Here is a 53,906-nt window from a genome sequence, read left to right as displayed (position 1 = left end):
TTTTTGCCACCGAGGTGGCTGATATCGTCTTGTGAGTGCCCACACAGATTGTCTGATAAATTGTTAAAGAGCAGTGAGTTACGCGCTTTCGCTTGCTAACTCGAGGTGGCGTATATTACGCTTTCCTCATTCAGTGTCAACCGTTTATTTCGCCGGATGCCGCTGTTTTTAATCTTTCCCGACCCGGTTACTTCGTGATGTTGTTCACGTTGTTCCCTGTCGATGGAGCGGCATTATAGGGAGTTGGATTTTAATGGCAAGCGAATAAACACAGTTTTATTTCGTTTGCCGTTTTTTTATCCAAAGACCGTTATTTTAACGCTTTTGCTATAAAGGAAGGCAAGGCAGCAAGGCTTTCAAGTACTGCGTCTGCCACACTTTCGCTTTCCGCTGTCACTGGCTTCCCTGTACGCACTAAAATTTTAGTCCCCACGCCTGCGGCAGCAGCCGCCTGCATGTCTTCAAGCTTGTCGCCGACCATATAAGAAGAGGCCATATCAATATTCAGCTCTTCTTTCGCCGTTAAGAACATCCCAGGCAAAGGCTTACGGCAGTCACAAACCTGAGTAAACTCTTTCACTGAGCCTTCAGGATGATGCGGACAGAAATAGATGCCATCGAGATCGACACCACGATCGGCGAGGGACCAATCCATCCATTCGGTCAGTGTCATAAACTGGTCTTCGGTAAACTTGCCGCGTGCAATTCCCGATTGATTCGTCACTAACACCAGTAAGAAGCCCATTTCCTTTAACTTAAGGCAGGCGTCGATTACACCGTCGATAAATTGGAATTCATCGATTTCATGTACATAGCCGTGATCGACATTCAAAGTGCCATCACGGTCGAGAAAGATTGCTGAAACAGGTTGTGCCACGTATTTGCTCCTGATGGCTGATTAACGGCGTCAGTATCGCATGTTTTCAATGTCAGTGAGAATGTTAACCTGGTTGACTTAGACGTCTAGACGCCTTAGCATCCACGACATGCTACGAGGGGCTCCCTCGCAGAGTTAAATTCACCATGTCACGGCAAAAAGACAGAATAAAAAATAATATGATTAAACTTTCAAATATCACCAAGGTTTTCCAGCAGGGATCGCGCCAGATCGTCGCGCTTTCCGACGTGAGTCTTCACGTCCCTGCAGGACAAATATATGGCGTGATCGGCTCATCTGGCGCGGGTAAGAGTACATTAATCCGCTGCGTCAATTTGCTCGAGCGTCCGACCGAAGGCCAGGTGTTGGTCGATGGTCAGGATCTGATGTCCTTTTCAGAAAAAGCATTAACCCGCGCGCGTCGCCAGATTGGCATGATTTTTCAGCATTTTAATTTACTGTCATCCCGCACCGTCTTTGGCAACGTCGCACTGCCGCTGGAGCTGGATAACCTCTCCGGGGCTGAAATTAAAAAACGCGTTTCAGAGTTGCTGAAACTGGTTGGTCTGGAAGATAAGCATGACGCCTACCCTGCCAACCTTTCCGGTGGGCAGAAACAGCGCGTCGCGATTGCCCGCGCACTGGCGAGTAACCCTAAAGTTCTGCTGTGTGATGAAGCGACCAGCGCTTTGGACCCGGCAACAACCCGCTCCATCCTGGAATTACTGAAAGACATCAACCGCCGTCTGGGATTAACCATCCTGTTGATCACCCATGAGATGGATGTCGTAAAACGCATTTGCGATCAGGTTGCGGTGATAAGCGACGGTAAACTGATTGAGCAGGATAAAGTGAGCGAGATGTTCTCACATCCGAAAACCCCGCTGGCTCAGCAGTTTATTCAGTCAACGCTGCATCTGGATATTCCGGAAGATTACGCAGTACGTCTGGTGCCCGCGCCAGAACAAGGCCGCGTGCCTTTATTGCGTCTGGAATTTACCGGTCAGTCCGTTGATGCTCCACTGCTTTCCGAAGCCGTACGACGTTTTGATGTAAACAATAATATTATCAGTGCTCAGATGGATTATGCCGGTGGCGTGAAGTTCGGGATTATGCTGACAGAAATGCACGGTTCAGAAGAAAACACTCAGGCAGCGATTCAGTTCCTGCATGAGAATCAGGTGAAAGTTGAGGTACTCGGTTATGTCTGAGGCAATGATGTGGTTAATGGGCCGGGGTATCTGGGAAACTGTCATCATGACACTGACCTCTGGCTTCTTTGGTTTTGCGCTCGGGCTACCCTTTGGTGTGCTGTTGTACGTCACCCGTCCGGGGCAAATTGCTGAGAATAAAAATGTCTATCGCGTGATGTCTGCGCTGGTGAACATATTCCGTTCGATTCCATTTATTATCCTGCTGGTCTGGATGATTCCATTTACCCGCGTCATTGTGGGCACCTCCATTGGATTGCAGGCGGCAATTGTTCCGCTGACCGTGGGCGCTGCGCCATTTATTGCACGTATGGTGGAAAATGCGCTGCTGGAAATTCCAAGCGGTCTGGTTGAGGCTTCCCGCGCAATGGGTGCCACACCGATGCAAATCATCCGCAAAATTCTGTTGCCGGAGGCCTTGCCGGGTCTGGTTAACGCAGCCACTATTACTTTGATCACTTTGGTCGGCTATTCTGCGATGGGCGGTGCCGTCGGTGCCGGTGGTCTCGGACAGATCGGTTATCAGTATGGTTATATCGGTTATGACGCAACTGTCATGAACACGGTATTAGTCCTGTTAGTAGTTTTGGTGTATTTAATTCAGTTTTGTGGCGATCGCATTGTAAAAGCGGTCACGCATAAATAACGAAATAACAACTGTAAAACGTAACCCTGCGAATGATTTTTATCCGCTTATTGAGGAAAGGACATGTCAAACAAATTTAAATCCATTGCTGTTGTCGGCGCGCTTCTGGGATCGCTGGCTTTAGCGGGCTGCGGACCAAAAGAACAAGATCCAAACCATATTAAAGTGGGTGTGATTGTCGGTTCTGAGCAACAGGTTGCAGAAGTTGCACAAAAAGTAGCGAAAGAAAAATACGGTCTGGACGTTGAACTGGTGACCTTCAACGATTACGTTCTGCCGAACGAAGCACTGAGCAAAGGTGATATCGACGTTAACGCCTTCCAGCACAAACCTTATTTGGACCAGCAGATCAAAGACCGCGGTTACAAACTGGTGCCGGTCGGTAATAGTTTCGTTTACCCAATCGCGGGCTATTCTAAGAAAATCAAATCTGTAGATGAACTGAAAGAAGGCGATCAGGTTGCATTGCCAAACGATCCGACCAACCTTGGTCGCTCTTTACTGCTGCTGCAAAAACAAGGTCTGATCAAACTGAAAGACGGTGTTGGCCTGTTGCCGACCGTTCTTGATGTCACTGAGAACCCTAAAAACCTGAAACTGGTTGAGCTGGAAGCACCACAGCTGCCACGTTCACTGGATGATGCCAAAATCGCACTGGCGGTAATTAACACGACTTACGCCAGCCAGATCGGTCTGACACCAGAGAAAGACGGTATCTTCGTAGAAGATAAAAACTCACCGTATGTGAACCTGATTGTGGCTCGTGAAGACAATAAAGATGCTGAAAACGTGAAGAAATTCGTACAGGCTTACCAGTCTGACGAAGTGAACGCTGCGGCGAATAAAATCTTCAACGGCGGCGCAGTGAAAGGCTGGTAATCCGGGTCTTCAGGAACTCAGCATTGCGCCTGAAAATTCCTGTGAAATATAGATTTTATAAATAAGTACAAGGCGGGCATATGCCCGCCTTGTTATTTTCTCAATACCTTGGTTCAATAACGCCACATTCATTCCTGTAAACATATTAAAAAGCAGAGGATTTACCATGCGTGCTTTACCTCTCTGTTTGTCGGCGCTTTTGCTGGCGGGTTGTTCCCTGACTCAACACACACAGCCAATCACCACTGCACCTGTTGTTAAAGAAGAGCCAAAGCCCGTCAAACCCAAACCGGCTCCAGTTCGCCCGGCTCCAGTAAAACTGTATAAAGATGCAGAAGCGCTGGTCGGCACACCGTTCCGTGACTTAGGCGAAGTCTCCGGAGAATCATGTCAGTCCGATCAGAATGATGCTCCGCCGAGCCTGGCCACAGCACGTAAAAGAATGCTGACCCGAGCATCCTATATGAAAGCCAATGCCGTGCTTTTACATCAGTGCCAGATCCTTGGTGGCGTACCGGGCTGCTTCCAGCAGGCAATTTGTCAGGGCTCCGCTCTGAACGTCACCTTTAAATGACCTCATTTTCTTTTGAGCAAATAGGGACCATCCACTCGCCCTATAAAGAGAAATTTGCTGTCCCCCGCCAGCCTGGTCTGATTCAGGATGGCGGCGGTGAGTTACATTTGCACGCGCCGTATAACCAGCCTGAAGCCGTTCGCGGTTTGGAAGAATTCAGTCATCTCTGGGTGATGTTTATTTTTCATCAGACGATGGACGGTGGCTGGCGTCCTACAGTGCGCCCTCCCCGCCTTGGGGGTAACGCGCGAACCGGCGTATTTGCCACACGTTCAACCTTTCGACCCAATCCGCTTGGAATGTCTTTGGTTGAGCTGAAAGGGATCCACTGCCAGGGGCAAAACGTCATCCTGCAGCTCGGCAGTCTGGATCTGGTCGATGGCACGCCGGTGGTGGATATCAAACCGTATCTGCCCTTTGCAGAAAGCCACCCGGATGCTCGTGCAGGCTTTGCTCAGCACGCACCAGACGCCGATATGCCGGTAGAGTTTCTGCCTCAGGCAGAACAGCAGCTGGCCGAACACATTCATCAATACCCTCACCTGCGTCGCTTCATCACGCAAGTGCTGGGGCAAGATCCTCGCCCGGCCTACCGCAAGGGCGAAGCCACCGAGCGGGATTATGCCGTTCGCCTGCTGGAGTTTAATGTCCGCTGGCGGGTGACAGGCTCTGTGAATCAGGTATTGTCGCTCGACAAAGACTAAATTTCCTCTGCGTCTCTTTTGGCAACACCAACTCGCTGGTAAACTAAACCACTTTTTACGTTTTGGCGGCTTTTAGCCGCCCGATTGCAATTTGCAGTGCTAACGGAATCAACACATCATGCGTACTACTCAATATCTGCTCTCTACTCTGAAAGAGACGCCAGCCGACGCGGAAGTTATCAGCCATCAGCTGATGCTGCGTGCGGGGATGATCCGCAAACTGGCTTCCGGCCTGTACACCTGGCTGCCAACCGGCCTGCGTGTTCTCAGAAAAGTTGAAAACATCGTGCGCGAAGAAATGAACAACGCGAACGCCATTGAAGTGTCGATGCCGGTAGTTCAGCCCGCCGACCTGTGGCAGGAGAGCGGACGTTGGGAACAATACGGTCCTGAATTGCTGCGTTTTGTTGACCGTGGTGATCGTCCGTTCGTTCTGGGTCCAACCCATGAAGAAGTGATTACCGACTTGATCCGTAATGAAGTCAGCTCATACAAGCAGCTGCCACTGAACTTCTTCCAGATCCAGACCAAATTCCGTGACGAAGTTCGCCCGCGTTTTGGTGTGATGCGTTCCCGTGAATTCCTGATGAAAGATGCCTACTCGTTCCACACGACGCAGGAATCTTTGCAGGAAACGTATGATGTGATGTACGCGGCCTACAGCCAGATTTTCAACCGTATGGGCCTGGATTTCCGTGCAGTACTGGCAGATACCGGTTCTATCGGCGGCAGCGCGTCTCACGAATTCCAGGTTCTGGCGCAGAGCGGCGAAGATGATGTCGTATTCTCTGACTCTTCAGATTTCGCGGCCAACATCGAGTTCGCAGAAGCGTTGGCTCCGACCGCCCCTCGCGGCGCGGCGACCGAAGAGATGCGCATCGTTGAAACGCCAAATGCCAAAACCATTGCTGAGCTGACAGAACAGTTCCAGGTGCCGGTTGAGAAAACCGTGAAAACCCTGATGGTTCATGCAACGCCAGAAAGCGGCCATAAACTGATCGCCCTGCTCATTCGCGGCGATCATGAACTCAACGAAATCAAAGCGGAAAAACTGCCACAAGTTGCAGCGCCACTGACTTTTGCTACCGAAGCGGAAATCCGTGAAATCGTTGCGGCTGGCCCGGGTTCGCTCGGTCCGGTCAATCTGCCAATGCCAGTGGTTGTTGACCGTACCGTTGCTGCCATGAGCGATTTCAGCGCGGGAGCCAACATCGACGGCCAGCATTATTTCGGCATTAACTGGGATCGCGATGCTGCGCTGCCAGAAGTGGCGGATCTGCGTAACGTGGTGGCTGGTGATCCAAGCCCGGATGGTCAGGGTACGCTGGTGATTAAGCGCGGTATCGAAGTCGGTCATATCTTCCAACTGGGCATCAAGTATTCAAAAGCGATGAATGCAACCGTTCAGGGTGAGGATGGTCGTAATCAGGTGATGACCATGGGTTGTTACGGTATCGGTGTGAGCCGCGTGGTTGCCGCCGCTATCGAACAGAACCACGACGATCGCGGTATCATCTGGCCGGACGCTATTGCTCCGTTCCAGGTCGCTATTCTGCCAATGAACATGCACAAATCTTTCCGCGTGAAAGATGCGGCAGAAGCGTTATATGCAGAACTGCGTTCACACGGTATTGACGTGATCCTCGACGATCGTAAAGAGCGTCCTGGGGTAATGTTTGCGGATATGGAACTGATCGGTGTTCCGCATAACGTCGTGATTGGCGATCGTAATCTGGACGCTGAAGAGCTGGAATACAAAAACCGTCGCTCCGGTGAAAAACAAATGATCAAACAAAGCGATATCGTTTCTTATCTGCTGGGCCAGATCCCGCGTTAAGGATCTGCCAAAGATCGTTGTATATAAAAATGCCCGCATTGAGCGGGCATTTTTATTTGTGCTTTTCGCTTAGCAGCGGTACTTACGGACAAGCTTTGGTTGCATCAAACTTTACGTTTTTATCAGCCACCACAGCTTTCTGCATCTGCCCTTCTTCCATCGACGGTTCCGTCATGAAATGACCATCCATTGATACAAAGACCAGCTGATTTGGTGCCTTACGCGCCGCGAGATATCCCTGTTGCAGCGATTTGCTGGCAGACATCGGGAAAACTTTCCCTGTCGCACAATCCTTGAAAGAAGCGGCATCGGCGCTGTACTGCATCATACCGGTCAGCGGCATGGGCGTCTTCGGTAAACTCTGCTGCGTAGGTTTCAGCGTGTAATTGAGCGACGAAATAATCGGCGCACCGCTGGTATCAAGCATTTCAAGATTTTCATCTTTCGGGTGGAAGTAACGCTTTTCACCCTTAGCATCGGTCAGGACCAGCTTGTCAGCGGTTCTCGCCCAACTGCCATAGCTGGCGAAAGTCTGATCGCCGTATTTGGCTGCCTGATAGGTTTCCTGCAGAACATACGTGCCGTCCTGCTGGAGGAATAAGGATGTCTCCAGCCCGCCACAATCGGCGCACGGCAGGACACCACTGTAACTTTGCTGCATCGCCTGCAACGGTTTTTCCTGATTGAAGGCAGCGGTGTGGCAGCCAAACAGTGACAGCGCCCCGAGCGCCAGCACTGCGGTTATGATGATTTTTTTCACAGTTTCTCCCCTACTGCTCTTTCTGAGTGTTGCGATAAAAATTGTCCTGCAACACGATATAAGGCTATCGAACTTTGCCCCGCAATGCTTTTGTCGCGCCCTTGCGCACTTTGCTTTCCACCCGGCGGATCTTAGACCCCTTGGTTGGCTTAGTTGCACGACGGGGTTTTTCCACCACCATCGCCTGCGCAATCAAAGTATTCAACCGTGCCAGCGCCGCTTCGCGGTTCTGTTCCTGGCTGCGGGATTCCTGCGCCTTGATAACCACCCAACCATCAGCCGTAATGGAATGGTGATTGAACGCCATCAGACGTTCTTTATAGTAGTCTGGCAAACTTGAGGCTTTAATATCAAAACGTAAATGTATTGCCGTTGACGTTTTATTGACGTTCTGGCCACCGTTGCCCTGCGCGCGGATTGCCGTTAATTCAATTTCGCTGTCTGGTATTTCCATTTTGCCGGAAAGGATTAGCACACCTGTTACCTTGCTTCTTTTACGACTGACTCTTTCCATTCAGAAAAATGAATTTCTAAATTACTCTGAGCATCGGAAAGCCAAATAGTTCCGTCTTGCAAAGTCGCTTGTAAATCCATGGTTCTGCTGCCAAATGCGGTGAGCTGAGTCAGCATTTCATCGTCGATATAACGAATGCGCAAATTCTCAAAACCTCTGACTTTGCCTTCGATTTGCGACCACCAAACTCTGGCCGCGCGCTCACCGTAAGCGTAAAGCACCACTTCGCGCGACTGGTTACAGGCTCTTTTCAGACGCTTCTCATCAGGCAGCCCTAATTCGACCCATAACTCGATGCCATTATGGTCATTTTTACGCCAGATTTCCGGCTCATCTTCTGCGCTTAATCCGCGGGTAAACGTCAGTCGCTCATCGGCATGGTAAATCCAGGCAAGCAGACGCAGCATCATGCGTTGTTCTGTTTCTGAAGGATGCTGGGCCAGTGTCAGGTTGGCGTCATGAAAGAAATTGCGGTCCATATCAGCGATGTTGATCACTGCTTTATAAATAGTTGCTTTTAACGCCATGGTAAACCTCTTGATGATAGACGCACAGTGTACTTGAAAGCGTCACGTCGCGACCAGTTTAACCCCGCAGGTCCTTCTGAATAACCGTTTCAACGCAAACGATAAACCTTTGTGGGTTGTCTAATAACTGAGACTCTCCTGTGCTATAGTCGATAAATACTGAGAGCTTATCTTTCTGCGCTTTCCTCAGAGGGATACGCTTTTAAGGGAGAACCTATGCAACAATACTGTGAGTTGGTACGCCGTAAATATTCAGAGATTGCCAGCGGCGATCTGGGATATGTGCCCGATGCATTGGGCTGTGTATTGAAAGCATTGGACGAAGTGGCAGCAAACGCTGACCTTCCGTCCTCCGTTAGGGACCAGGCGGCCTATGCCGCCGCTAACTTATTGGTGAGCGATTATGTCGATGAATGATGAGTACCAACCCATCAATTGTGATGACTACGATAATCTCGAGCTCGCCTGCCAGAGTCACCTGGTGTTGACACTGAAGCTGCGTAGCGGAGAAATCGTCGAGGCGAAGGCTAACGATCTGCTGATGCGTAAGAAAGTAGAATATCTGGTGGCCGAGGTGAACGGCGAACAACGCGACCTGCGTCTGGATTACATCGAAAGCTTTAGTCATCCGGAAATTGGCACCGTGGTGGTCAGCGCTGAGTAGCGCGCCCTCCACACGTCAAACTAACGGGCAATCTCAGGATTGCCCGTTTGCATTTCTAAGCCCGGCTATTTCAGCGGCGCGAGGCTGGCGTAATATGCCGCCAAATCGCTGATATCCTGATCTGAAAGCGATGCCGTGAATGCCTGCATCACCCCCGCCTGCCCGCCGCTGCGCCCACCTTTCTTATACGCATGTAATGACAACGCCAGATATTCAGCGTTTTGCCCGGCTAAGTTAGGGTAAATCGAATTTGTCGCTTTACCGTTTGCGCCATGACAGGCGGCACAACTGGCCGACTTAGACTGCCCGTCAGCACTGTTTCCCTGCGCGAAAACCGGCGAACTCGCCACTAACAGTGCCAAAATACCTGCAACGTTACGCATTACTTCTCCCGCGGGCTTAGAATGTCCGCCCCAATTAATCATCTCATTTCTTCTCAGGCAACGGACCAGATGACCTGCCATTGCGCTTCATTGTCTTCGGCCAATGCCTGACGGGTAATGAACCAGCCCGGCGCGGCAATAAGTTGCTCATTGTAGTAAATCAACGGAATACGGTCACGCTGCCACGGCGGCACGCCGAGTTCAGACCATAATTTCTTGGCCTGACGCGCGCGGTCACGCCCGACTTTCTCGATATTCCCGTGCGCCTGAAAACGTATAGAGACGATTTCACCGGTACGCGGCTGACGAACAAATGCGTTTTCATCGTCCGCTACAGGTGAGGAAGCGATAGACAGAGTGCCCAGTCCGTCCGGCAGTGTTAAAGACTGAGCAGGATCCCAGTTCAGCACGACCTCTTTCAAAGGCTGAAATTCTGGTAACAGATACAAACGCTGACGAAAGCGACGAACGGTCAACGCCCCCAGTCTTAACTGCGCCTGCGCATCTTCCCGGCTTAGCGCGACTTCATTCCAGATCATTTGTAACTGTTCCCGCGAAGGCATCTTCGCACCGCGTCGGGCCAGCCAGCGGCGCAGTAAGGCAGAACGTTTCACGTCAGAAACGTCGAGTAGCCCTTCTACCGCTAAACTGCCCTGCGAATCCGTTAATCTGCTCAGAGCTTCACTCAGCAGTTCATCCAGAAGAGATTCCTGTTCCGCGCACAGCGCCGCACTACGGGCAGTGGCCTGTGCAAAATGCGGCCAGCGCTGATACAGCTCAGGCAGAATATTAAGACGCAGGAAGTTACGATCAAAACGGGGATCCTGATTGCTGTCGTCCTCGATCCAGTTCAGGTGATGCTCACTGGCGTAGTCTTCCAGCTGTGCGCGGCTGATACTCAGCAGCGGCCGTAACAGACGATAACCCGGCGAAAAGCTGTCCGCACTCATTGCCGACAATCCCGCAGGCCCGCTGCCGCGTTTTAACGCCAGCATAAATGTTTCGCACTGATCGTTTAGATGTTGTGCCGTCAGCAGCACTTCATCTTTAGCCAGATTCTCTGCAAATGCCTGATAACGAGCAGCTCGCGCCGCTGCTTCAATGCCGCCGTCTTGTACATTCAGCTGCACATGCGCGACAGAAAACGCAATGTTATGTTGCAGGCAAAAGGCATGGCAATGCGTTACCCAGCTATCGGCAAACTGGCTTAATCCGTGATGAACATGCAACGCACGCAGCTGTATCTCCGGCAGCACAGTGTCACGCAGTTCTGCCAGACCCGCCAGCAGCACCGTGGAATCCAGCCCTCCGCTGAACGCCACGCAAAGCTTTCGTGCATCACCCATTTTTATGCGCAGATGCTCAGACAGAAAGCTGGCCGCAGAGTGTGAATTCATAGAGTTACCGGGATTCGTACAGTTCTAACGGCAAGCCGTCAGGATCGGAGAAAAAGGTAAACTGCTTGCCGGTATAGGGATCAACGCGAACAGGTTCGCACCCAACGCCCGCCAGCTCCAGCGCGGCAACAGACTGCGCAATATCATCAACGCTGAACGCCAGATGGCGTAGCCCGCAAGCTTCCGGGCGACTTTGGCGCGCCGGGGGAATCGGGAAGCTGAAAAGTTCGAGGGTGTACTGGCCATTCAACGCTAAATCCGCTTTCCATGAATCCCGCTCTTCGCGATAAAACTCCTCCACCAGCGTGAAACCGAGGATATCGCAGTAGAAGCGTTTACTGGCCTGATAATCAGACCCGATAACGGCGATGTGATGAATTTGGCGTAGAGTAAGCATGGCGTTTGTCCTGTTGATTATTGTGGTGCACGTTACTCAGCGTACCCGCAGACGTCAATAAAAAGCCCTCATCATGAGGGCTGTAGGTTATTCCGCGTCAGGAAGTTTAAGGACTTTCACCAGATAGCGCCCGTCTTCGGTCAGCCGCGCACCGTGAATATCCGTTTCAAAGCCCGGATAACGTTCGCCGATCGAACACAACATGATCAGGAAATCGAGCACGGCGCGGCTTTCCTCTGTGATCATCTCGCCCGGCATCACCACCGGCACGCCTGGCGGATAAGGCAGGATCATATTGGCCGAAACTTTACCGATCAGTTCGTCAATGTCGCATTCGTCGATATGTCCGCGCACCTGATGCTGGAACATTTCGTACGGCGTCATTTTCATTTCCGGCAGGACATCAAAGGCTTCCAGCATTAAGCGCGGCAGATCGTGACGGACGATCAGCTTGTGGATCCCCTGCGCCAGATCCTGAATACGCATATTGCGATAGAAATCGGGATCTTCCGCGTAAAGGTCGGGCAGCATATTTTTGACGCGCAGATTGAGATCGTAGCTGCGTTTGAAATCGGTCAGCCCGCGCATCACGCTCATAGACTTGGTTTTATCAATGCCTATGCTGAACAGGAACAGAAGATTGTAGGGGCCGGTCTTTTCAACCACTACGCCCCGCTCATCAAGGAATTTCGCCACCAGCGCCGCCGGGATCCCCTCTTCTTCCAGCGTGCCCATTTCATTCATGCCGGGCGTGAGGATCGTCACTTTGATCGGATCCAGATACATATGATCGGTATCCGCATTGGCGAAACCATGCCAGTTGTCATCCGGATTGAGTGGCCAGCACTGAGCTTCATCAATGTGTTCCGGCTGCCAGATATCGAAGAACCACCCGTCGGTTTCCTCGCGCAGTCTCTGGATCTCTTTACGAAAATGCAGCGCGCGCTCAACGGAACGGTTGATCAGCCGCCGTCCAGGATTACCGCGCAGCATCGCGGCTGCCGTTTCCGCTGAGGCTACGATGCCGTAGTTAGGGGATGTCGTGGTGTGCATCATGTAGGCTTCATTAAAGGTGCTTTCGTTGTAATCGCCTTTAATGTGGATCATCGACGCCTGCGAAAAAGCGGCCAGTAACTTGTGCGTAGACTGGGTTTCGTAAATGACTTTACCAGGCACGCGCTCACCGCTCATGCCGCTTTTCCCCTCGTAGATCGGGTGGAAATTGGTATAGGGCACCCAGGCTGAATCAAAATGAATCGAAGCGACGTCCAGCGTACTTTTAATGTAGTCAGTGTTGTACAACAGACCATCGTAAGTGGAGTTAGTGATGACGGCATGCACCGGCCAGGTGGCATTTTCAGTTTGCGTGATTTTCTCTTCGATACTTTCACGGGAGAATTCGTGTTTGGGGATCCCGCCAAGAATGCCGTATGCGTTACGGTGCGGACGCAGATAAATCGGCACGATATTGGTCATCATCATCAGATGCGCCAGCGATTTATGGCAGTTGCGGTCAATCAGTACCGTGCTTCCCGCCGGCGCGGCGTACATTCCGACAATTTTGTTGGCCGTCGAGGTGCCGTTGGTGACGATATAACTTTGCTCGGCTCCAAAAGTGCGCGCGATATATTCTTCGGCTTCGAGATGCGGACCGGTGTGATCGAGCAAAGAACCGAGTTCGGTGACTGAAATAGACACGTCGGCCTTCAGCGTTTTGGCCCCAAAGAAATCATAGAACAGCGTGCCGACCGGGCTTTTCAGAAAAGCCGTTCCCGCCATATGCCCAGGCGTACAAAACGTATACTTACCTTCCTCGACGTATTTAAACAGCGCTTTGGTCAGCGGCGGCGTGATGGTATCAATGTATTCGTCGGTGTACTGGCGGATGCGTTTGGCGATATCGTCCGCGGCGGTCAGCGCATACTCAAAGAAATACAGCACCATACGCATTTCATTCACATCGACGTCCAGCGTCGAATGCGTATTGATGAACGCGTAGAGGGGCAAGTATTCGTTGAGCTCATTAATTTCTGTGCACAGCTCTTCGCTGTGCTCATCCCAGTCAAAAATGGCTCCGCAAATGCGGGCATTATTTTCGATGAGTTTCAGTAAGTCAGCGCGGTCCCGGGGATAAATCACCTGGAATCCGAGAAGCGTCAGGGCGCTATCCAGTTCGCGGATTGGCTCTTCTTTGTAGTAAGCCCCTTCCGGGCGCATGATAGCGATAATATTCATCTGACAAATCCTTCTGTTATTAGTATCTCATTTATTTATAGAAACACGGTTAGCGCCGGGTGTGTACCCTTTCGCATTGATTTTCTGGCTGGCAGAGGGAAATTAAGAATGCAGGAAGGACTGAAGAAGAAAAATGGACAATAAAAAAGGCCATGCATTTGCATGGCCTTTCGGAAACTGGGGCTGAATCAGCAATAGCCGTAAGTCATCAGACGCTGATAGCGACGGTTACGTAATTCTTCCGTGCTCAACACATCCAGATCGCTCAGATCAGCTTCCAGTTGCGCGCGCAATGAAGCCGCCATTGCCTCAACGTTACGATGAGCGCCGCCCAGAGGCTCAGGGATCACCGAGTCGATCAGCTTAAGTTCTTTCAGACGAGGTGCCACGATGCCCATCGCTTCTGCTGCCAGAGGCGCTTTATCCGCGCTCTTCCACAGAATTGATGCACAGCCTTCCGGCGAGATAACCGAGTAGGTGCTGTATTGCAGCATGTTCACTTTATCGCCCACGCCGATAGCCAGTGCGCCACCAGAACCACCTTCACCGATAACGGTACAGATGACCGGCACGTTCAGACGTGACATCTCACGCAGGTTACGGGCGATCGCTTCAGACTGACCACGTTCTTCTGCACCGACGCCAGGGTATGCACCCGGAGTGTCGATGAAAGTGATGATTGGCAATTTGAAACGTTCGGCCATTTCCATCAGGCGTAATGCTTTGCGATACCCTTCCGGAGCTGGCATACCAAAGTTGCGACGGACTTTCTCTTTTGTTTCACGGCCTTTCTGATGACCAATGATCATCACGGCACGTTCACCCAAACGAGCAATCCCGCCAACGATAGCTTTATCGTCAGCGAATGCACGATCACCGGCCAGTTCATCAAACTCAGTGAAGATATGTTTGATGTAATCCAGGGTATAAGGGCGACGAGGATGGCGCGCCAGTTGGGCAATCTGCCAGGCGCCCAGATCAGAGAAAATCTTACGAGTCAGTTCAACGCTTTTCTCGCGCAAGCGTGCAACTTCTTCGTCCAGATTAATATCCAATTTTTCGTCTTGACGGCTGACTGCAGTCAGCGAGTCAATTTTCGCTTCGAGTTCCGCAATCGGCTGTTCAAAATCAAGAAAATTCAGACTCATAGCATTCCTATTTTAGTCAAATTCCAGTTCCACCTGCTCGCTACCGACCAGGCCTCGCAAATCCAGCAACAGTTTGTCCGTTGGCGTAACACGCCAGGACGCCCCGAATCGAAGCCGGGCTCTTGCGTTTTCTCGTTGGTAATACAGATGTACTGGTATCGTCCCCGATCGATGAGGTTCCAACGATTGGCGGAGACGGTTCAAAAGCTGGTCATCAATTTGCCTGTCAGTCAGCGAGATAGCAAGACCGCGAGCATATTTTTCCCGTGCTTCACTGATGTCCATAATATCGCGGGCCATCATTTTAAGCCCGCCGCTGAAGTCATCAAAGCTGACCTGTCCTGTGGCGATAAGGATACGGTCTTTTTCCAACAAATGCTGGAATTTTTCCAACGCTTCGGTGAACAACATCACTTCCAGACGACCTGAGCGGTCATCTAACGTACAGATCCCAATGCGGTTACCGCGCTTGGTGACCATAACCCGTGCAGCGAGAACCAGTCCCACTGCGACAGTCATTTTACCCCGATCGGTCGGGTGCATGTCTTTCAAACGCTGGCCGCCGCCATAACGCTCAATTTCTTTCAGATATTGAGTGATCGGATGGCCGGTGAGATACAGGCCCAGAGTTTCACGTTCACCGTCCAGCACCGTCTGTTCAGGCCAGCGCATCACGTTGGCGTAGGACTTCTCCACCTGCTCCGGCGCTTCGGCCAGAACGCCAAACATATCTACCTGACCGATGGCTTCGGCTTTGGCGTGCTGGTCAGCGGCTTTCAGGGCATCAGGCAGAGAGCTCATTAACGCTGCGCGATGCGGACCTAAACGGTCAAAGGCACCGGACATAATCAGTTTTTCGAGGATGCGCTTGTTGAGCTTTTTCACATCTGCGCGGGCGCAGAGATCAAACAGTTCCCTGAAATAACCGCCTTCGTTGCGTGCTTCAATGATCGCTTCGATCGGGCCTTCACCGACACCTTTGATCGCGCCGATGCCGTAAACGATTTCACCCTCGTCATTGACGTGGAAATGATACTGCCCGCTGTTAATGTCCGGCGGCAGGATTTTTAGCCCCATGCGCCAGCATTCATCTACCAGCCCGACGACTTTCTCGGTGTTATCCATATCCGCGGTCATGACGGCCGCCATAAATTCAGCGGGGTAATGCGCTTTCAGCCACAGCGTCTGGTAAGACACCAGTGCATAAGCGGCGGAGTGGGATTTGTTAAAGCCATAACCGGCGAATTTCTCCACCAGGTCAAAGATTTTGATCGCCAGCTCGCCGTCGATGCCGCGCGCTTTCGCACCGTCTTCAAAGCCACCGCGCTGCTTGGCCATCTCAACCGGGTTTTTCTTACCCATTGCACGACGCAACATGTCCGCGCCGCCCAGCGAATAGCCCGCCAGAACCTGCGCAATCTGCATAACCTGTTCCTGATACAGGATAATGCCGTAGGTCGGCTCCAGTACGGGTTTCAGGGATTCATGCTGCCACTGGATATCCGGATAGGAGAGCTCTTCGCGACCGTGTTTACGGTCGATGAAGTTATCAACCATGCCGGACTGCAATGGCCCCGGACGGAACAGTGCCACCAGGGCTATCATATCTTCGAAGCTGTCAGGCTTGAGGCGCTTAATCAAGTCTTTCATGCCACGGGATTCAAGCTGGAAGACCGCGGTGGTCTCCGAGCGTTGCAGCATGTCGAAACTTTTCTTGTCATCGAGCGGAATGGCCGCGATATCCAGCGGCGGCTCGCCCGCTTTTGCACGGCGGGCATTGATCATCCCCAGCGCCCAGTCGATGATAGTCAGCGTACGCAGGCCGAGGAAGTCGAACTTCACCAGTCCCGCATATTCCACGTCGTTTTTATCGAACTGTGTGACCGGGTGATTACCCTCGGCATCACAATACAGTGGCGCGAAATCGGTAATTTTGGTCGGTGCGATTACCACACCGCCGGCGTGCTTCCCGGCGTTACGGGTGACCCCCTCCAGCTGACGTGCCATGTCGATCAGCGACTTAACTTCTTCATCCGCTTCGTAAATTTCCGGCAACTGCGGTTCAGCAGCAAAGGCTTTTTCCAGCGTCATGCCCGGATCGGGCGGCACCAGCTTGGAAATACGATCGACAAACCCGTACGGGTGTCCCAGCACGCGGCCCACGTCGCGGATAACCGCTTTGGCGGCCATCGTACCGAAGGTAATGATCTGCGAAACCGCTTCACGACCATACATTTCTGCCACGTGATCAATAACCTGATCGCGTTTTTCCATACAGAAGTCGACGTCAAAGTCGGGCATGGAGACACGTTCAGGGTTAAGAAAGCGTTCGAACAGCAGGTCGAATTCGAGCGGATCCAGATCAGTAATTTTTAGCGCATAGGCCACCAGAGAGCCCGCACCGGAACCACGTCCCGGCCCGACCGGCACGTCGTTATCCTTTGACCACTGGATGAACTCCATCACGATCAGGAAGTAGCCGGGGAAGCCCATCTGGTTGATCACTTTCAGTTCGATATCCAGACGCTCGTCATACTCAGGGCGTCGCTGGGCGCGAACTTCAGGATCGGGGAATAAAAACTCGAGGCGTTCTTCGAGGCCGATTTTGGATTTATCGACCAGAAAATCTTCTGTGGTCATGTCACCGGTCGGGAATTGCGGCAGGAAATACTCGCCCAGACGGATGGTGACGTTGCAGCGTTTGGCAATCTCCACGCTGTTTTGCAGCGCTTCGGGAATGTCTTCAAACAGCTCGCACATTTCATCTTCACTGCGCATATATTGCTGAGCAGTGTAATTACGCGGACGTTTTGGATCGTCGAGCGTAAACCCGTCGTGGATCGCCACGCGGATCTCATGGGCATCAAAGTCTGTCGGCAGCATGAACCGCACATCGTTGGTCGCCACAACCGGCAGACCGCGCTCGGTGGCCAGCGCCACGGCGGCGTGCAGGTAGTTTTCTTCTTCGGCGCGGCCAGTGCGGATCAGCTCAAGGTAATAGCGATCCGGGAAATATTGTTGATAAAAGTCCAGGCACAGCTCGACCTGAAAATCGTTACCACGCATCAGAAACTTGCCGACATCGCCCATTTTAGCGCCCGAAATCAGGATCAATCCTTCATTGAGTTCGGCCAGCCATTCACGATCCACAATCGGGCCCGCTGCGCCATAACCGCGCTGATAAGCACGGGAAATAAGCAACGTCAGGTTCTGATATCCCTGATTGTTCATCGCCAGCACTGTCAGCTGCGCCAGCTCGTCACCAAGGATCTCGCTTTGGATATTTAAATCAGCACCGATAATCGGCTTAACGCCAGCGCCGTGTGCAGCACCGTAAAATTTGACCAGACCGCACAGATTGGTGAAGTCAGTGATCCCCAGAGCGGGCATGCCGAGTGACGCTGCGCATTTCACCAGCGGACCCACTTTCGCGAGTCCATCCACCATGGAATAGTCGCTATGTACACGCAGATGAATAAAACGAGGTTCGGCCATATCCAGAGTCCAGAAATGAGTGAATTAAGGGTTTGTATCTCCCGCTACAGCAGGAAAGGAACAAGGCGACGCGTTATGCCAGCCCGAGTGCGCGTTTCACTGGTGCGAAACTGCGGCGATGATGCGCTGTTGCGCCAAGTCTGGCGAGGCTCTCAAGATGCACCGGCGTCGGATAGCCTTTGTGTTTCGCAAAACCATATTCAGGGAACTGCAGATCCAGTTCAACCATTTCGCGATCGCGGGTGACTTTCGCCAGAATGGACGCCGCGCTGATTTCGGCAACTTTACTGTCCCCTTTCACCACGGCCTGAGAGGCCATCGGAAGTTTTGGGCAACGGTTGCCATCGATCAGCACCATATCTGGCGTGATGCCAAGACCGGCGACGGCTCTTTGCATCGCCAGCATAGTAGCGTGCAAAATATTCAGTTCATCGATTTCATGCGGTTCGGCGCGGCCAAGACTCCAGGCGAGCGCTTTCTCTTTAATTTCGATATACAACGCTTCGCGGCGTTTCTCGCTGAGCTTTTTGGAATCTGCCAGACCTTGAATCGGATTGGCTGGATCGAGGATCACTGCCGCGGTCACCACAGCGCCCACCAGCGGGCCACGACCCACTTCATCCACACCGGCAATGCACACGGCCTGTGGATAGATAAAAACGTCACTCATTGGCTTGCCAGCTCCATTACGGCCTGAGCGGCCTGCTCATCTGCATTACGGCGGATGCTTTCGTGCAATTCCAGAAAAGTATTACGCAGTTCCTGGCTCTTCTCACCGCCGGCCAGCAAAGGCAGCAGCGCAGCGGAAAGTTTATCCGGCACGCATTCGGTTTGTAACAACTCAGTGACGATTTCACGTCTGGCAAGCAGATTAGGCAATGAAACGTAGGGCGTTTTCACCAGACGCTCTGCCAGCCAGAAGGTAAAAGGCTTCATGCGGTAACCCACCACCATCGGGCATTTCGCCAGCATACACTCGAGCGCAGCCGTACCGGACGCCAGTAGCGCGGCATCGCTGGCGATCATCGCTTCGCGTCCTTTACCATCGAGCAAGTGCGCAGGAAGGTCTGGGGCAATTTCAGCTTTGATACGTTCGAACTGCTCACGACGTTTGGCATTCACCAATGGCACAACAATGTGTAAATCAGGATACGTCTGTCGCAGTTGCAGCGCCGTTTTTAGGAAATCAGCACTGAGAATTTCCACTTCCGCATGACGGCTTCCCGGCAGCAACGCCAGACAATGCACGTCATCAGGAATGCCCAATGACAAGCGGGCAGCCTGTTTATCCGGATGCAGCGGCATTGCATCAGCCATCGTGTGGCCGATGAAACGGCAAGGTACGTTGAATTTATCGTAGAACGCTTTTTCAAATGGCAGAAACGCCAGTACCAGATCGGTGGCTTTACCAATTTTGAAAACGCGTTTTTGTCGCCATGCCCAGACAGACGGACTGACATAATGAATGGTGCGGATACCGCGCTTTTTCAGACGGCCTTCAAGCGTGATATTAAAATCAGGGGCGTCGATGCCCACAAATACATCAGGCTTAAGTTCGCTGAAACGTCGGGTCAAATCTTTGCGGATTTTCAATAAGCGTGGCAGACGCCCTAATACTTCCACCACGCCCATTACCGCCAGCTCTTCCATTTCGTACCAGGTTTCACACCCTTCCGCCTGCATCAGCGGCCCCGCGACGCCCACAAAGCGGGCGTCAGGATGGTGCTTCTTGAGGGCTCGAATCAGCCCGGCGCCAAGAATGTCACCGGACGTTTCACCGGCCACCAGGCCAATTGTCAGAACAGGCTTTTGCATTATTTTCCGTAGCGCAGATCAGCGAATAATACCGCGGGTTGAGCGGCTGAAGAAATCACTGAAAGGTTTAACCTTCGGGAATTCAGCGGCAATCGCAGCGATTTCCGGCTGTGCTTCTTCCAGCGTTTTGCCACTGCGATACAGTAACTTATAAGCATTACGAATAGCGTGCAGGTCTGCTTTCTCAAAACCACGACGTTTAAGCCCTTCGATGTTAATACCGAAAGGTGTCGCATGGTTTCCCTGCGCAATCACAAACGGAGGCACGTCCTGAGCAACGCCAGAACATCCGCCGACCATGACATGTGCGCCGATGATGCAAAATTGATGCACTGCGGTCATACCGCCAATGATAGCGAAATCGTCAATCTTAACGTGGCCGCCAAGGGTCGCGTTGTTCGCCAGAATGCAGCGATTACCAATGACGCAATCATGGGCGATATGCGCGTTAACCATTAACAGGTTATCGCTGCCCACTTTTGTCAGACTACCGCCCTGAACGGTCCCACGATGAATGGTCACGCTCTCACGAATATTGTTGCGATCGCCGACCTCAACGCGTGTTGGTTCACCGGCATACTTCAGATCCTGGTTAATTTCACCAATAGATACGAACTGGAAGATGCGGTTATCGCGACCAATTTTGGTCACGCCATTAAGAACTACGTGTGATTTAAGCTCAGTACCTTCGCCGATTTCCACCTGGGAACCGACATAGCAGAAAGGACCGATATGAACACCAGCACCGATAACGGCGCCTTCTTCAACAATAGCGCTTGGATGTATATAGGCGGTTTTGTCTATCATGTATTAAGACTCCCGGCGACGGGCGCACATCATTGATGCCTCGCAAGCAATCTCACCATCTACTTTTGCGACACCTTTAAAACGAGCAACACCACGACGCTCTTTAATGAATTCAACTTCCAGAATCATCTGGTCACCCGGCAACACCGGACGTTTGAAGCGTGCATCATCAATTGCTGCAAAATAATACAGCTCGCCCGGTTCCAGTTTTCCAACACTTTTAAACGCCAGAATACCGGTGGCCTGTGCCATGGCTTCCAGAATCAAAACACCTGGAAAAATCGGCTTGCCTGGGAAATGCCCCTGGAAAAACGGTTCGTTAAAGGAAACGTTTTTCACTGCGCGCAAAAATTTCCCTTTCTCAAAATCCAACACGCGGTCAACCAGCAAGAACGGGTAACGGTGTGGCAATAAATCCAGTATCTCTTCAATACGCAGAGTATGAGTGTCAGTAGTCAAAATACTCTTCCTGTCTATAAAAACTGATGGCATCAAAAACACGGCCTGCCAGACCCCAAAAAAAGGTCATCAGGCAGGCCGCAAATAGGAACGAATGCCGCAGGTTCACCCGTTACAGGGAACGCATTGCAGCATCGTAAGTGGTAATTAGTCTTTTTCGATTTTACGCTCGACAGCTTTCAAGCGCTTATTCATCTCGTCAATATTCATTACCAATGCAGCCGTCTTACGCCAAACTTTATTCGGTTGTAACGGAATACCGGAGGAGTATACCCCAGGTTCAGTGATTGGTCGCATTACCATTCCCATTCCTGTCACCACGGCCTGGTCACAAATCTCCATGTGACCATTGATAACACTGGCTCCGCCTATCTGGCAGTAACGTCCGATTTTCAGACTACCGGCCATAATTACGCCGCCAGCAACCGCCGTATTGTCTCCAATCACGACGTTGTGTGCAATCTGACATTGATTATCAATGATGACGCCGTTGCTGATAATAGTGTCATCCAGCGCACCGCGGTCGATGGTGGTACAAGCTCCAATCTCAACGCGATCGCCAATAATCACGGTGCCCAGTTGCGGGATTTTAATCCAGTTACCACGTTCGTTCGCGTAACCAAAACCGTCAGCACCTATCACCGTACCTGATTGAATCAGGCACTGCTCGCCAATCTCAACGCGATGATAAATTGAAACATTGGCCCAGATACGGGTTCCTGCTCCTATTTTAGCTTCTTTACCGATAAAACAGCCTGCGCCAACGATAACGTTATCGCCCAACACAACGCCTGATTCGATGACTGCATTAGCGCCAACCGAGACATTCTTACCTAAAGAAGCACTTTCAGAAATCACCGCACTCGCAGCAATATCCTGTGCCGGTGCCGGAGTGGTATCCAGCAGTTGCGCCATACGCGCATAGGTCAGGTAAGGGTTTTTAACCACTAATGCCGCTGTAGGGCAAAATGGCAGATCCGCTTCCGTCAACACTACGGCGCCTGCGGTGCAGGAGGCCAACTGTTCACGGTAACGGCTGTTTGATAAAAACGTGATTTGCTCAGAGTGTGCGGAATGCATTGAAGCAACGCCGGTGATGGCAATTTCGCCATCACCGTGCAATTGTGCATCCAACTGCTGTGCGAGATCAGCCAGTCGAATTGAAGACATGTTTATTTAACCTGTTTCAGCACATCAGCAGTAATATCTTTGTCATTGCTTGCATACGCGATGGCATTTGCATCAATAACAACATCATAACCTTCTTTGCTTGCAACAGATTTCACAGCGTCCTGAATACGGCTCAGGATTTTGTTACGCTCTTCGCCCTGACGACGACGGTTGTCTTGCTCAAACTGCTGCGCTTTAGCGGAGAACGCTTCACGCTGAGCCATCACGTCTTTTTCAAGTTTAGAACGATCGCTGGCTTTCATGGTTGAGCCATCACGTTGCAGACGTTGCATTTTGGTTTGCAGGCTACGTTCCTGAGATTGCAAATCAGTTGCACGGCTTTTGAACTCATTTTCGAGTTGTTTGGCCACAGCATCACGCGCTGGCATCTGTTGGAAAATGCTAGCGACGTTAACGATAGCAATTTTGTCAGCAGCCTGAACGCTAGCTGAAGAAGCCATAACTAAACCGAGGCCTGCGGCATATAACCACTTTTTCACTATAAACTCCTTCCATCACCCGTTTGTGCCATCTGGCACAGTAAATTACACAAAACACCTGACTTTAAAACGATACACGGGCCGAAACCCGTGTATCCAGTTCCGCAATCAGGCGATTGCGATTCTGCTGAATAACTCTTGTTCAGGCAGGCCGTTACCAGGTTTTACCAATGTTAAACTGGAACTGCTCTGCTTTGTCGCCTTCGTATTTCTTAACTGGTTGTGCATATGAGAAGACCAATGGCCCCAGCGGAGACATCCACTGCAACGCAAGACCGGAAGAAACACGAATGTTGCCTGGTTTGCTGTAGTCAGGTACACCGGCAGCCATAGTCTGCGGGGTGTTTTCCCAACCTGTATCCCAGACGGTACCGCTATCCACGAACAGAGAAGTACGCAATGAGTTAGCGTATTTTTCGCTAACGAACGGAGTTGGAACAATCAGTTCTGCACTCAGTACTGCCATTGCATTACCGCCCACCGCATCATCCGAATTATCGATCGGACAGCCGCTGTACGAGGTATTAGCCGTAGTACATTTGTAATACGCTGCTTTTGGACCAATGGTGTTCGACTGGAAACCACGAACACTGCTTGAACCACCGGCATAGAAGTTATCGTAGAACGGTACTTCTTTCCCGCCCAGACCATCTGCATAACCTGCGCGTGCACGGCCCATCAGCACCCAATCACGATCCTGATTCAGCGGCATGTAGCTGGTTGAATCGAAGGTGATTTTGTAATATTCGTTATCAGAACCCGGAACGGTGACTTTACCGTTCAGGCTGGCTTTGGTCCCTGACGTAGGGAAGTAGCCACGGTCGAGGTTGTTATAACCCCAGCCAAGGTTCACGAAGAAGTCATCAGCACTGAAATCTGCATCAGCATTGTCGCTGGTGGTGACCGCAGGTTTCAGGCCCACTGAGTTCAGATAACGGAACATGGCGATCTGTGGTTCCATATTGGACAGATCGTTGTGTACGTAATCCAGACCCAGACGCAATGAGTTGTTCTCATTGATTGGGAAACCAAGGTTGCCGCCAATACCATAACTTCTGTTGGTATAGTCAGACAGATCCGCATTATCCGCTTTAAAGTCATTGTAGAAGATACGGCCGCCCAGACTCACACCGTCAACGGTGAAGTACGGGTCAGTGATCGTGAATTCTGCATACGTCTGATAATCGTTTTTGGTACCGCTGATGCCGACAGAGTTACCCGTGCCCAACCAGTTGTCCTGCTGGACGCCGACCTGGAAGCTAACACCACTTTCTGTACCGTAGCCCACACCAAAGTTGAATGTCCCGGTGTTACGCTCTTTTACTTTATAGACCACATCAACCTGATCCGGTGTACCCGGAACGCGTTGCGTATCCACATCTACCGTTTCGAAGTAGCCAAGACGGTTCAGACGTTCTTTACCTTTGTCGACCAGATCGTTACCTAACCAGGCACCTTCCATCTGACGCATTTCACGGCGCAGGACGCTGTCTTTACTGGTGTCATTGCCTTCAAAGCGGATGTGACGCACATAGAAACGGTTACCCGCATCTACGTTGATATGCAGTTTGACAGTCTTGTCTGCATCATTAATTTCAGGCTGCGTGTTCACACGTGGATAGGCATAGCCATAACGACCCAGCATCTGCTTGATGTCGTTTTCCATCTTGGTGACTTTAGCGCCGTTATACAGCTCGCCTTTATCAATTTTAGTCAGGCTTTGCACTTCTGCTGAGTGACCGGCCATGCTGCCAGTGACTTCAACACCAGAAAGTTTGTATTGCTCACCTTCTGTGATGTTCAGCGTGATGTAGATGCCTTTTTTGTCCGGCGTCAGGCTGACCTGCGTCGAATCAATGTTGAAGCGGGCGTAACCGCGATCCAGATAGAAGCTACGCAGGGTTTCAAGGTCACCCGCCAGTTTCTGTTTCTGGTATTTGCGATCGCCAACCACGTTCCACCATGGCACTTCATCACGAAGCTGGAAATGAGAAATCAGTTCATCAGTACTGAAGGCGTGGTTACCTACGATGTTGATCTGCTGAATTTTCGCAGAAACACCCTCGGTAAAGACTAATTTCAGGTCGACACGGTTACGTGGCAAAGGGGTAACAACCGCTTTTACCGACGCACTGTATTTTCCGACGCTGTAATAGAAGTCTTCCAGACCTTTCTCGATACTGCCGATTGTTGTACGGTCAAGCGCTTCGCCAACACGGACGCCAGAGGCCTCCAGGTTTTGTTTCAGCATGTCATCTTTCACCGATTTGTTACCGGAGAAAGTGATGCTGGCAATCGTTGGACGTTCTTTAACCTGAACAATCAGAGAATCGCCATCGCGCAGGACGCGAACGTCCTCAAAGTTGCCAGTGGCAAACAATGCACGAATGGTATTACTGATGTCATCGTCAGTCACCGTATCACCGACGCGAACCGGCATATTGAGTAACGCCGCACCGACGGCAACTCGCTGCAGGCCTTCGAAATGAATATCTTTCACTACGAAACCGTCTGCACCGTATACGGTGGCGCTGCCAAACAGCAGCGACGCTATGAGCAACTTTTTGATCGCCATCGTTGTTATGCGTTCTTCCTAACCTAATCCCCAGCCTTAAAGACGGGAGAAATCATTGAAAAGTGCAAGCCCCATTACCAGGAACAGCAATACAGCACCGACCTGATAACTGAAGTTTTGAACTCGCTCGGAAACTGGACCACCTTTTAGCTTCTCTATTGCCAGAAAAACCAAGTGTCCACCATCTAATATCGGTAATGGGAACAGGTTTACGATACCGAGATTGACGCTGATAAGCGCCAAAAACGTCAGGTACGACACTAAACCATACTCTGCTGACACTCCTGCGCCCTGTGCGATGGAAATTGGGCCACTCAGATTGTTCAGCTTCACATCACCGGTAAACAATTTGCCCAGCATGTTGACTGTAAGCTTCATCAGTTGCCAGGTTTTATCACCCGCCTCATATAAAGCGACAAACGGACCATACTGACGAACTGTCTTGTACTCTTCAGGCAACGGTATGACTTTGGGAACCACCCCGGCAAAACCTTGTACAATACCTTTACCTAACGTCCGACTTTCCGGTGTCAGGGTCAATGCCAGAGCCTCGCCATTACGCTCAATGTCTAACGCAATGGGCTTACCCGGATTATCGCGAACCTGCAACGTAAAATCACGCCAGCTCGCCAAAACCTGACCGTCAACTTTAACGATCCGATCGCCCGCTTGCAAACCTGCCTTTTGAGCGGCGGAGGCTGATTGCACCTCAGATAATACGGGTTCTGCCTGCGGACCACGCGGAATAATCCCCAACGCGACCACCGGATCTTGCGTTTCAGGATCAAACGTCCATTCACGCAAATCGACAACTTTTTCAATTATCGTTGATGAGCCTAACTCGGCTACCCCGAGCGTCATTTGGCTGTTGCCAATTTGACCCATCAACGACATTCGAATTGAATCCCAATCAGGCGTTTCGATACCGCCAATAGACTTAAGTTCCATTCCTGGCAAAACTTTGGCTTGCGCGGCAATGGATTGAGGCATGATTTCGGCCACCACAGGTCGTACTGTTGGTACACCAACAATAAAAATGACCCAGTAAGCAAAAACTGCAAAGATAAAGTTGGCTAACGGACCCGCGCTGATAATTGCCGCACGCTGCCAGACAGTTTTGCTATTGAAAGTAAGAGTCTTTAGCTCAGGCGGTACGGTTTCTAAACGCTCGTCGAGCATTTTCACGTAACCACCGAGGGGGATGATAGCAAGGACATATTCAGTGCCGTGGCGATCGGTTCGACGCCAAAGCGCGCGACCGAAACCTACGGAAAACCGCTGAACGCGCACGCCACAGCGACGAGCAACCCAGAAATGGCCGAACTCGTGCACGGTGATAAGCACCCCCAATGCAACGATAAAGGCGGCCAGGCTCCAGAGTATGTTCATCATATGTCCAACTATTCCTTAGAAAACTTCACCGTCAGCGACGGATTAATACACTAACAGCATCAGGCAGGCAAATACAGGAACCGCAGCAGTCAGGCTGTCGATACGGTCCAATATTCCGCCATGCCCTGGGATCATATGACCACTGTCTTTGATCCCGGCTTCGCGTTTAAACATACTCTCGGTCAGGTCGCCTAAGACTGAAGCCAGCGCAGCAACCACGGAACAAATCAATAATACAGACGGCTGCACGGTAAGCGGTGCATAGCGGCCAAACAGCCAGGCAATCAGCGCACATGTCAGTAAACCGCCGATGAACCCTTCCCAGGTTTTTCCCGGCGAAACTTTAGGTGCCAGCTTGTGCTTACCGAACAGCTTACCAAACAGGTATGCACCAGAATCAGCACCCCAGACGAGTAGCATCACATATAACAGCCACCATGCGCCAGTGTGAGGATTCTCGGCATAACCATATTGACGCAACGCGACCATACCCCAGAAAAACGGTACAATTGTCAGTACGCCAAACAAGATCCGCAGTACGCGCGAATGTCGCCAGAATGCGGCTGACGCCGGATACCCAACCACCAGCACCAGCGCCACACACCACCAGGCGAGTGCGGCCCATAGGGAACCACTTACCAGCGGCAACTGCGCGCTCTGATGATAGGCAGGAATGCTTAGCATCATGGCGGCCAGCAGGAAACCACAGAGGATGGCGAGCCATATTCTCTGGTTACGGCTTCCGAGACCCGCTAATTGTCCCCACTCCCACGCCGCCAACATGCACACGATTAACGTGACAATGGCAAAACCGACTGGCGGTAGTAAAAAGAGTGCAGCAATAACAATCGGTATTAAAATCAGAGCTGTGATAATGCGATACTTCAGCAAATGTTCTCCCTAGGACGCATTGGCGCCGATAGGTGTAGTCCCCCCGAAGCGGCGCTCGCGTTGTGCAAAAGCATCCAGCGCATCTTCAAAGGTATTTTCATCAAAATCAGGCCAGAGGACATCCGTAAAGTAAAACTCCGCATAGGCAATTTGCCACAGCAGGAAGTTACTGATTCGATGTTCCCCACCGGTTCTGATCACCAAATCGACTGGTGCCAGTTCGCTCATACAGACGGCTGAATCCAGCATGTCTTCTGTTATTTGCTCGGCCCGCAGGGTACCGGCTTCAACCTGACCCGCCAGCGTCTTAACGCCCTGAATAATATCCCATCGGCCACCATAATTCGCAGCAATGTTCAGCGTAAGACCGTCGTTATTTTCTGTAAGTGTTTCTGAACGACGAATGCGTTCCTGCAGACGAGCACTAAAGCGACTGACATCGCCAATGATCCGCAGCCTGACATTATGTTTATGCAGGCTTTTGACTTCACTGTCGAGTGCACGTACGAACAGCTCCATCAATGCGGCGACTTCCTGAGCCGGGCGATTCCAGTTTTCACTACTAAAGGCATAAAGCGTAAGGGCATCAAGTTGATGGTTGGCTGCAAAACTCACGGCTTTACGCACTGATTTTACGCCCGCTTTATGACCAAAGACCCTCATTTTACCCTGACGTTTTGCCCAACGTCCGTTGCCGTCCATAATAATGGCGACATGGCGCGGCTGAGCGCAGGACGTATCAGACATCTGTTGATTTTCGAGGGACATAACGCGTACTCATTTCCTTTTATCAGAACACGACGGCTTTTTAGCTGGCGTTGCAGTTCAAACGCAGGCGCAATAACACGCGCAAAAAAGCCGTGTCTCCCTTGCGGGCACGGCTACTCTGACAGCTTACCGATTCCACATGTCAGATCCAGAGACTAAAAACCTGAATCTACTGTCAGCGTGGCGCAGACTATACCATTTCAATGTGATGCTAACAAACTGCTGCATAAGCAGTAAACTTAGCGTCAGGCCGCAAATGTGCGAAGTTTTTGTTGAGCCGATGCCCGCGATTGTCTGTCAATTTCCAGCACTGCATCCACAGACTCCGGTTCAGCGCTCACCAGCTCGTCCATTACCTGACGGTTAATCGAAGCAATATCGGTGAAACGAATCTCACCATTGAGGAATGCCGCCACGGAAATTTCGTTCGCTGCATTCAGCGCCGTCGTCGCTGCCTGCCCGGTGTTGCTGGCTTCGATAGCCAGTTGCAGGCAAGGATACCGCGCATAATCCGGCTCAGAGAAAGAGAGTGCGCCCATTTTACAGAAGTCTAATGCTTCGACGCCAGCAGCGACACGGCGTGGATACGCCATCGCATGTGCAATAGGCGTACGCATGTCCGGCGACCCCAACTGCGCCAGTACGCTGCCGTCACGATAACGTACCATCGAGTGGATAACCGACTGGGGATGGATGATCACTTCCATTTCGGCCGCAGACGCATTAAACAACCAGCGGGCTTCGATGTACTCCAGGCCTTTGTTCATCATCGTGGCGGAATCGACAGAAATTTTACGCCCCATTGACCAGTTAGGATGCGCGCACGCCTGATCCGGTGTGACATCGTTAAAGTGGTTTAACGGTAACTCGCGAAAAGGTCCGCCGGAGCCGGTTAAAACAATGCGAGAAATCCCGTTTTCTTCAAGTGAAGCATAGCCCAGTTGCTGCTGAACGGACTCAGGCAAACTCTGGAAAATCGCATTATGTTCACTGTCGATAGGAAGGAGTTGAGACTGGTTTTCACGGACCGCATCCATGAAGATACGACCACAGGTGACCAGAGACTCTTTATTCGCCAGAAGGATCTGTTTACCTGCACGCACGGCAGCGAGCGTCGGTAAAAGGCCGGCAGCGCCCACAATGGCTGACATCACTTGATCGACATCATCCAGTGCAGCCAGTTCGATTGCGGCGTTTTCGCCGGAGAGCACCTCAGTTTTCACACCCTGCTCGGCCAGAATAGTTCGCAGAGCCCGGGCTGAAGTCTCATCGGCCATGGACGCATAGGCCGGACGAAACTCGATACATTGCTGCGCCATCACGTCAACATTGTGTCCTGCAATCAGGGCTTTGACTGCGAAAGCGTCGGGATTGGACCGGACAACGGAAAGCGTACTGGTGCCGACAGACCCTGTCGAACCAAGAATAGTCATTTGTTTCATGAAAATGCCCGGGATAACGCCATCAATTCAGAATAGTGCACAGTCTGAAACCTCTTATCCGGCTTGTCCATGAGATTGTGGCAGCAGAGAAAAGATTTGAGACCCGTAAAAAAATAAAGCGCCGCATTTGCGACGCTTTATTTGAGAACAAACGAGTCTGATTAGAACTCCATCAGCTCAGCTTCTTTCTCAGTCAAAGCTACATCGATTTTCTTGATGAAGATATCTGTCAGCTTCTGAATATCGTCCTGAGAACGACGATCTTCATCTTCACTGATTTCTTTATCTTTCAGCAGTGCTTTGGTTTTGTCGTTAGCGTCACGACGGACGTTACGCACAGAAACACGGCCCTGCTCTGCTTCGCCACGCACGACTTTGATCAGGTCTTTACGACGCTCTTCAGTCAATGCAGGCAATGGTACGCGGATAGTCGCGCCCGCTGAAGATGGGTTCAGACCCAAATCGGAGGTCATGATCGCTTTTTCAACGGCAGCGCTGATTGAGCGGTCAAATACAGAAATAGCCAGAGTACGGGAGTCTTCCACCGTCACCTGAGCCAGCTGACGCAGTGGCGTCGCAGAACCATAGTATTCCACCATGATGCCGTCGAGAATGCCGGGAGAAGCGCGGCCTGTACGGATTTTGCTGATATGAGTTTTAAATGCTTCTACGCATTTTTCCATACGAATTTCAGCGTCTTTTTTGATTTCGTTAATCACGTTGTGAACCCTTGAGAGCTGGTTACCTGGCAGACCATACCATCAGTATAGTCCGTGAATACTTATGCCAGCACTGGCTGGCTGAACGCAATGTTTATAGCGAAGGATCACTCAGCGTTAGAAATCAGCGTCCCTTCGTTTTCACCCATCACCACGCGGCGCAGTGCACCGGGTTTGTTCATGTTGAAAACACGAATCGGAAGATTGTGATCGCGGGCTAATGTAAATGCCGCCAGATCCATCACTTTCAATTCCTGCTCCAGCACTTCCTGATAGGTCAATGTTTCGTACAGCGTTGCTTCCGGATTTTTAACCGGGTCAGCGGAATAGACGCCGTCGACTTTGGTGGCTTTTAATACCACATCGGCTTCAATTTCGATACCACGCAGACAGGCTGCAGAATCTGTAGTAAAGAAAGGATTACCGGTACCGGCGGAAAAAATGACCACGCGGTTATGACGCAGCAGGCTAATGGCTTCAGCCCAGCTGTAATTATCACAAACACCGTTCAAAGGAATTGCAGACATCAGACGCGCGTTAACATAGGCACGGTGTAATGCGTCACGCATTGCCAGGCCGTTCATGACAGTCGCCAGCATACCCATATGGTCGCCTACAACACGATTCATGCCCGCCTGCGCCAGACCCGCGCCACGGAATAAGTTACCGCCGCCGATCACAACGCCTACCTGAATGCCGAGTTCGACCAGCTCTTTGACTTCCTGAGCCATACGATCTAATACACTCGCGTCGATACCAAAACCTTCACTGCCCTGCAGGGCTTCGCCACTGAGTTTGAGCAGGATACGCTGATAAACGGGTTTCGCATTGGTAGCCATGGTGTCTGTCCTAGAAGCAATGTGTCTTAATGAGAATTCAATCTTTACATCATAGCGTTGTTGCCGGGTGTTACTACAGCACATCGCACAATGTCATTGGAATTTGGGGCTGGATAAAACGGAACCGCCAACGTGCAGCGGTTCCATTTTATGGTGCATCAGTTACTGATTAAGACTGTTTGGACATCGCTGCAACTTCTGCAGCAAAGTCAGTCTCAACTTTAACGATGCCTTCACCCACTTCGAAGCGGATGAAGTTGATAACGTCGGCGTTATGCTCTTTCAGAATCTGACCAACAGTTTTGCTTGGGTCGATAACGAAAGGCTGGCCAGTCAGAGAAACTTCGCCGGTGAATTTCTTCATGCGGCCTTCAACCATTTTCTCTGCGATTTCTTTCGGCTTGCCAGATTGCATCGCGATGTCCAGCTGAACCTGGTACTCTTTTTCTACCACTTCAGCAGACACATCTTCTGGTTTAACGAACTCAGGCTTGCTTGCAGCAACGTGCATAGCAATCTGCTTAACCAGTTCTTCGTCAGCGCCTTTAGCAGCGATCAGAACACCGATGCGTGCACCGTGCAGGTAGCTACCCAACACTTCGCCTTCCAGGGAAGAAACGCGACGGATGTTGATGTTCTCACCGATTTTAGCAACCAGTTGCACACGCTCTTCTTCGAACTGTGTTTTCAGAACTTCAACGTCAGTGATTTTGCCTGCAACAGCAGCATCCAGCACTTTGTCAGCAAATGCCTGGAAACCGGCATCTTTAGCAACGAAGTCAGTCTGGCAGTTAACTTCCAGAATCACGCCGTAGTTGCCTTCAATCTTGGTTTTGATCACGCCGTCAGCAGCTACGTTGCCTGCTTTTTTCGCCGCTTTGATCGCGCCAGATTTACGCATGTTTTCAATGGACAGCTCGATGTCGCCGTTAGCTTCAACCAGAGCTTTCTTACAATCCATCATGCCAGCGCCAGTACGTTCGCGCAGTTCTTTTACCAGGGCAGCGGTAATATCAGCCATTGTATTTTCCTCGATTATCTCAGTGCAAAAAGGGTTTTTGCGGTGAGATATTTCTCGCATTTAAGATAAGCAAAGGGGGCCAATAAAGGCCCCCTAACCAACATATTTCAATACCTGGTTAATAAGGGCTCTGCTGAGCTTGCCTTATTATTCAGCTTCTACGAAGCTTTCTTCTGCCTGAACAGCCAGATCTTGCGAACGGCCTTCACGGACAGTGGCAGCAACAGCGCTCAGGTACAGATTTACTGCACGGATTGCGTCATCGTTACCAGGGATAACAAAGTCAACGCCATCCGGATCGGAGTTGGTATCAACAATGGAGAATACCGGGATACCCAGGTTGTTAGCTTCTTTGATTGCGATGTGTTCGTGATCAGCGTCGACAACGAACAGTGCGTCAGGAAGACCACCCATATCCTTGATACCACCCAGGCTGTTTTCCAGCTTAGCCAGTTCGCGAGTACGCATCAGCGCCTCTTTCTTGGTCAGCTTCTCGAAAGTGCCGTCCTGAGACTGAATTTCCAGGTCTTTCAAACGTTTGATGGACTGACGAACGGTTTTCCAGTTAGTCAGCATGCCGCCCAACCAGCGATGGTTCACGAAGAACTGGTCGCAGTTGTGTGCAGCGTCTTTTACCGCTTCGCTTGCTGCGCGTTTAGTACCAACGAACAGGATCTTGCCTTTACGGGCAGAGATCTTCTGCAACTCAGCCAGAGCTTCGTTGAACATTGGAACAGTTTTCTCAAGGTTGATGATGTGAACCTTGTTACGAGCGCCGAAGATGAATGGCTTCATTTTCGGGTTCCAGTAACGGGTTTGGTGACCGAAGTGAACACCGGCCTTGAGCATGTCGCGCATGGAAACAGTTGCCATGATAAAACCTCTATTAAGTAGTTGGGGTTATGCCTCCACGTATCCCATACAACCGACCCTGCAGAATAAATTCCCAAGGCACCCCGGCGTATGTGTCGATACGTGTGTGTTATTACTTACGTTAATAAGTACACATATGAGTGAATTCGGCTTTAATCCCCCGGAGTCTGGGACCCAGAGCGGATTGCCGGCGCGTTTTATACCACAAATAACGGCCGGGCAGCAACTTTTGTTCGCCGAATTGCCCCCCTGGAAATGATAGTTTGGCAGCTAATATCAGGGCTGATACCATAAGCCACAGCTAATTATTGACGACAACGGTGTAGAAATACAGCACACCGGATGTACAAACCTGCAGGAAGACTCATGGCCATTTCAATCAAAACCCCTGAAGATATCGAAAAAATGCGCGTCGCTGGCCGTCTGGCTGCGGAAGTGCTGGAAATCATTGAGCCTCACGTCAAACCTGGCGTCAGCACCGGTGAATTGGATCGCATTTGTTCCGATCACATCGTGAATAACCAAAAAGCCATTTCTGCCTGCCTGGACTATCACGGCTTCCCGAAATCCGTCTGCATCTCCATTAACGAAGTGGTGTGTCACGGTATTCCAAGTGACGACAAAATTCTTAAAGACGGCGATATCGTCAACATCGACGTGACGGTCATTAAAGACGGTTTTCACGGCGATACCTCCAAGATGTTCATCGCAGGTAAACCGACGATCCTGGGTGAACGTCTGTGCCGCGTGACGCAGGAAAGCCTGTATCTGGCACTGCGCCTTATCAAACCGGGTATTCGTCTGCGTACCCTGGGGAAAGAGATCCAGAAGTTCGTGGAAGCTGAGAAATTTTCCGTTGTGCGCGAATACTGCGGTCACGGCATTGGGGAAGGTTTCCACGAAGAGCCTCAGGTTCTGCATTACGATGCAGACGACGGCGGCGTAGTTTTACAGGCAGGTATGGCTTTCACCGTTGAACCTATGGTCAACGCGGGTGATTTCCGCATCCGCACCATGAAAGATGGCTGGACAGTAAAAACTAAAGATCGCAGCTTGTCGGCTCAGTACGAGCATACTATTGTGGTGACTGATAACGGTTGTGAAATTATGACGCTGCGTAAGGATGACACCATCCCGGCTATTCTGACGCACGACTAACAGTTGCCGCTCTGCGAAGTGCGGATAAATCTGTCAATCAAACCGGCGAAAGCCGGTTTTTTTATCTTTAACGTGTAGGAATGGGCTGCGCATCTATGACTGAAAACTTCTCTGCTGAAAAGCGCCTGCAATCTGAACTCTCTCAGGAATTGCCGTTCGCATGCCCGCCACAGCCTGTCTCCCCTGCCGTCTATCCGGATGATGATTTAAACCGTCAGAGCCTCAAGCAACATATGGAACAGTTTCAGGGCTGGCTGGCGGATGCGTTCAATGCCGGGCTGCGTGCAGAAGAATTGGTTGATGCACGTGCGCATTTCATCGACCAGCTCCTGCAACGTCTGTGGACGTTCTACGGTTTCGACAACATTCCCGAAACCGCGATGGTTGCCGTAGGGGGCTACGGACGCGGTGAATTACACCCGCTTTCCGACATCGATGTGCTGGTACTGAGCCAGAAACGCCTCAACGATGAACAGGCGCAACGCATCGGTGAACTGATCACCCTGCTCTGGGACGTGAAGCTGGAAGTCGGGCACAGCGTTCGCACGCTGGAAGAATGCCTGCTGGAAGGGCTGGCGGATCTCACCGTCGCCACCAATCTTATTGAATCGCGTCTGATTTGCGGCGATGTTGCGCTGTTCCTCAGCATGCAGAAACACATTTTCAGCGACGGATTCTGGCCTTCGCCCAACTTCTTCCGCGCCAAAATTGAAGAGCAAAACGAACGCCATCTGCGCTATCACGGCACCAGCTACAATCTGGAACCGGATATCAAAAGCAGCCCCGGCGGCCTGCGCGATATTCACACCATTCTGTGGGTCGCGCGCCGTCACTTCGGTGCAACGTCGCTCGATGAAATGGTTGCATTTGGTTTTCTGACCAAAGCCGAGCGCAATGAGTTGCTGGAATGCCAGAGCTTCCTGTGGCGCATTCGCTTTGCCCTGCACTTAGTATTACCGCGGTATGATAACCGCCTGCTGTTCGACAGGCAGCTCAACGTCGCCCAGCTTCTGCAATATCAGGGCGAAGGCAATCAGCCGGTCGAACGCATGATGAAAGATTTCTATCGCATGACCCGCCGGGTCGGCGAGCTGAATCAGATGTTGTTACAGCTGTTTGATGAAGCGATTCTGGCGATTGGCCCGAATGAAAAGCCACGTCCTCTGGATGAGCATTTCCAGCTGCGCGGCGATCTGATCGACCTGCGTGACGAATCCCTGTTCGAACGCCAGCCGGAAACCATTATCGGCATGTTCCACCTGATGGTGCGTCACCGCGAAATCAAAGGTATTTACTCCACCACCGTGCGCCTGCTGCGTCACGCGCGACGTCATCTGAAAGAGCCGCTGTGTATGATCCCGCAGGCGCGTGAGATGTTTATGTCGATTCTGCGCCATCCGGGCGCCGTGTCGCGCGCGCTGGTGCCGATGCATCGTCATAGCGTGTTGTGGGCATATATGCCGCAGTGGGGGCAAATCGTTGGTCAGATGCAGTTCGATTTATTCCACGCTTATACCGTGGATGAGCACACCATCCGTGTGCTGCAAAAACTCGAAAGCTTCGCTCATGAAGAAACGCGCCCGAAACATCCGTTATGCGTAGAGCTCTACCCGCGCCTGCCACAGCCTGAACTCTTGCTGATGGCCGCGCTGTTCCACGATATCGCCAAAGGCCGTGGCGGCGATCACTCCATTCTCGGTGCGCAGGACGTGCTCGAGTTCGCCGAACTGCACGGATTGAACTCGCGGGAAACGCAGCTGGTGTCATGGCTGGTGCGCGTTCATTTACTGATGTCAGTGACGGCACAGCGCCGCGACATTCAGGATCCTAACGAGATCCAACAGTTTGCCGCAGAAATGCAAACCGAAGTTCGCCTGCGTTATCTGGTCAGTCTGACCGTGGCCGATATCTGCGCCACCAATGAAACCCTCTGGAACAGCTGGAAGCAAAGCCTGATACGCGAACTGTATTTCGCAACTGAAAAACAGCTGCGTCGCGGTATGCAAAATACGCCGGATCTGCGCGAACGCGTGCGCCATCACCGCCTGCAGGCACTGGCGTTGCTGCGTATGGATAATATTGACGAAGAAGCGCTGCACCGTATCTGGAGCCGCTGCCGTGCGGATTACTTCCTGCGCCACTCGCCCAATCAGCTGGCGTGGCATGCGCGACATCTGCTGGAACATGACTCCACCAAACCCCTGGTGCTGGTGAGTCGCCAGGCCACGCGCGGCGGTACGGAGATCTTCATCTGGAGCCCTGACCGCCCTTACCTGTTTGCCACGGTCGCAGGCGAGCTGGACCGGCGCAATCTGAGCATCCACGACGCACAGATTTTCACTAACCGCGATGGTATGGCGATGGACACCTTTATTGTGCTCGAACCGGACGGCAGCCCGCTGGCGCAGGATCGTCACGAAGCCATCCGTTACGCACTGGAACAGTCGATGACGCAAGCGTATCAACCACCACGCGCGCGCCGCCCTTCGCCAAAACTGCGCCATTTCAGCGTACAGACCGAGGTCAGTTTCCTGCCGACGCATACCGATCGCCGCACCTACATGGAGCTGGTCGCGCTGGATCAACCCGGCCTGCTGGCCCGCGTCGGGGAAGTCTTCTCTGATTTGGGATTATCGCTGCATGGGGCACGCATTTCGACCATCGGAGAACGGGTTGAAGATTTATTCATTCTGGCGAACTCCGAACGTCGCGCACTCGACAAGCCGACGCGTAAGGAAATCACGCGCCGATTAACCGAGGCACTCAACCCCGGCGATAAAATGTGATACAAGTACGGTTGTCTATTTAACATCACTTCAGGAAAGAGAACAGGATGCAGCAACTACAAACCGTTATTGAACAAGCCTTCGAGCGCCGTGCAGACATTACCCCGGCAAACGTAGACAGCGTAACGCGCGACGCGATCATTCAGGTCATCAACAAAATCGACAGCGGCGAACTGCGCGTGGCTGAAAAGATTAATGGCGAATGGGTAACGCATCAGTGGCTGAAGAAAGCGGTACTGCTCTCTTTCAGGATTAACGACAACCAGGTCATGGAAGGCGGTGAAAGCCGCTACTTCGATAAAGTGCCGATGAAATTCGCTGACTACGATGAAGCCCGTTTTCAGCGTGAAGGTTTCCGTGTAGTGCCACCGGCTGCCGTTCGTAAAGGCGCATTCATCGCCCGCAATACTGTGCTGATGCCCTCTTACGTTAACATCGGCGCTTACGTGGATGAAGGCACCATGGTTGATACCTGGGCGACCGTCGGTTCCTGCGCGCAGATCGGTAAAAACGTTCACCTGTCCGGCGGCGTTGGCATCGGTGGCGTACTGGAGCCGTTGCAGGCTAACCCGACCATCATCGAAGATAACTGCTTCATCGGTGCGCGCTCAGAAATCGTTGAAGGCGTGATCGTAGAAGAAGGCTCCGTGATTTCCATGGGCGTTTACATCGGCCAGAGCACCAAGATTTATGACCGCGAAACCGGTGAAGTACATTACGGCCGCGTTCCTGCGGGCTCCGTCGTGGTTTCCGGTAACCTGCCGTCTAAAGATGGCAGCTACAGCCTGTACTGCGCCGTGATCGTGAAGAAAGTGGATGCGAAAACATTAGGCAAAACCGGCCTGAATGAGCTGTTGCGTAACATCGACTAAACTGAGCAGTACTGAGAAATAGCGGGTCAATTTTTGTATTTACAACAATACCCGCTATTTTTTTATCTTGTTGATGGCAAATTGTGTCATTAATCAACGATTCGAACCGCCGTTCGGTTCATCATGATGATCAAATATTCTCCTAAACGAAGGTAGCGCTATGTATGACAATCTGAAAAGCCTGGGCATTAATAATCCCGACGATATTGATCGTTACAGCCTGCGTCAGGAGGCGAATAACGACATCCTGAAGATTTATTTCCGCAGAGATAAAGGCGAATTTTTTGCCAAAAGCGTGAAATTTAAATATCCGCGCCAGCGTAAAACCATCGTTGCTGATAATGCGGGACAAGGTTACAAAGAAATTCACGAAATCAGCGCCAACCTGCGTTATGTGATTGATGAGTTAGATCAAATCTGCCAGCGCGATCAGGTTGAAGTCGATCTTAAACGTAAAATTCTCGACGATTTACGTCATCTGGAATCCGTGGTGGCTAATAAAATTACCGAGATCGAATCTGATCTGGAAAAACTCACCAGCGGTCGTTAATTTCAATAATACATGGCCTCATTGATGCCATGCAGAAATGCAAAAAGGTCAGGTTAACTCCCCTGACCTTTTTTAATATTTGCATCGCAGTACTTTATTTCAGCAATAACGCCCACTTCTCGACCCACGGAATGGCCACCGTTTCCGGCTCCGGATTTTCCATGGCATCTATTTCCAGCAAATCGCCGATACGCGCTGCGCCCTGCTCCTGCAATAAATCATCCAGCTTATGACCGCCGCCGCAGAAATGATCGTAACTGCTGTCACCCAGCGCAATCACGCCGTAACGCAGTTCCGGCTGATAGCCAACAGTATCGCGCACCGCCGCGAACAGCGGCGCAATGCTGTCTGGCAAATCACCCTGCCCGGTCGTGGAGGTCACCACCAGAACGAAATGATGACGGTAGTACTGCCAGGCTTCCAGCGTCCCTTCTTCGAACAGCTTTACCTCGTGACCCTGGCTTTTCAGCACGGTTTCCGCTTCTTCCGCTACCAGTAACGCATTGCCGTATACTGTACCGACAAAAATTCCGACCTCTGCCATGGCTTCACTCCTGTGTCGTTCGACTTTCTCTTCGGCAAATACATCCGAAGGCTTTAAATTTGTTCACTATCCTGACCGCAAGCGGGAGCAACATCAACCCTTTCAAGCTCAGGGATTTTTCCCTGCCAGCCAAACTGTTCGACCACGCTTTGCCAGCGATTATCCCAGCGCGCCTGCAAAGACAGTAATTCACCGGTGACCGGATGTGGTAACTGCATATGACTGGCGTGCAGCATCAGGCCGGAACAGCCAAAATGCTCGGTCATTCCGCGGTTTTGCTTGAGATCACCGTGGGCACTGTCACCGATAATGGGATGACGCAGATGCGACATATGGCGACGCAGCTGATGCTTACGTCCGGTTTCCGGCTTCAGTTCAACCAGGCTGTAACGGGCCGTGTCGTAGCGGCCAATGGCGACCGGCATTTCCACCTGCGCCACCACGCGATAATGGCTGACTGCAGACTGCGGCGCTTTATCGGGATTAGCAAACTTATCGGCGATTTTATCCAGCTCTTCCGTCAGGGCGTAATCGACCGTACCGTCTTCGCTGACATAACCGCGAACTACCGCGTGATACACCTTATTCATCTGGTGATTTTCGAGCTGCTGGGACAACAACCGCGCCACGTCGCTCGACAACGCCATCAGTAACACACCCGATGTCGGCTTATCCAGGCGGTGAACGGTAAACACGTGCTGACCAATCTGATCCCGCAATGTTTGCATCACAAACACTGTTTCATGTTGATCCAGCCAACTGCGATGAACCAGCATGCCCGCAGGCTTATTCACTGCGACCAGATGTTCGTCCTGATACAAAATTTCCAGCATGTCAGTCTTCTATATTCAGTAAATCATCGAGACGTTGCAGCTGACTCAACAACATTGTTGCTTCAGGCATCGCCACTTCAAAATAAGGTGTGATGGCAAAACGGGTCGGCAACGCCGCACCGGCTTCCAGCAGGGCATACATACGGGGAACCAGCACCCATTGCAGCCATTGTTCCGCAGACATGGTATCGACTGAAAACGGCTCCTGACTTTCAAAAGCGTCCGTATCAGGTGGCGTGGCATGCCAGAGTTTAGCGTTACGCATCGCCTGTTCAATATCTTCTAAAATCTGACGAACCTGTTTTTCTGTATTCATGAGTCGCTCTCTTCGTTCAAGGCCCCGGGCAGCGTCCGCCGGGGGGCGCAAAGCATATCATTGAAGACGTGTTGTCCCAACTTTCTGCATCCGGTACGGTTGATCACTTTATCCCTTCATCCATACGTTTTTCATAGTGGCGAAAAGTGCCCGATACGGGCAAACTACCGCCACTTTTTTCTTTACAGATGTGTACCTATGTCCGCTCAACACACTCAAAAAGCACACGCAACACCCGCCAAAGCGATGCTGGCCTCCGTGACCGGCTATGCCATGGATGGCTTCGATTTACTCATTCTCGGCTTCATGCTCCCGGCCATTTCCAGCGAATTCGGTCTCAGTTCCTCGCAAAGTGGTTCACTGGTAACCTGGACCCTGATTGGCGCAGTGCTCGGCGGCGTGATTTTCGGCCCGATCAGCGATCGTTTTGGCCGTATACGCGTACTCACGTTCACTATACTGATGTTCTCAGTGTTTACCGGTTTATGCGCCTTCGCTCAGGGCTATTGGGATTTATTGATTTATCGTACCCTGGCAGGTATCGGACTCGGCGGCGAATTCGGTATTGGTATGGCATTGATCGCTGAAGCCTGGCCGGCTGAAAAGCGTAACCGCGCGTCTGCCTATGTCGGCATGGGCTGGCAACTGGGGGTGTTACTCGCCGCCTTCCTCACGCCATTATTGCTCGATGTTATCGGCTGGCGCGGTATGTTCCTGGTCGGCCTGTTACCGGCGCTGGCGTCCTTCCTGATCCGCAGGACCATGGGCGAACCGGAAGCGTTCGTGAAAAGCGCTTCCACCGACAACGGTGGTTCACTTTTTAGCCGCATAAAATTACTCTTTCGCGATAAAGCGACAACCAAAGCCAGCCTCGGTATTTTCATTTTATGCTCTGTGCAGAATTTTGGTTATTACGGCCTGATGATTTGGATGCCGAGCTACCTGTCGAAGAACTTTGGCTTCTCACTGACTAAATCGGGCTTATGGACGGCGGTGACTGTCATCGGCATGACCTTCGGCATATGGTTGTTTGGCGTCTTGTCTGACCGTTTCCCACGCTGGAAAATATTCCTGATATATCAAGTTGGTGCGGTAGTGATGGTGGTGTGTTACGCGCAGCTTTCAGATCCCACGCTGATGCTTTTTGCAGGCGCGGTGATGGGTATGTTTGTTAACGGCATGATTGGTGGTTACGGTGGGCTGATTTCCGATCTCTATCCGGTACGCGTCAGAGCGACGGCACAAAATCTGTTGTTCAACATGGGGCGTGGCGTGGGAGGTTTTGGACCACTGGTCATCGGGATGCTGGTCGCTCAGGTTTCCTTTACTGCCGCCATTACACTGCTGGCCGCCATTTACCTGCTCGATATCTTCGCGACGTTATTCCTGTTGCCAAAAAAGCAGGGTCAGGATGACGTGCTGGGGGCTATCGGCTGACCAGATGCGCTTCGGTAAGCGCCGGAGCGCTCTTGTGTTGCATCATACCTGAGATTCAGACAAAAAATTGGGGGCACTGTTTTCACAGTGCCCCCGGTTCGTTTTATAGCAATCCAGCTACCTAAGTGCTCCCTGCTCAATCCCTGAAAACTTTTCCTGCGGTTATCCTAACCTGCTATCCCTTGCATCGTCCTACTTTCATCCTGACGGTTTATCCTAAGTCATCCCGACTCGCATCCTGGTCATCTGTGACCCGCTCAGCTTCCTTTGTGAGCTCTCTTCTCCGTCCTGGAGGTGTCCCTGGTTTCGTCCTGAAACATCCTGGCATAATCCGATGCCGTCCTGACTCACCCTGAGTCGTCCCCTGCTTTATGAAACAGCCATCATCCTGATGTTCTGTTTCATGCTTCCTTTCTGCACGACTAGAATCGTTGATTTCGGCCTCTCAGGCAAGACAGGCTGTAAGCCACAATAGACGGGTGTAAGCCTGACGGGAGGGGAAATAAGAGTTAACATATTGAATTAAAATGGTTTGACTGTTTTAAGTCGAAAAAAACTAAGCCAAATTGGCGAGATCTCTTACAACCTTTGTGAGAGATCTCTCACACGCGTGTGAGCCATTTGTGCGCTGGAGGTATGCTTTCAGAAACGACGATCAGGCGGGGTGAACAGCGGTCAGCATTGTAAGGAATTCTGACAACGATGGCGAGAGTATCGTTCTTTTTTTGCTGCCGAACTGTTCCAGAAAAACATTGCCGGTCACATTACACAAGGAAACCAAATCCAACTCTGAATCGGTCGTCGCCAGAAAGACCGTCGGCGTCAGCTTCAGACGTTTTTGTGTCACCAGATGACCAATCAGGTTTTCCTGCAAGCGGGTGAAATCTTCCAGGCTCCAGACCTGCAGCAGCGTCAATGCATTGCCCTGCCATTCGGCGGTCATGTCGCCGGCAAATTGCGTGGTGTAAAACTGATGAGCTTCCGGGCGCAACTGCAGTTCCATCGCGCGCTCGACATTTTCCAGCGTACTTTCAGGGCTGAAGATTTGCGTCAGCCAGAACACTTTGTCTTCGTCGGTTTTCACAACACAAGGGGATTCCACGCCAAACAAGGCCTCACTCGACGGTGGCATGCCAGTTTCCTGCTGCCATAGATCGACATAACGCTGAGTAAATTCACGCAATGCTACAGAAACTTCAGACTCCATAATTCTCTCATCTTCAGGTAAGGCTGGGTTAAACTAGTCATTATTCTCTATTGTACCGATCTCTTAGCAAGGTGACAGCATGTCCTCTTATCAGGATAACCCCGCACTGGCGCAACTCACGCTGGGCAAAAGCACGGCTTACGTCGATCACTACGATGCTTCTTTGTTACAAGCCGTTCCCCGCAGTATGAACCGTGAACCGCTGGGCCTGTTCCCGGATACCCTGCCCTTTCATGGCGCAGACATCTGGACGCTTTACGAACTCTCATGGCTCAATGCCAAAGGGTTGCCGCAGGTCGCCGTCGGCGAAATCAGTCTGAATGCTGACAGCCAAAATCTGATTGAATCCAAAAGCTTTAAACTTTACCTCAACAGCTTCAACCAGACAGTATTTCCTGACTGGCAGGCCGTCCAGGAAACCTTAACGCGGGATTTGAGCGCTTGTGCACAGGGCAATGTGACGGTCACCATCAGCCGCCTGTCTGACATTGAAGGCTCACCGGTCGGACATTTCTCGGGAGAGTGTATTGACGATCAGGATATCGAAATCGACAGCTACGAATTCAGCACCGGCTATCTGGCAGAGGCCGCTGGCGATGAAATCGTTGAAGAATCACTGGTCAGCCATCTGCTCAAATCCAACTGCCTGATCACTCACCAGCCAGACTGGGGGTCGGTGCAGATCCAGTATCGTGGTCCGAAAATCGATCGCGAAGCCCTGTTGCGTTATGTGGTGTCATTCCGCCATCACAACGAATTCCACGAACAGTGCGTTGAGCGAATTTTCAACGATATTCTGCGTTTTTGTCAGCCGGAGAAACTCGCCGTGTACGCCCGCTATACCCGTCGCGGCGGTCTGGACATCAATCCGTGGCGGTCTAACTTCCCGTTTGAACCTGCAACCGCGAGACTCGTCAGGCAATAATGCGAGGCATTGCTCAAGTTTTGCGCTAACGCTCTGTGAGCATTGGTAAAAGCCTGACGACAAGGTTACTGTTAAATCAGAAGGAGATGACGGGCAAACCTGCACCGATCATCCTTTCTGTTAACAGATAATTGTTTTTGTTTGCCCAACGCTTTGCGACGCAAAAAACATGATCCGAAAAATCATGCACGGCGCCCGGCAGCAGAAATAATCACAGCACCGATTGGTGTCAAGGAGCAACTTTGATTACACATATCAGCCCGTTGGGCTCCATGGATTTGTTGTCGCAGTTGGAAGTCGACATGCTCAAGCGCACCGCGAGCAGCGACTTGTACCGTCTTTTCCGAAATTGCTCACTGGCCGTCCTCAACAGCGGCAGTCAGACCGACAGCAGTAAAGAACTCCTCGAACGTTACGAAAGCTTTGATATTAACGTGCTGCGCCGCGAGCGTGGCGTGAAACTCGAACTGGTCAATCCGCCGGAAGATGCCTTTGTCGATGGACGGATCATCCGTTCATTGCAAGCAAACCTGTTCGCCGTGTTGCGAGATATCCTGTTCGTTAATGCGCAAATCGCCAGTAATCCCCGCTTTGAAAACTTCAACAGTGACAATGCGGCGCACCTCACCAATATGGTGTTCTCCATTTTACGCAACGCCCGCGCACTCCATCTGGATGAAGATCCGAATATGGTTGTTTGCTGGGGCGGGCACTCCATCAATGAGGTGGAATATCAGTATGCCCGCAACGTCGGCAGCCAGCTCGGCCTGCGTGAACTGAACATCTGCACCGGCTGCGGCCCTGGCGCAATGGAAGCACCGATGAAAGGTGCTGCCGTCGGTCATGCGCAGCAACGTTACAAAGCAGGTCGTTTCATCGGCATGACTGAACCTTCCATTATTGCTGCGGAACCGCCAAATCCGCTGGTCAATGAACTGATCATCATGCCGGATATCGAAAAGCGCCTTGAAGCCTTTGTTCGTATCGCTCACGGAATTATCATCTTCCCCGGCGGCGTCGGAACGGCGGAGGAATTGCTGTATCTGCTGGGTATTCTGATGGATCCGCAAAACAGCGATCAGGTATTACCGCTGATCCTGACCGGCCCGAAAGAGAGCGCAGATTACTTCCACGTGCTCGATGCGTTCATTAAATCAACGCTGGGCGAGGATGCCGCTAAGTTCTACACCATCATCGTGGACGATCCGACAGAAGTCGCCCGTCAGATGAAACGTGCAATGCCACTGGTGAAAGAAAATCGCCGTAACAGCGGCGATGCTTACAGTTTCAATTGGTCAATTCGCATTGCGCCTGACTTACAGCATCCGTTCGAGCCAAACCATGAAAACATGGCGAACCTGAACCTTTATCCGAACCAGCCGCCACAGGAACTGGCCGCCGCACTGCGCCGCGCTTTCTCCGGTATTGTGGCCGGAAACGTTAAAGAGTTTGGTATTCACGCTATCGAACAACACGGGCGCTTTAAACTGCACGGCGATCCGGCGTTAATGAAGAAAATGGACAGTCTGTTGCAAGGCTTCGTCGCACAGCACCGCATGAAATTGCCGGGCAGTGCGTATATTCCTTGCTATGAAATTTGTGCCTGATGTTAAGGGTACGCGTTTAAAGCAGATTTCAGGGCGACGAGATGTCGCCCTGTTTATTATGGAGAGTGGATTATGGAGTTTGTCGATGGCGATACATCTGCTGATTATTGATGCCCTGAACCTGATCCGCCGTATTCACGCGGTGCAAGGTTCGCCTTGTCTGATAACCTGTCAGAATGCGATTGGACAACTGATTCAACATACTCAGCCAACCCATGCGGTAGCAGTTTTCGATGAAGACGATCGCGCCGACAGCTGGCGTCATCAGTGTCTGCCTGATTACAAAGCCGGACGCTCGCCGATGCCGGATAACCTTTTCGCCGAAATGCCCAGCCTGAAGGCCGGGTTTGAAGCACTCGGGATCACCTGCTGGCATTCCGCCGGCAACGAAGCCGACGATTTAGCCGCCACGCTGGCGGACAAAGTGTCATCCGGCGGACATCAGGTGACCATCGTTTCGACCGACAAAGGTTATTGCCAACTGCTGGCTCCTAACGTGCAAATTCGCGATTACTTCCAGAAGCGCTGGCTGGATATGCCATTTGTGCGTGAGACCTTCGGCGTTCTGCCGCATCAGCTCACCGATTACTGGGGACTGGCCGGGATCAGCAGCAGCAAAATTCCGGGCGTGCCGGGGATTGGCCCCAAAACCGCCGTGACCTTGCTGACGCAGGCCGGTTCACTGGATGCGCTGTATGACAATCTCAGCGGCGTGCCGGAAAAGTGGCAGTCTAAATTGCAGGAGCACCGTGAACTGGCTTATGTCTGTAAACGGGTTTCTACACTGCAAACTGATATTGTGCTCGACGGAAATTTGCAGCAACTGCGTCTGCCGTAATCCAAACACATGACCAAAAGCCAAAGAAAAAGGCGCTTCCCGAAGAAAGCGCCTTTTCATATTTCACTTCACATCAATTTTCATTCAATGAACATCAATGATCGCGTTCATCGCGACGGCCACCGATGGCTGACCAGAAACGACGAATATGCACTGTCACTTCCTCACGGTCATGATAAAGCTGCTTGGCAAAGATCTCAGCGTTAACGCCGTTTTCTTTCAGGCGCTCATCAAGGCGCGCAAGAATGTTAGACACTTCTTCGTAGCGCTTCTTCATCGGTAATTTCAGGTTGAAGATCGCTTCACGACACCAGCCGTTGACCAGCCAGTCACACATCAGTGCAGCCACTTTCGCCGGTTTTTCTACCATGTCGCACACCAGCCAGTAGTTCTTGGTACTGGTCGATTTGTAGCGGAAGCCATCTTCACGCAGGTGAACAACCTGACCGGTTTCCATCAGGCTTGGTGCCATCGGTCCGTTATCAATCGCGGTGACCATCATGCTGCGTTGCACCAGCTGATAAGTCCAGCCGCCGGGGCAGGCACCCAGATCCGTCGCATACATTCCGCTCGCCAGACGCTCTTCCCACTCATCAGCAGGAATGAAGACGTGGAATGCTTCTTCCAGCTTCAGCGTAGAACGGCTTGGCGCTTCAGAAGGGAATTTAAGGCGATGAATCCCCATATAATACGGAGAATTATTATTGCTGTAGGAGTAGCCGACGTAGCAGCAACCCGATGCAATAAAGAACACGTGCACGACCGGGCGAAGCGGATTTTCACGTTTGCCCAAAATGCGGCGTTCACGCATGGCGGTACGCAGTGGCACCGTCAATTTGCGACAGAACTTGGTCAGTTCTTTGCTTTCATTAGTATCCGGCACTTCCACGCGCAGTTCACCGCCGTTGGTGATAACGTTTTGTACCATACCGACGATCGGCGAAACACGATCTTCAGGCGGTAAGTCTTTGAGTAACTCGCCCACGACGATCAGCTGTCGGGCAAAGATCAGACTGCGGAACGGCAGTTCTTTTGCAATACGATCGGCGTCGTCAGGCTGATAACATTCAAACAGCACATAACCGCTGTTATCTTTTACACGGGCAAAACCGAAGATTTCCATCTTCGCGGCTTTGTCCGTAATTTCTGCTGCACATTCTTTTTCAAAACCCTGACGGCAGTAGAGAGCAACTTTATTCATGGCGTTCGGCCTTTTTCTTCAGGCGCAATGCGCCGATCAACATCAAAATCCAACCGACCAGAAACAAGGTACCGCCAATCGGAGTCACATAAGCAAATAAACGGAGGTGCGACAGCGCCAGACAATAAAGGCTGCCGCTGAATAATACGGTTCCCAGCGCCAGAAACGCGCTGCTCCAGTAGAACCACACATTACGCTGACGCTGCATCGCAACGCCTAAAATCATCACCGCCAGCGTGTGAATACTTTGGTAGGTCAGGCCGGTGTGGATCCAGGCCAGTTCGGCTTCTCCCAGCGACTGACTCAGTACGTGCGCACCGAAGGCACCAAACGCCACATAGATAAAACCGCTGATCGCGGCGAAGATCAGCATTGAACGACTGGTCATTATACGTTACCTGTTATCGTTGTTTAATGATGAAAACTTTGAATAATCAGTCTCATCAGTACGTTCATGTCCATCAGTTTCTGGTATTCAGACCTCAGGCCTGATCAAACCGAAAGCGCAGTTTTTCCTGCTCGCTGGCTGCACGCGCAAGGATCCACTGGCGAAAGGCGGCTATTTTACCCAGTTCTGCCTGACTGTCATGACAAACCAGATAAAAAGCGTTTTTACTGACTAAAACCTCGTTGAAAGGACATACCAGACGACCGGCTTCTATTTCAGTTTGCGCCATCACGTTATTCACCAGCGCCACCCCCTGCCCGTGAACGGCGGCCTGCACCACCATCGCACTGTGGCTGAATATCGGCCCCTGCTGCACATTCACCTGTTGCAGCCCCAGCTGTTTGGTGTAAGCCAGCCAGTCGCGGCGGGACGCATCGTGCAGCAAAGTGTGATGCCCGAGATCGGCAGGTTCTTTCAGCAAATTATCGCCCATCAGTAAAGACGGAGAACAAACAGGGATTAAATACTCCGCGTATAAACGTTCGGCGCGCAGGCCCGGCCAGTTGCCGCGCCCATGGAAAATCGCCACGTCCACGTCGTCAGACAATTTGTCCTCCTCGCGGTCTACAGCCTGAATCCGCACATCGATACCCGGATAAGCTGAGTTAAAGCCAGACAATCTTGGCACCAGCCATTGGATAGCAAAGCTCGGCGGCAAACTGACCGTCAGCGCACCTTTCGCACTCCGCGCCTGAAGTTTGCGCGTCGCTTCATTTAACGAGGAGAATATCTCTTTGATATCCAGATAATAGCTCTGCCCTTCTTCGGTCAGTAACAAAGAGCGATTACGGCGACGAAACAGTTTTAGCCCCAAAAAGTCTTCAAGTGACTTAATCTGGTGGCTAACAGCAGCCTGCGTGACGAACAATTCCTCTGCCGCTTTAGTAAAACTAAGGTGGCGCGCTGCGGCGTCAAACACACGCAGTGAGTTAAGAGGCGGTAAACGTTTTGACATAGATAGGATACTTCTTGTGTGCCGGTCAGCGGGACGCCTGTCCGTGGCTCTGGATATTAGTTTTTTTAATCCGAGACATTATAATTTGTCCGTTGAGGATGTACAGGCAAAAACCTATAGTGGCGCCACTTCCTGAGCCGGAACGAAAAGTAGATTGGTATGAGGATGCTGAAATACTTTTGGCTTGTGGTTGTGATGTTGTGTTTGCAATTGTCCGGCAATCCGGACTCGTAGCTTGAATGCTACAAACTTTTCACTTCCTGTACATTACCCTGTCTGTCCAAAGTGATTTTTTAGCACCGCATTTTGCGGTGCTTTTTTTTGTCCGGATTTCAGCAATCCCGCACCGTACAAATGTGACAAAACCGGCTACGTCGCATACGTATCCGGTTTTGTCGTGAGGCGCAGTGAGGTTACCCGAAGGTGGTGTCACTCAGGGGATTATTTCCCTTCAGCCATCTCTTTCACTTCAGACTTATTGATCTGCTGCTTGTTGCCATACGCATCGGTATAACTGATCATACCGGTATCACTGTCGGTGCTTGGTTTGCCTTCAGCAACGATAGTACGGCCATCGTTGGTGTGCATCACATAGTTGCTCGAACAGGCGGCAAGTGTAGTGGTCAGCAGTGCGGCTGAAATTACGGCGACGATCTTTTTCATTGTAGACTCCTTGCAGATTAAAATGCTTTCAATTCCCGGGAAGCCCCCAGGGTAATGCGTCTAGTCTTCGTAATTCAGCATAACAAACCTCTGGTATATTTCCAGGTAACCATTCCTAAAATGAATAGATGGTTTGCACAAACGGAAAGTTTGTACTCTTTACCCCGTAGCCGAAGGATTTGATCTTGCATGACTGACTTTAACGCCGCTGATTTTCGTCAATGTTTCCCCGCGCTCTCGCAGGGACAGTGCTATCTCGACAGCGCCGCCACCGCCCTGAAACCACAGGCGGTTATCGACGCCACCGTGAATTTTTATTCACAGGATGGCGCGACGGTTCACCGCAGTCAGCACCACGCGGCGCAAACGCTGACTCAGGAATACGAGCAGGCACGCGCTCTGGCGGCGGAATGGATTAATGCCCCCCGCCCTGCCGATATCATCTGGACACGCGGCACCACGGAATCCATTAATCTGGTGGCACAAAGCTATTTACGCCCGAAGCTGCAGGCCGGTGATGAAATTATTGTCAGTCAGGCAGAGCACCACGCAAACCTGATCCCATGGTTAATGCTGGCGAATCAGTGTCATGCGCATGTCATCACGCTGCCGGCGGATAAGCTCGGCCTTCCCGATATCAATGCGCTCCCGGCCCTGCTTAACGCCCGCACGCGACTGCTGGCTGTCACGCAAATGTCCAACGTCACCGGTGCAATGCCCGATCTTGCGCGTGCGATTGAACTGGCACATGCCAACGGCACGCCGGTTCTGGTGGATGGCGCACAAGGCGTCGTGCATTCGCCGCCTGATGTCCGGCAGCTTGACGTCGATTTCTATGCTTTTTCCGGCCACAAACTGTATGGCCCGACGGGTATCGGCGTGCTGTACGGAAAATCCGAATTACTCGACAGCATGGATCCGTGGCACGGCGGCGGGAAAATGCTGACGAGGGCGTCGATGTCTGACTTTACACCGCAGGCGGTGCCGCATCGTTTTGAAGCCGGCACACCGAATATTGCCGGTGTGATAGGTATGGCGGCCGCGCTGAAATGGCTGAAAACGGTGGATCTGCCCTCCGCTGAACGCTATGCGCAAAATCTGGCATCGTTGGCGGAAGAGCAGCTCTCGCAACTTAACGGTTTTCGCAGTTTCCGCACTCAGAATGCATCGCTGCTGGCCTTCGATATCGCCGGAGTGCATCACAGCGATCTGGTGACATTGCTGGCGGAGCAAGGCATCGCACTGCGCGCCGGACAACATTGTGCGCAACCGCTGATGGCTGCATTGGGCATCAGCGGAACATTACGTGCATCTTTCGCGCCTTATAATAATGAGCAGGACGTCACCCGCCTGACCGCTGCGGTAAAATATGCCCTCAGCCTGCTAGCCGATTAATTTATTTGAGAAACACGTTTTTTGAGGAATACGATGCACACGCCACACCCTTTTGGACATGAGATCACCGAAGCCTCGCTGACGGAAAAATTTGCCACATTCCGCCAGTGGGAAGATCGCTATCGTCAGTTAATCCTGCTGGCAAAATCTCTGCCACCGCTGGATGCGTCACTGAAACTGCCGGAAAACGAGCTGTCGGGATGCGAAAACCGGGTCTGGCTGGGCGCTGAGAAATCAGAAAAAGGGACAATGCATTTCTACGGCGACAGCGAAGGAAGGATCGTCAAAGGTTTGCTGGCCGTGCTGCTGACGGCGGTAGAAGGCAAAACGCCAGACGAGATCCTGAACCGGGATCCGCTGGCATTGTTTGATATTTTAGGTCTCCGGGAACAGCTAAGCACCAGCCGCGCCAGCGGACTGAATGCGCTGGCAGAAGGCGTATTACGTCTTGCCCGTCAGGCAGCCTGAGCCTGACGAATCTGTTTCGCCATCATCTTTTTAAGCACATGGGAAACCGCGACAAAACCGAAGGTGGCGGTGACCATCGTCGCCGCACCAAACCCTGACGCACAGTCCATACGCTTTGGCCCTTCCGCAGTGGCGCGTGACGCACAGACAGAACCGTCGGCCTGCGGGTACATCAGCGGTTCGCTGGAAAATACGCAGTCGATCCCCAGTTTACCTTTACTGTTTTTCGCCACATTGAAATCGTTTTTCAGACGCTCACGCAGCTTCGCCGCAAGCGGATCCTGAATGGTTTTTGCCAGATCGACAACCGCGATCTGGGTCGGATCAATCTGCCCGCCCGCACCGCCGGTGGTCACGACAGGAATTTTGAAGCGGCGACAATACGCAAGTAATGCTGCTTTCGGGCGCACGCTGTCGATGGCGTCAATCACGTAGCTAAACCCTCTATCGAGCATCTCCGCGACGTTATCCGGCGTAATGAAATCGTCGATGCAGGTTACCTGGCATTCCGGATTAATCGCCAGAATACGCTGAGCCATTACCTCTGTTTTCGCCTGCCCGACGTTTTCACGCAGCGCGTGGATCTGCCGGTTGGTATTGGTGACGCACACGTCATCCATATCGATGAGCGTGATCGCGCCGATGCCGGTTCGGGCCAGCGCCTCAGCCGCCCAGGAACCCACTCCGCCGATACCAATCACGCAAACATGTGCCTGCGAAAACAACGCCAGTGCCTGCTGACCATAAAGACGTGCAGTGCCGCCAAAGCGTTGCTGGTATGCGTCGGAGTATGTTGCTGTCATGACCTTCTGAACCTCAGTACGTGTCGAAAACTTAATTTGGCTGGGCATACGCAGTGAACAGCGGTTTGCCATTTGGCGCTGATTTTAACACCCAGACGCGGCCATAGTGGTTATAAAATCCGGCGGCATGCCCGGCATCAGTACCAATCCCCTGATACATATCGAAATGTTGTCCTTTAATCGCGCCGCCAACGTCCAGCGCCACCATCAGACGCATGTGGTATTTACCGGTGAACTTACCTTTATCGTTAAGCTCCGGCACTTCCGCCAGCAAAGTGCTTCCGGCCGGGATCAGCGAACGGTCAGACGCTACGGACGCTTTGGCAATCAATGGCACGCCGCTCGCACCGCGGACAGGTGCAAATGGTTCCGGCTTGAAGAAGACGAACGAGGGATTTTGCTCCAGCAACTCGCGCACTTCGGCGGCGCTGTGCGAATCGGCCCACTGGCGGATGGCCTGCATGGACATATTTTCACGCGCCACTTCACCACGGTCGATCAACACTTTACCAATACTGCGGTAAGCGTGGCCATTTTTGCCCGCATACCCAAAGAACATATAAGGACGGCCATCGCCGTAATCGACATAGCCGCTACCCTGTACTTCCATCATGAAGTTATCCATCAGGGAGTTGGTCCAGGCCACGACGTAATTTTCGCTCAATGCGCCCGAATAAATGGACGCGCGATCCGGCAGGCGACCGCGTTTTGGCGGCATGCGGTACAGCGGATACTGGAATTCGCCCTGACGGGTATAACGCGCCTGAACCACCGGCGTGTAATAGCCGGTCAGCTGGACGTTACCGAAGTTATCGGCACCTTCCATCTGATAAGCACTGATTCCGTACTGGCTAAGGTTGCGGGTATCGGCACCTGAACGCAGCCATTGCTGAACGGCCTGAAACGTCGAATTGTTTCTGCCATATAAGGAAGAAGAGGCAATTTGCACGGCGGCGACCTGATTGGAGTAATCAAGGGCATTTACAGGTTTGCCTGTCGCATTCGGCTCATTGACGTATTCCAGCGCGTTTTCCAGCCGCCCATCCTTATACTGCTGACCCCGGTCGGTCGGGCGCGAGGAACAACCTGCAAGCACCGCAATTACCAAACCACCCAGCAGATATTTACTCCAACGTCCTTTCATTATTGCCGCGCTCTCTTACTTTCAGGGGAAATGACAGGCGAAACGATAACAAACGGCCTATCAGAAAGGAATTGCCCTGGCCGAAAAAAGTGCCCTCAGCCAAATTGGGTATAAAACAGCAACGATATGTGTAAAAAGCCAGCAACTAAGTGCTTTGTTTGAATAAATTCAAATAAAGGGTTGCGCGAAATCTCATGGGGAGTATAGTTCGCCTCCATCGGACGCGGGGTGGAGCAG

The 53,906-nt window shown here is 51.7% G+C and carries 54 protein-coding genes; 18 read left to right on the top strand and 36 right to left on the bottom strand.

What is annotated here, in order from left to right:
- Positions 1-310 precede the first annotated feature (310 nt).
- Positions 311-877 (bottom strand): D-glycero-beta-D-manno-heptose 1,7-bisphosphate 7-phosphatase, encoded by a 567-nt coding sequence (gene gmhB / locus TU92_RS19860; RefSeq protein WP_112168893.1) that lies wholly within the window; start codon positions 875-877, stop codon positions 311-313.
- A 179-nt stretch (positions 878-1,056) separates the two neighbouring features.
- On the opposite strand from gmhB, the gene metN reads away from it, so the two are divergent.
- The 3 genes from metN to TU92_RS19845 all read left to right on the top strand — a co-directional run bounded on the left by metN (position 1,057) and on the right by TU92_RS19845 (position 3,613).
- The gene (metN, locus tag TU92_RS19855) at positions 1,057-2,088 is read left to right on the top strand and encodes a methionine ABC transporter ATP-binding protein MetN (RefSeq protein ID WP_112168892.1); all 1,032 of its coding nucleotides are present in this window, start codon (positions 1,057-1,059) and stop codon (positions 2,086-2,088) included.
- Entirely contained in the window at positions 2,081-2,734 is a 654-nt protein-coding gene (locus TU92_RS19850; protein ID WP_112168891.1) for a methionine ABC transporter permease MetI, read from the top strand. The genes metN and TU92_RS19850 overlap by 8 nt, the downstream gene beginning before the upstream one ends.
- A 63-nt stretch (positions 2,735-2,797) precedes the next feature.
- Positions 2,798-3,613, top strand: coding sequence for a MetQ/NlpA family lipoprotein (locus TU92_RS19845; RefSeq protein WP_112168890.1), 816 nt, complete (start codon positions 2,798-2,800; stop codon positions 3,611-3,613).
- A gap of 9 nt (positions 3,614-3,622) precedes the next feature.
- Here the strand turns inward: TU92_RS19845 and TU92_RS22340 are convergent, their stop codons facing one another.
- On the bottom strand, positions 3,623-3,781 hold the full coding sequence (locus TU92_RS22340) for a hypothetical protein (protein ID WP_167457535.1): 159 nt from the start codon (positions 3,779-3,781) through the stop codon (positions 3,623-3,625).
- On the opposite strand from TU92_RS22340, the gene rcsF reads away from it, so the two are divergent.
- From rcsF to proS, 3 genes are all read left to right on the top strand, one after another.
- Positions 3,780-4,187 (top strand): Rcs stress response system protein RcsF, encoded by a 408-nt coding sequence (gene rcsF, locus TU92_RS19840; RefSeq protein WP_112168889.1) that lies wholly within the window; start codon positions 3,780-3,782, stop codon positions 4,185-4,187. The genes TU92_RS22340 and rcsF overlap by 2 nt on opposite strands.
- Positions 4,184-4,891, top strand: coding sequence for a tRNA (N6-threonylcarbamoyladenosine(37)-N6)-methyltransferase TrmO (gene tsaA / locus TU92_RS19835; RefSeq protein ID WP_112168888.1), 708 nt, complete (start codon positions 4,184-4,186; stop codon positions 4,889-4,891). The genes rcsF and tsaA overlap by 4 nt, the downstream gene beginning before the upstream one ends.
- 118 nt (positions 4,892-5,009) lie before the next feature.
- Complete coding sequence (proS, locus tag TU92_RS19830) at positions 5,010-6,728, top strand: proline--tRNA ligase (protein ID WP_112168887.1); 1,719 nt, start codon at positions 5,010-5,012, stop codon at positions 6,726-6,728.
- A gap of 82 nt (positions 6,729-6,810) precedes the next feature.
- Here proS and nlpE read toward each other — a convergent pair whose 3' ends face one another.
- From nlpE to TU92_RS19815, 3 genes are all read right to left on the bottom strand, one after another.
- Positions 6,811-7,488, bottom strand: a complete 678-nt coding sequence (gene nlpE, locus TU92_RS19825) for an envelope stress response activation lipoprotein NlpE (protein ID WP_112168886.1) — start codon at positions 7,486-7,488, stop codon at positions 6,811-6,813.
- Between the two features lie 64 nt (positions 7,489-7,552).
- Entirely contained in the window at positions 7,553-8,002 is a 450-nt protein-coding gene (gene arfB, locus TU92_RS19820; RefSeq protein WP_414061611.1) for an alternative ribosome rescue aminoacyl-tRNA hydrolase ArfB, read from the bottom strand.
- Complete coding sequence (locus tag TU92_RS19815; protein WP_056781698.1) at positions 7,969-8,529, bottom strand: YaeQ family protein; 561 nt, start codon at positions 8,527-8,529, stop codon at positions 7,969-7,971. The genes arfB and TU92_RS19815 overlap by 34 nt, the downstream gene beginning before the upstream one ends.
- Before the next feature lie 216 nt (positions 8,530-8,745).
- On the opposite strand from TU92_RS19815, the gene TU92_RS19810 reads away from it, so the two are divergent.
- Both TU92_RS19810 and rof read left to right on the top strand, forming a co-directional pair.
- A complete protein-coding gene (locus tag TU92_RS19810) occupies positions 8,746-8,946 on the top strand; it encodes a YaeP family protein (protein WP_112168884.1) in 201 nt (66 codons plus the stop codon).
- Complete coding sequence (gene rof, locus TU92_RS19805) at positions 8,933-9,193, top strand: Rho-binding antiterminator (RefSeq protein WP_112168883.1); 261 nt, start codon at positions 8,933-8,935, stop codon at positions 9,191-9,193. The genes TU92_RS19810 and rof overlap by 14 nt, the downstream gene beginning before the upstream one ends.
- A 65-nt stretch (positions 9,194-9,258) precedes the next feature.
- On the opposite strand, the gene TU92_RS19800 is transcribed toward rof, so the two are convergent.
- From TU92_RS19800 to rpsB, 21 genes are all read right to left on the bottom strand, one after another.
- Positions 9,259-9,576: a c-type cytochrome gene (locus tag TU92_RS19800; RefSeq protein WP_112168882.1), complete on the bottom strand. Its 318-nt coding sequence runs from the start codon at positions 9,574-9,576 to the stop codon at positions 9,259-9,261.
- Between the two features lie 53 nt (positions 9,577-9,629).
- The gene (tilS, locus tag TU92_RS19795) at positions 9,630-10,973 is read right to left on the bottom strand and encodes a tRNA lysidine(34) synthetase TilS (protein WP_112168881.1); all 1,344 of its coding nucleotides are present in this window, start codon (positions 10,971-10,973) and stop codon (positions 9,630-9,632) included.
- Positions 10,974-10,977: 4 nt separating this feature from the next.
- Positions 10,978-11,370, bottom strand: a complete 393-nt coding sequence (locus TU92_RS19790; protein ID WP_112168880.1) for a VOC family protein — start codon at positions 11,368-11,370, stop codon at positions 10,978-10,980.
- A gap of 87 nt (positions 11,371-11,457) precedes the next feature.
- On the bottom strand, positions 11,458-13,605 hold the full coding sequence (locus TU92_RS19785; RefSeq protein ID WP_112168879.1) for a lysine decarboxylase LdcC: 2,148 nt from the start codon (positions 13,603-13,605) through the stop codon (positions 11,458-11,460).
- Between the two features lie 188 nt (positions 13,606-13,793).
- Entirely contained in the window at positions 13,794-14,753 is a 960-nt protein-coding gene (gene accA / locus TU92_RS19780; protein ID WP_112168878.1) for an acetyl-CoA carboxylase carboxyl transferase subunit alpha, read from the bottom strand.
- A gap of 12 nt (positions 14,754-14,765) precedes the next feature.
- Entirely contained in the window at positions 14,766-18,248 is a 3,483-nt protein-coding gene (gene dnaE / locus TU92_RS19775; protein WP_112168877.1) for a DNA polymerase III subunit alpha, read from the bottom strand.
- A 73-nt stretch (positions 18,249-18,321) separates the two neighbouring features.
- Complete coding sequence (gene rnhB, locus TU92_RS19770) at positions 18,322-18,918, bottom strand: ribonuclease HII (RefSeq protein ID WP_112168876.1); 597 nt, start codon at positions 18,916-18,918, stop codon at positions 18,322-18,324.
- Positions 18,915-20,063: a lipid-A-disaccharide synthase gene (gene lpxB, locus TU92_RS19765; protein ID WP_112168875.1), complete on the bottom strand. Its 1,149-nt coding sequence runs from the start codon at positions 20,061-20,063 to the stop codon at positions 18,915-18,917. The genes rnhB and lpxB overlap by 4 nt, the downstream gene beginning before the upstream one ends.
- A gap of 18 nt (positions 20,064-20,081) precedes the next feature.
- Positions 20,082-20,870: an acyl-ACP--UDP-N-acetylglucosamine O-acyltransferase gene (gene lpxA, locus TU92_RS19760; protein ID WP_112168874.1), complete on the bottom strand. Its 789-nt coding sequence runs from the start codon at positions 20,868-20,870 to the stop codon at positions 20,082-20,084.
- Between the two features lie 3 nt (positions 20,871-20,873).
- Positions 20,874-21,362: a 3-hydroxyacyl-ACP dehydratase FabZ gene (gene fabZ / locus TU92_RS19755; RefSeq protein ID WP_183850297.1), complete on the bottom strand. Its 489-nt coding sequence runs from the start codon at positions 21,360-21,362 to the stop codon at positions 20,874-20,876.
- A gap of 114 nt (positions 21,363-21,476) precedes the next feature.
- Positions 21,477-22,499: a UDP-3-O-(3-hydroxymyristoyl)glucosamine N-acyltransferase gene (gene lpxD, locus TU92_RS19750; protein WP_112168873.1), complete on the bottom strand. Its 1,023-nt coding sequence runs from the start codon at positions 22,497-22,499 to the stop codon at positions 21,477-21,479.
- 2 nt (positions 22,500-22,501) lie between these two features.
- The gene (gene skp, locus TU92_RS19745; protein ID WP_112168872.1) at positions 22,502-22,999 is read right to left on the bottom strand and encodes a molecular chaperone Skp; all 498 of its coding nucleotides are present in this window, start codon (positions 22,997-22,999) and stop codon (positions 22,502-22,504) included.
- 154 nt (positions 23,000-23,153) lie between these two features.
- Entirely contained in the window at positions 23,154-25,574 is a 2,421-nt protein-coding gene (bamA, locus tag TU92_RS19740) for an outer membrane protein assembly factor BamA (protein ID WP_112168871.1), read from the bottom strand.
- A gap of 36 nt (positions 25,575-25,610) precedes the next feature.
- The gene (gene rseP / locus TU92_RS19735) at positions 25,611-26,966 is read right to left on the bottom strand and encodes a sigma E protease regulator RseP (protein ID WP_112168870.1); all 1,356 of its coding nucleotides are present in this window, start codon (positions 26,964-26,966) and stop codon (positions 25,611-25,613) included.
- A gap of 42 nt (positions 26,967-27,008) precedes the next feature.
- Positions 27,009-27,857, bottom strand: a complete 849-nt coding sequence (gene cdsA, locus TU92_RS19730) for a phosphatidate cytidylyltransferase (protein ID WP_112168869.1) — start codon at positions 27,855-27,857, stop codon at positions 27,009-27,011.
- A 9-nt stretch (positions 27,858-27,866) separates the two neighbouring features.
- Complete coding sequence (gene ispU / locus TU92_RS19725) at positions 27,867-28,625, bottom strand: (2E,6E)-farnesyl-diphosphate-specific ditrans,polycis-undecaprenyl-diphosphate synthase (RefSeq protein ID WP_112168868.1); 759 nt, start codon at positions 28,623-28,625, stop codon at positions 27,867-27,869.
- Between the two features lie 245 nt (positions 28,626-28,870).
- Positions 28,871-30,067, bottom strand: a complete 1,197-nt coding sequence (ispC, locus tag TU92_RS19720; RefSeq protein ID WP_112168867.1) for a 1-deoxy-D-xylulose-5-phosphate reductoisomerase — start codon at positions 30,065-30,067, stop codon at positions 28,871-28,873.
- 161 nt (positions 30,068-30,228) lie between these two features.
- The gene (gene frr, locus TU92_RS19715) at positions 30,229-30,786 is read right to left on the bottom strand and encodes a ribosome recycling factor (protein ID WP_112168866.1); all 558 of its coding nucleotides are present in this window, start codon (positions 30,784-30,786) and stop codon (positions 30,229-30,231) included.
- 107 nt (positions 30,787-30,893) lie between these two features.
- Positions 30,894-31,625, bottom strand: a complete 732-nt coding sequence (pyrH, locus tag TU92_RS19710; RefSeq protein WP_056781743.1) for a UMP kinase — start codon at positions 31,623-31,625, stop codon at positions 30,894-30,896.
- Positions 31,626-31,794: 169 nt separating this feature from the next.
- A complete protein-coding gene (tsf, locus tag TU92_RS19705; RefSeq protein WP_112168865.1) occupies positions 31,795-32,646 on the bottom strand; it encodes a translation elongation factor Ts in 852 nt (283 codons plus the stop codon).
- Positions 32,647-32,793: 147 nt separating this feature from the next.
- The gene (gene rpsB, locus TU92_RS19700) at positions 32,794-33,519 is read right to left on the bottom strand and encodes a 30S ribosomal protein S2 (protein ID WP_056781750.1); all 726 of its coding nucleotides are present in this window, start codon (positions 33,517-33,519) and stop codon (positions 32,794-32,796) included.
- Between the two features lie 366 nt (positions 33,520-33,885).
- Here rpsB and map point away from each other — a divergent pair, with 366 nt between their 5' ends.
- From map to TU92_RS19680, 4 genes are all read left to right on the top strand, one after another.
- Positions 33,886-34,677: a type I methionyl aminopeptidase gene (map, locus tag TU92_RS19695; protein ID WP_112168864.1), complete on the top strand. Its 792-nt coding sequence runs from the start codon at positions 33,886-33,888 to the stop codon at positions 34,675-34,677.
- 95 nt (positions 34,678-34,772) lie between these two features.
- Entirely contained in the window at positions 34,773-37,463 is a 2,691-nt protein-coding gene (gene glnD / locus TU92_RS19690) for a bifunctional uridylyltransferase/uridylyl-removing protein GlnD (protein ID WP_112168863.1), read from the top strand.
- A 47-nt stretch (positions 37,464-37,510) separates the two neighbouring features.
- Complete coding sequence (gene dapD / locus TU92_RS19685; protein ID WP_112168862.1) at positions 37,511-38,335, top strand: 2,3,4,5-tetrahydropyridine-2,6-dicarboxylate N-succinyltransferase; 825 nt, start codon at positions 37,511-37,513, stop codon at positions 38,333-38,335.
- 160 nt (positions 38,336-38,495) lie between these two features.
- Positions 38,496-38,885, top strand: a complete 390-nt coding sequence (locus TU92_RS19680) for a DUF3461 family protein (RefSeq protein WP_112168861.1) — start codon at positions 38,496-38,498, stop codon at positions 38,883-38,885.
- Positions 38,886-38,979: 94 nt separating this feature from the next.
- Here TU92_RS19680 and TU92_RS19675 read toward each other — a convergent pair whose 3' ends face one another.
- From TU92_RS19675 to TU92_RS19665, 3 genes are read right to left on the bottom strand one after another with little or no spacing between them, the layout of a single operon-like run.
- Positions 38,980-39,429 carry a flavodoxin gene (locus TU92_RS19675; RefSeq protein ID WP_112168860.1) on the bottom strand — a complete coding sequence of 150 codons (450 nt, stop codon included), beginning with the start codon at positions 39,427-39,429 and terminating at the stop codon, positions 38,980-38,982.
- 53 nt (positions 39,430-39,482) lie between these two features.
- Positions 39,483-40,262 carry a tRNA pseudouridine(65) synthase TruC gene (gene truC, locus TU92_RS19670; protein ID WP_112168859.1) on the bottom strand — a complete coding sequence of 260 codons (780 nt, stop codon included), beginning with the start codon at positions 40,260-40,262 and terminating at the stop codon, positions 39,483-39,485.
- 1 nt (position 40,263) lies between these two features.
- Positions 40,264-40,578 carry a YqcC family protein gene (locus tag TU92_RS19665; protein WP_112168858.1) on the bottom strand — a complete coding sequence of 105 codons (315 nt, stop codon included), beginning with the start codon at positions 40,576-40,578 and terminating at the stop codon, positions 40,264-40,266.
- Between the two features lie 198 nt (positions 40,579-40,776).
- Here TU92_RS19665 and TU92_RS19660 point away from each other — a divergent pair, with 198 nt between their 5' ends.
- Positions 40,777-42,015, top strand: a complete 1,239-nt coding sequence (locus TU92_RS19660) for an MFS transporter (RefSeq protein ID WP_112168857.1) — start codon at positions 40,777-40,779, stop codon at positions 42,013-42,015.
- Between the two features lie 655 nt (positions 42,016-42,670).
- Here the strand turns inward: TU92_RS19660 and syd are convergent.
- Entirely contained in the window at positions 42,671-43,222 is a 552-nt protein-coding gene (gene syd / locus TU92_RS19655) for a SecY-interacting protein (protein WP_112168856.1), read from the bottom strand.
- Between the two features lie 79 nt (positions 43,223-43,301).
- Between syd and queF the strand changes: the two genes are divergently transcribed.
- From queF to xni, 3 genes are all read left to right on the top strand, one after another.
- Entirely contained in the window at positions 43,302-44,147 is an 846-nt protein-coding gene (gene queF / locus TU92_RS19650) for an NADPH-dependent 7-cyano-7-deazaguanine reductase QueF (protein ID WP_112168855.1), read from the top strand.
- A gap of 242 nt (positions 44,148-44,389) precedes the next feature.
- Positions 44,390-45,754, top strand: coding sequence for a nucleotide 5'-monophosphate nucleosidase PpnN (gene ppnN / locus TU92_RS19645; RefSeq protein WP_112168854.1), 1,365 nt, complete (start codon positions 44,390-44,392; stop codon positions 45,752-45,754).
- Between the two features lie 85 nt (positions 45,755-45,839).
- Positions 45,840-46,592, top strand: a complete 753-nt coding sequence (xni, locus tag TU92_RS19640; protein ID WP_112168853.1) for a flap endonuclease Xni — start codon at positions 45,840-45,842, stop codon at positions 46,590-46,592.
- A 94-nt stretch (positions 46,593-46,686) separates the two neighbouring features.
- On the opposite strand, the gene rlmM is transcribed toward xni, so the two are convergent.
- The 4 genes from rlmM to TU92_RS19620 all read right to left on the bottom strand — a co-directional run bounded on the left by rlmM (position 46,687) and on the right by TU92_RS19620 (position 49,859).
- Positions 46,687-47,793: a 23S rRNA (cytidine(2498)-2'-O)-methyltransferase RlmM gene (gene rlmM, locus TU92_RS19635; protein WP_112168852.1), complete on the bottom strand. Its 1,107-nt coding sequence runs from the start codon at positions 47,791-47,793 to the stop codon at positions 46,687-46,689.
- The gene (locus TU92_RS19630) at positions 47,786-48,181 is read right to left on the bottom strand and encodes a DUF423 domain-containing protein (RefSeq protein WP_112168851.1); all 396 of its coding nucleotides are present in this window, start codon (positions 48,179-48,181) and stop codon (positions 47,786-47,788) included. The genes rlmM and TU92_RS19630 overlap by 8 nt, the downstream gene beginning before the upstream one ends.
- A 94-nt stretch (positions 48,182-48,275) precedes the next feature.
- Positions 48,276-49,196 (bottom strand): transcriptional regulator GcvA, encoded by a 921-nt coding sequence (locus TU92_RS19625; RefSeq protein ID WP_112168850.1) that lies wholly within the window; start codon positions 49,194-49,196, stop codon positions 48,276-48,278.
- Between the two features lie 441 nt (positions 49,197-49,637).
- Positions 49,638-49,859, bottom strand: coding sequence for a YgdI/YgdR family lipoprotein (locus TU92_RS19620; RefSeq protein WP_056781782.1), 222 nt, complete (start codon positions 49,857-49,859; stop codon positions 49,638-49,640).
- 189 nt (positions 49,860-50,048) lie between these two features.
- Between TU92_RS19620 and csdA the strand changes: the two genes are divergently transcribed.
- Both csdA and csdE read left to right on the top strand, forming a co-directional pair.
- Positions 50,049-51,254, top strand: coding sequence for a cysteine desulfurase CsdA (csdA, locus tag TU92_RS19615; RefSeq protein ID WP_112168849.1), 1,206 nt, complete (start codon positions 50,049-50,051; stop codon positions 51,252-51,254).
- A gap of 33 nt (positions 51,255-51,287) precedes the next feature.
- Positions 51,288-51,722 carry a cysteine desulfurase sulfur acceptor subunit CsdE gene (csdE, locus tag TU92_RS19610; RefSeq protein ID WP_112168848.1) on the top strand — a complete coding sequence of 145 codons (435 nt, stop codon included), beginning with the start codon at positions 51,288-51,290 and terminating at the stop codon, positions 51,720-51,722.
- Here the strand turns inward: csdE and tcdA are convergent.
- Together tcdA and mltA are read right to left on the bottom strand one after the other, a co-directional pair.
- Complete coding sequence (gene tcdA / locus TU92_RS19605; RefSeq protein ID WP_112168847.1) at positions 51,710-52,525, bottom strand: tRNA cyclic N6-threonylcarbamoyladenosine(37) synthase TcdA; 816 nt, start codon at positions 52,523-52,525, stop codon at positions 51,710-51,712. The two genes, csdE and tcdA, sit on opposite strands and share 13 nt — an antisense overlap.
- A 31-nt stretch (positions 52,526-52,556) precedes the next feature.
- Positions 52,557-53,669 carry a murein transglycosylase A gene (mltA, locus tag TU92_RS19600; protein ID WP_112168846.1) on the bottom strand — a complete coding sequence of 371 codons (1,113 nt, stop codon included), beginning with the start codon at positions 53,667-53,669 and terminating at the stop codon, positions 52,557-52,559.
- Between the last annotated feature and the right edge of the window lie 237 nt (positions 53,670-53,906).

Origin of the sequence: Rahnella inusitata, from assembly GCF_003263515.1 — a bacterium.
Taxonomy (GTDB): Bacteria; Pseudomonadota; Gammaproteobacteria; order Enterobacterales; family Enterobacteriaceae; genus Rahnella; species Rahnella inusitata.
The sequence above is the reverse complement of the archived record's forward strand: the minus strand, read 5'-3'. Positions and strand labels throughout refer to the sequence as shown.

What these genes read in the sequence shown, in the direction of transcription:
- TU92_RS19630 (WP_112168851.1), bottom strand. Translation starts at nt 48,181, where the DNA reads ATGACCAGTCGTTCAATGCTGATCTTCGCCGCGATCAGCGGTTTTATC.
- rlmM (WP_112168852.1), bottom strand. Translation starts at nt 47,793, where the DNA reads ATGAATAAAGTTGCTCTCTACTGCCGTCAGGGTTTTGAAAAAGAATGT.
- TU92_RS19625 (WP_112168850.1), bottom strand. Translation starts at nt 49,196, where the DNA reads ATGTCAAAACGTTTACCGCCTCTTAACTCACTGCGTGTGTTTGACGCC.
- TU92_RS19660 (WP_112168857.1), top strand. Translation starts at nt 40,777, where the DNA reads ATGTCCGCTCAACACACTCAAAAAGCACACGCAACACCCGCCAAAGCG.
- fabZ (WP_183850297.1), bottom strand. Translation starts at nt 21,362, where the DNA reads ATGCCATCAGTTTTTATAGACAGGAAGAGTATTTTGACTACTGACACT.
- rnhB (WP_112168876.1), bottom strand. Translation starts at nt 18,918, where the DNA reads ATGAGTGACGTTTTTATCTATCCACAGGCCGTGTGCATTGCCGGTGTG.
- bamA (WP_112168871.1), bottom strand. Translation starts at nt 25,574, where the DNA reads ATGGCGATCAAAAAGTTGCTCATAGCGTCGCTGCTGTTTGGCAGCGCC.
- csdA (WP_112168849.1), top strand. Translation starts at nt 50,049, where the DNA reads ATGACTGACTTTAACGCCGCTGATTTTCGTCAATGTTTCCCCGCGCTC.
- tsaA (WP_112168888.1), top strand. Translation starts at nt 4,184, where the DNA reads ATGACCTCATTTTCTTTTGAGCAAATAGGGACCATCCACTCGCCCTAT.
- proS (WP_112168887.1), top strand. Translation starts at nt 5,010, where the DNA reads ATGCGTACTACTCAATATCTGCTCTCTACTCTGAAAGAGACGCCAGCC.
- syd (WP_112168856.1), bottom strand. Translation starts at nt 43,222, where the DNA reads ATGGAGTCTGAAGTTTCTGTAGCATTGCGTGAATTTACTCAGCGTTAT.
- TU92_RS19680 (WP_112168861.1), top strand. Translation starts at nt 38,496, where the DNA reads ATGTATGACAATCTGAAAAGCCTGGGCATTAATAATCCCGACGATATT.
- mltA (WP_112168846.1), bottom strand. Translation starts at nt 53,669, where the DNA reads ATGAAAGGACGTTGGAGTAAATATCTGCTGGGTGGTTTGGTAATTGCG.
- TU92_RS19815 (WP_056781698.1), bottom strand. Translation starts at nt 8,529, where the DNA reads ATGGCGTTAAAAGCAACTATTTATAAAGCAGTGATCAACATCGCTGAT.
- ispC (WP_112168867.1), bottom strand. Translation starts at nt 30,067, where the DNA reads ATGAAACAAATGACTATTCTTGGTTCGACAGGGTCTGTCGGCACCAGT.
- TU92_RS19620 (WP_056781782.1), bottom strand. Translation starts at nt 49,859, where the DNA reads ATGAAAAAGATCGTCGCCGTAATTTCAGCCGCACTGCTGACCACTACA.
- TU92_RS19810 (WP_112168884.1), top strand. Translation starts at nt 8,746, where the DNA reads ATGCAACAATACTGTGAGTTGGTACGCCGTAAATATTCAGAGATTGCC.
- tsf (WP_112168865.1), bottom strand. Translation starts at nt 32,646, where the DNA reads ATGGCTGATATTACCGCTGCCCTGGTAAAAGAACTGCGCGAACGTACT.
- rof (WP_112168883.1), top strand. Translation starts at nt 8,933, where the DNA reads ATGTCGATGAATGATGAGTACCAACCCATCAATTGTGATGACTACGAT.
- rpsB (WP_056781750.1), bottom strand. Translation starts at nt 33,519, where the DNA reads ATGGCAACTGTTTCCATGCGCGACATGCTCAAGGCCGGTGTTCACTTC.
- lpxD (WP_112168873.1), bottom strand. Translation starts at nt 22,499, where the DNA reads ATGTCTTCAATTCGACTGGCTGATCTCGCACAGCAGTTGGATGCACAA.
- arfB (WP_414061611.1), bottom strand. Translation starts at nt 8,002, where the DNA reads ATGGAAAGAGTCAGTCGTAAAAGAAGCAAGGTAACAGGTGTGCTAATC.
- rcsF (WP_112168889.1), top strand. Translation starts at nt 3,780, where the DNA reads ATGCGTGCTTTACCTCTCTGTTTGTCGGCGCTTTTGCTGGCGGGTTGT.
- accA (WP_112168878.1), bottom strand. Translation starts at nt 14,753, where the DNA reads ATGAGTCTGAATTTTCTTGATTTTGAACAGCCGATTGCGGAACTCGAA.
- dnaE (WP_112168877.1), bottom strand. Translation starts at nt 18,248, where the DNA reads ATGGCCGAACCTCGTTTTATTCATCTGCGTGTACATAGCGACTATTCC.
- map (WP_112168864.1), top strand. Translation starts at nt 33,886, where the DNA reads ATGGCCATTTCAATCAAAACCCCTGAAGATATCGAAAAAATGCGCGTC.
- TU92_RS19800 (WP_112168882.1), bottom strand. Translation starts at nt 9,576, where the DNA reads ATGCGTAACGTTGCAGGTATTTTGGCACTGTTAGTGGCGAGTTCGCCG.
- TU92_RS19675 (WP_112168860.1), bottom strand. Translation starts at nt 39,429, where the DNA reads ATGGCAGAGGTCGGAATTTTTGTCGGTACAGTATACGGCAATGCGTTA.
- TU92_RS19790 (WP_112168880.1), bottom strand. Translation starts at nt 11,370, where the DNA reads ATGCTTACTCTACGCCAAATTCATCACATCGCCGTTATCGGGTCTGAT.
- ispU (WP_112168868.1), bottom strand. Translation starts at nt 28,625, where the DNA reads ATGTCCCTCGAAAATCAACAGATGTCTGATACGTCCTGCGCTCAGCCG.
- tilS (WP_112168881.1), bottom strand. Translation starts at nt 10,973, where the DNA reads ATGAATTCACACTCTGCGGCCAGCTTTCTGTCTGAGCATCTGCGCATA.
- metN (WP_112168892.1), top strand. Translation starts at nt 1,057, where the DNA reads ATGATTAAACTTTCAAATATCACCAAGGTTTTCCAGCAGGGATCGCGC.
- queF (WP_112168855.1), top strand. Translation starts at nt 43,302, where the DNA reads ATGTCCTCTTATCAGGATAACCCCGCACTGGCGCAACTCACGCTGGGC.
- dapD (WP_112168862.1), top strand. Translation starts at nt 37,511, where the DNA reads ATGCAGCAACTACAAACCGTTATTGAACAAGCCTTCGAGCGCCGTGCA.
- TU92_RS19665 (WP_112168858.1), bottom strand. Translation starts at nt 40,578, where the DNA reads ATGAATACAGAAAAACAGGTTCGTCAGATTTTAGAAGATATTGAACAG.
- lpxA (WP_112168874.1), bottom strand. Translation starts at nt 20,870, where the DNA reads ATGATAGACAAAACCGCCTATATACATCCAAGCGCTATTGTTGAAGAA.
- pyrH (WP_056781743.1), bottom strand. Translation starts at nt 31,625, where the DNA reads ATGGCTACCAATGCGAAACCCGTTTATCAGCGTATCCTGCTCAAACTC.
- glnD (WP_112168863.1), top strand. Translation starts at nt 34,773, where the DNA reads ATGACTGAAAACTTCTCTGCTGAAAAGCGCCTGCAATCTGAACTCTCT.
- truC (WP_112168859.1), bottom strand. Translation starts at nt 40,262, where the DNA reads ATGCTGGAAATTTTGTATCAGGACGAACATCTGGTCGCAGTGAATAAG.
- rseP (WP_112168870.1), bottom strand. Translation starts at nt 26,966, where the DNA reads ATGATGAACATACTCTGGAGCCTGGCCGCCTTTATCGTTGCATTGGGG.
- TU92_RS22340 (WP_167457535.1), bottom strand. Translation starts at nt 3,781, where the DNA reads ATGGTAAATCCTCTGCTTTTTAATATGTTTACAGGAATGAATGTGGCG.
- lpxB (WP_112168875.1), bottom strand. Translation starts at nt 20,063, where the DNA reads ATGCAAAAGCCTGTTCTGACAATTGGCCTGGTGGCCGGTGAAACGTCC.
- csdE (WP_112168848.1), top strand. Translation starts at nt 51,288, where the DNA reads ATGCACACGCCACACCCTTTTGGACATGAGATCACCGAAGCCTCGCTG.
- TU92_RS19850 (WP_112168891.1), top strand. Translation starts at nt 2,081, where the DNA reads ATGTCTGAGGCAATGATGTGGTTAATGGGCCGGGGTATCTGGGAAACT.
- TU92_RS19785 (WP_112168879.1), bottom strand. Translation starts at nt 13,605, where the DNA reads ATGAATATTATCGCTATCATGCGCCCGGAAGGGGCTTACTACAAAGAA.
- xni (WP_112168853.1), top strand. Translation starts at nt 45,840, where the DNA reads ATGGCGATACATCTGCTGATTATTGATGCCCTGAACCTGATCCGCCGT.
- TU92_RS19845 (WP_112168890.1), top strand. Translation starts at nt 2,798, where the DNA reads ATGTCAAACAAATTTAAATCCATTGCTGTTGTCGGCGCGCTTCTGGGA.
- tcdA (WP_112168847.1), bottom strand. Translation starts at nt 52,525, where the DNA reads ATGACAGCAACATACTCCGACGCATACCAGCAACGCTTTGGCGGCACT.